At 40.8% G+C, this 57,671-nt stretch carries 53 protein-coding genes (2 of these 53 running past the window's edge); 26 read left to right on the top strand and 27 right to left on the bottom strand.

From position 1 onward, the window contains the following. From accD to K0S23_RS15535, 3 genes are all read right to left on the bottom strand, one after another. A protein-coding gene (gene accD / locus K0S23_RS15525; protein WP_300359298.1) for an acetyl-CoA carboxylase, carboxyltransferase subunit beta crosses the window boundary here: on the bottom strand, window positions 1-410 show its beginning. 436 nt of this gene lie to the left of the window's left edge; the window shows 410 of its 846 coding nt (coding positions 1-410); the start codon lies at window positions 408-410; its stop codon lies off the left edge, out of view. A 9-nt stretch (window positions 411-419) separates the two neighbouring features. Further along, on the bottom strand, window positions 420-1,493 hold the full coding sequence (gene fbaA, locus K0S23_RS15530; RefSeq protein WP_300359300.1) for a class II fructose-bisphosphate aldolase: 1,074 nt from the start codon (window positions 1,491-1,493) through the stop codon (window positions 420-422). A 79-nt stretch (window positions 1,494-1,572) separates the two neighbouring features. Further along, the gene (locus tag K0S23_RS15535; protein ID WP_300359303.1) at window positions 1,573-4,440 is read right to left on the bottom strand and encodes a BamA/TamA family outer membrane protein; all 2,868 of its coding nucleotides are present in this window, start codon (window positions 4,438-4,440) and stop codon (window positions 1,573-1,575) included. Window positions 4,441-4,719: 279 nt separating this feature from the next. Here K0S23_RS15535 and K0S23_RS15540 point away from each other — a divergent pair, with 279 nt between their 5' ends. Beyond that, complete coding sequence (locus K0S23_RS15540) at window positions 4,720-5,241, top strand: RNA methyltransferase (RefSeq protein WP_300359306.1); 522 nt, start codon at window positions 4,720-4,722, stop codon at window positions 5,239-5,241. Between the two features lies 1 nt (window position 5,242). Beyond that, window positions 5,243-6,202, top strand: a complete 960-nt coding sequence (locus K0S23_RS15545) for a tetratricopeptide repeat protein (RefSeq protein WP_300359308.1) — start codon at window positions 5,243-5,245, stop codon at window positions 6,200-6,202. Window positions 6,203-6,213: 11 nt separating this feature from the next. Here K0S23_RS15545 and K0S23_RS15550 read toward each other — a convergent pair whose 3' ends face one another. From K0S23_RS15550 to K0S23_RS15570, 5 genes are all read right to left on the bottom strand, one after another. Continuing rightward, entirely contained in the window at window positions 6,214-7,773 is a 1,560-nt protein-coding gene (locus K0S23_RS15550; protein ID WP_300359311.1) for an NAD(P)/FAD-dependent oxidoreductase, read from the bottom strand. Between the two features lie 12 nt (window positions 7,774-7,785). Further along, on the bottom strand, window positions 7,786-8,529 hold the full coding sequence (locus K0S23_RS15555; protein ID WP_300359313.1) for a porin family protein: 744 nt from the start codon (window positions 8,527-8,529) through the stop codon (window positions 7,786-7,788). Window positions 8,530-8,628: 99 nt separating this feature from the next. Further along, window positions 8,629-9,360 (bottom strand): bifunctional demethylmenaquinone methyltransferase/2-methoxy-6-polyprenyl-1,4-benzoquinol methylase UbiE, encoded by a 732-nt coding sequence (gene ubiE, locus K0S23_RS15560; RefSeq protein WP_300359316.1) that lies wholly within the window; start codon window positions 9,358-9,360, stop codon window positions 8,629-8,631. A 123-nt stretch (window positions 9,361-9,483) separates the two neighbouring features. Beyond that, complete coding sequence (locus tag K0S23_RS15565) at window positions 9,484-10,473, bottom strand: bifunctional heptose 7-phosphate kinase/heptose 1-phosphate adenyltransferase (protein WP_300359318.1); 990 nt, start codon at window positions 10,471-10,473, stop codon at window positions 9,484-9,486. Next, on the bottom strand, window positions 10,474-11,664 hold the full coding sequence (locus tag K0S23_RS15570; protein ID WP_300359320.1) for a pyridoxal phosphate-dependent aminotransferase: 1,191 nt from the start codon (window positions 11,662-11,664) through the stop codon (window positions 10,474-10,476). A gap of 305 nt (window positions 11,665-11,969) precedes the next feature. Here K0S23_RS15570 and K0S23_RS15575 point away from each other — a divergent pair, with 305 nt between their 5' ends. Beyond that, window positions 11,970-13,025: a two-component regulator propeller domain-containing protein gene (locus tag K0S23_RS15575; protein ID WP_300359322.1), complete on the top strand. Its 1,056-nt coding sequence runs from the start codon at window positions 11,970-11,972 to the stop codon at window positions 13,023-13,025. Between the two features lie 176 nt (window positions 13,026-13,201). Here K0S23_RS15575 and K0S23_RS15580 read toward each other — a convergent pair whose 3' ends face one another. Together K0S23_RS15580 and K0S23_RS15585 are read right to left on the bottom strand one after the other, a co-directional pair. Further along, window positions 13,202-13,495, bottom strand: a complete 294-nt coding sequence (locus tag K0S23_RS15580; RefSeq protein WP_300359324.1) for a hypothetical protein — start codon at window positions 13,493-13,495, stop codon at window positions 13,202-13,204. 219 nt (window positions 13,496-13,714) lie between these two features. Continuing rightward, complete coding sequence (locus K0S23_RS15585) at window positions 13,715-14,464, bottom strand: NYN domain-containing protein (protein WP_300359326.1); 750 nt, start codon at window positions 14,462-14,464, stop codon at window positions 13,715-13,717. Between the two features lie 478 nt (window positions 14,465-14,942). Here K0S23_RS15585 and K0S23_RS15590 point away from each other — a divergent pair, with 478 nt between their 5' ends. Further along, window positions 14,943-16,388 carry a hypothetical protein gene (locus K0S23_RS15590; RefSeq protein ID WP_300359328.1) on the top strand — a complete coding sequence of 482 codons (1,446 nt, stop codon included), beginning with the start codon at window positions 14,943-14,945 and terminating at the stop codon, window positions 16,386-16,388. Window positions 16,389-16,453: 65 nt separating this feature from the next. On the opposite strand, the gene K0S23_RS15595 is transcribed toward K0S23_RS15590, so the two are convergent. Further along, window positions 16,454-16,744: a hypothetical protein gene (locus tag K0S23_RS15595; protein WP_300359330.1), complete on the bottom strand. Its 291-nt coding sequence runs from the start codon at window positions 16,742-16,744 to the stop codon at window positions 16,454-16,456. 185 nt (window positions 16,745-16,929) lie between these two features. Between K0S23_RS15595 and K0S23_RS15600 the strand changes: the two genes are divergently transcribed. The 3 genes from K0S23_RS15600 (at window position 16,930) to K0S23_RS15610 (ending at window position 21,160) form a co-directional block, all read left to right on the top strand. Further along, entirely contained in the window at window positions 16,930-17,346 is a 417-nt protein-coding gene (locus K0S23_RS15600) for a hypothetical protein (RefSeq protein WP_300359332.1), read from the top strand. A 119-nt stretch (window positions 17,347-17,465) separates the two neighbouring features. Beyond that, window positions 17,466-17,996 carry a hypothetical protein gene (locus K0S23_RS15605; RefSeq protein WP_300359335.1) on the top strand — a complete coding sequence of 177 codons (531 nt, stop codon included), beginning with the start codon at window positions 17,466-17,468 and terminating at the stop codon, window positions 17,994-17,996. 176 nt (window positions 17,997-18,172) lie between these two features. After that, entirely contained in the window at window positions 18,173-21,160 is a 2,988-nt protein-coding gene (locus K0S23_RS15610) for a T9SS type A sorting domain-containing protein (protein WP_300359338.1), read from the top strand. Window positions 21,161-21,279: 119 nt separating this feature from the next. Here the strand turns inward: K0S23_RS15610 and K0S23_RS15615 are convergent, their stop codons facing one another. The 3 genes from K0S23_RS15615 to K0S23_RS15625 are packed head-to-tail and all read right to left on the bottom strand — an operon-like array spanning window position 21,280 to window position 23,811. Further along, window positions 21,280-21,789 carry a GDYXXLXY domain-containing protein gene (locus tag K0S23_RS15615; RefSeq protein ID WP_300359340.1) on the bottom strand — a complete coding sequence of 170 codons (510 nt, stop codon included), beginning with the start codon at window positions 21,787-21,789 and terminating at the stop codon, window positions 21,280-21,282. Next, a complete protein-coding gene (locus K0S23_RS15620) occupies window positions 21,786-22,859 on the bottom strand; it encodes a DUF4401 domain-containing protein (protein ID WP_300359342.1) in 1,074 nt (357 codons plus the stop codon). Before K0S23_RS15620 ends, K0S23_RS15615 begins: the two co-directional genes overlap by 4 nt. Further along, window positions 22,846-23,811, bottom strand: coding sequence for a DUF2157 domain-containing protein (locus K0S23_RS15625; RefSeq protein ID WP_300359344.1), 966 nt, complete (start codon window positions 23,809-23,811; stop codon window positions 22,846-22,848). The genes K0S23_RS15620 and K0S23_RS15625 overlap by 14 nt, the downstream gene beginning before the upstream one ends. 189 nt (window positions 23,812-24,000) lie before the next feature. Between K0S23_RS15625 and K0S23_RS15630 the strand changes: the two genes are divergently transcribed. The 4 genes from K0S23_RS15630 (at window position 24,001) to K0S23_RS15645 (ending at window position 28,071) form a co-directional block, all read left to right on the top strand. Further along, window positions 24,001-24,894: a 3-hydroxybutyryl-CoA dehydrogenase gene (locus tag K0S23_RS15630; RefSeq protein ID WP_300359347.1), complete on the top strand. Its 894-nt coding sequence runs from the start codon at window positions 24,001-24,003 to the stop codon at window positions 24,892-24,894. Window positions 24,895-25,074: 180 nt separating this feature from the next. Next, window positions 25,075-26,487, top strand: coding sequence for a glycosyltransferase family 39 protein (locus tag K0S23_RS15635; RefSeq protein WP_300359349.1), 1,413 nt, complete (start codon window positions 25,075-25,077; stop codon window positions 26,485-26,487). Between the two features lie 44 nt (window positions 26,488-26,531). Then, complete coding sequence (locus tag K0S23_RS15640) at window positions 26,532-27,242, top strand: hypothetical protein (RefSeq protein WP_300359352.1); 711 nt, start codon at window positions 26,532-26,534, stop codon at window positions 27,240-27,242. 55 nt (window positions 27,243-27,297) lie between these two features. Further along, a complete protein-coding gene (locus tag K0S23_RS15645) occupies window positions 27,298-28,071 on the top strand; it encodes a GH25 family lysozyme (protein ID WP_300359353.1) in 774 nt (257 codons plus the stop codon). Window positions 28,072-28,157: 86 nt separating this feature from the next. Here K0S23_RS15645 and K0S23_RS15650 read toward each other — a convergent pair whose 3' ends face one another. From K0S23_RS15650 to K0S23_RS15670, 5 genes are all read right to left on the bottom strand, one after another. Next, on the bottom strand, window positions 28,158-28,709 hold the full coding sequence (locus K0S23_RS15650) for a DUF4924 family protein (protein WP_300359355.1): 552 nt from the start codon (window positions 28,707-28,709) through the stop codon (window positions 28,158-28,160). 6 nt (window positions 28,710-28,715) lie between these two features. Beyond that, window positions 28,716-29,336, bottom strand: a complete 621-nt coding sequence (locus K0S23_RS15655; RefSeq protein ID WP_300359358.1) for an OmpH family outer membrane protein — start codon at window positions 29,334-29,336, stop codon at window positions 28,716-28,718. Continuing rightward, entirely contained in the window at window positions 29,333-29,578 is a 246-nt protein-coding gene (locus K0S23_RS15660) for a hypothetical protein (RefSeq protein ID WP_300359361.1), read from the bottom strand. The genes K0S23_RS15655 and K0S23_RS15660 overlap by 4 nt, the downstream gene beginning before the upstream one ends. Window positions 29,579-29,658: 80 nt before the next feature. Further along, entirely contained in the window at window positions 29,659-30,057 is a 399-nt protein-coding gene (locus tag K0S23_RS15665; RefSeq protein ID WP_300359364.1) for a DUF1987 domain-containing protein, read from the bottom strand. Window positions 30,058-30,182: 125 nt separating this feature from the next. Continuing rightward, window positions 30,183-30,989, bottom strand: coding sequence for a hypothetical protein (locus K0S23_RS15670; protein ID WP_300359367.1), 807 nt, complete (start codon window positions 30,987-30,989; stop codon window positions 30,183-30,185). 85 nt (window positions 30,990-31,074) lie between these two features. Between K0S23_RS15670 and K0S23_RS15675 the strand changes: the two genes are divergently transcribed. The 5 genes from K0S23_RS15675 to K0S23_RS15695 are packed head-to-tail and all read left to right on the top strand — an operon-like array spanning window position 31,075 to window position 37,915. After that, a complete protein-coding gene (locus K0S23_RS15675; RefSeq protein ID WP_300359369.1) occupies window positions 31,075-32,208 on the top strand; it encodes a DUF4856 domain-containing protein in 1,134 nt (377 codons plus the stop codon). Window positions 32,209-32,219: 11 nt separating this feature from the next. Further along, window positions 32,220-33,281, top strand: a complete 1,062-nt coding sequence (locus K0S23_RS15680; protein ID WP_300359372.1) for an imelysin family protein — start codon at window positions 32,220-32,222, stop codon at window positions 33,279-33,281. Continuing rightward, window positions 33,271-34,638 (top strand): HTTM domain-containing protein, encoded by a 1,368-nt coding sequence (locus K0S23_RS15685; protein ID WP_300359374.1) that lies wholly within the window; start codon window positions 33,271-33,273, stop codon window positions 34,636-34,638. The genes K0S23_RS15680 and K0S23_RS15685 overlap by 11 nt, the downstream gene beginning before the upstream one ends. Beyond that, window positions 34,614-37,028, top strand: coding sequence for a TonB-dependent receptor (locus K0S23_RS15690; protein WP_300359376.1), 2,415 nt, complete (start codon window positions 34,614-34,616; stop codon window positions 37,026-37,028). The genes K0S23_RS15685 and K0S23_RS15690 overlap by 25 nt, the downstream gene beginning before the upstream one ends. Next, complete coding sequence (locus tag K0S23_RS15695; RefSeq protein WP_300359378.1) at window positions 37,025-37,915, top strand: protein kinase; 891 nt, start codon at window positions 37,025-37,027, stop codon at window positions 37,913-37,915. Before K0S23_RS15690 ends, K0S23_RS15695 begins: the two co-directional genes overlap by 4 nt. A gap of 163 nt (window positions 37,916-38,078) precedes the next feature. Here the strand turns inward: K0S23_RS15695 and K0S23_RS15700 are convergent, their stop codons facing one another. Both K0S23_RS15700 and K0S23_RS15705 read right to left on the bottom strand, forming a co-directional pair. Then, a complete protein-coding gene (locus tag K0S23_RS15700; RefSeq protein WP_300359379.1) occupies window positions 38,079-38,735 on the bottom strand; it encodes a hypothetical protein in 657 nt (218 codons plus the stop codon). 62 nt (window positions 38,736-38,797) lie between these two features. Then, window positions 38,798-39,331, bottom strand: coding sequence for a DNA-3-methyladenine glycosylase I (locus K0S23_RS15705; protein WP_300359382.1), 534 nt, complete (start codon window positions 39,329-39,331; stop codon window positions 38,798-38,800). A 42-nt stretch (window positions 39,332-39,373) separates the two neighbouring features. Here K0S23_RS15705 and K0S23_RS15710 point away from each other — a divergent pair, with 42 nt between their 5' ends. Further along, window positions 39,374-39,973, top strand: a complete 600-nt coding sequence (locus K0S23_RS15710; RefSeq protein WP_300359384.1) for a transferase hexapeptide repeat family protein — start codon at window positions 39,374-39,376, stop codon at window positions 39,971-39,973. Between the two features lie 235 nt (window positions 39,974-40,208). Here the strand turns inward: K0S23_RS15710 and K0S23_RS15715 are convergent, their stop codons facing one another. From K0S23_RS15715 to pdhA, 3 genes are all read right to left on the bottom strand, one after another. Further along, window positions 40,209-40,400, bottom strand: a complete 192-nt coding sequence (locus K0S23_RS15715) for a cold-shock protein (protein ID WP_300359386.1) — start codon at window positions 40,398-40,400, stop codon at window positions 40,209-40,211. Between the two features lie 129 nt (window positions 40,401-40,529). Continuing rightward, window positions 40,530-41,813: a pyruvate dehydrogenase complex dihydrolipoamide acetyltransferase gene (locus K0S23_RS15720; RefSeq protein WP_300359388.1), complete on the bottom strand. Its 1,284-nt coding sequence runs from the start codon at window positions 41,811-41,813 to the stop codon at window positions 40,530-40,532. A 20-nt stretch (window positions 41,814-41,833) separates the two neighbouring features. Further along, window positions 41,834-42,886: a pyruvate dehydrogenase (acetyl-transferring) E1 component subunit alpha gene (gene pdhA / locus K0S23_RS15725; protein ID WP_300359391.1), complete on the bottom strand. Its 1,053-nt coding sequence runs from the start codon at window positions 42,884-42,886 to the stop codon at window positions 41,834-41,836. Window positions 42,887-43,218: 332 nt separating this feature from the next. Between pdhA and K0S23_RS15730 the strand changes: the two genes are divergently transcribed. The 5 genes from K0S23_RS15730 (at window position 43,219) to K0S23_RS15750 (ending at window position 47,319) form a co-directional block, all read left to right on the top strand. Then, on the top strand, window positions 43,219-43,740 hold the full coding sequence (locus K0S23_RS15730; RefSeq protein WP_300359575.1) for a metallophosphoesterase family protein: 522 nt from the start codon (window positions 43,219-43,221) through the stop codon (window positions 43,738-43,740). Between the two features lie 15 nt (window positions 43,741-43,755). After that, window positions 43,756-44,781 carry a type IX secretion system protein PorQ gene (porQ, locus tag K0S23_RS15735; RefSeq protein ID WP_300359393.1) on the top strand — a complete coding sequence of 342 codons (1,026 nt, stop codon included), beginning with the start codon at window positions 43,756-43,758 and terminating at the stop codon, window positions 44,779-44,781. Between the two features lie 140 nt (window positions 44,782-44,921). Beyond that, the gene (locus K0S23_RS15740; protein ID WP_300359395.1) at window positions 44,922-45,662 is read left to right on the top strand and encodes an outer membrane beta-barrel protein; all 741 of its coding nucleotides are present in this window, start codon (window positions 44,922-44,924) and stop codon (window positions 45,660-45,662) included. 104 nt (window positions 45,663-45,766) lie between these two features. Beyond that, a complete protein-coding gene (cmk, locus tag K0S23_RS15745) occupies window positions 45,767-46,468 on the top strand; it encodes a (d)CMP kinase (protein WP_300359397.1) in 702 nt (233 codons plus the stop codon). Between the two features lie 188 nt (window positions 46,469-46,656). Further along, a complete protein-coding gene (locus K0S23_RS15750) occupies window positions 46,657-47,319 on the top strand; it encodes a hypothetical protein (RefSeq protein WP_013687505.1) in 663 nt (220 codons plus the stop codon). A gap of 39 nt (window positions 47,320-47,358) precedes the next feature. Here the strand turns inward: K0S23_RS15750 and K0S23_RS15755 are convergent, their stop codons facing one another. Further along, window positions 47,359-48,099: a DUF2807 domain-containing protein gene (locus K0S23_RS15755; RefSeq protein ID WP_300359402.1), complete on the bottom strand. Its 741-nt coding sequence runs from the start codon at window positions 48,097-48,099 to the stop codon at window positions 47,359-47,361. Further along, window positions 48,089-49,189 carry an acyloxyacyl hydrolase gene (locus tag K0S23_RS15760; protein WP_300359405.1) on the bottom strand — a complete coding sequence of 367 codons (1,101 nt, stop codon included), beginning with the start codon at window positions 49,187-49,189 and terminating at the stop codon, window positions 48,089-48,091. Before K0S23_RS15760 ends, K0S23_RS15755 begins: the two co-directional genes overlap by 11 nt. Before the next feature lie 40 nt (window positions 49,190-49,229). Here K0S23_RS15760 and mazG point away from each other — a divergent pair, with 40 nt between their 5' ends. The 4 genes from mazG to K0S23_RS15780 all read left to right on the top strand — a co-directional run bounded on the left by mazG (window position 49,230) and on the right by K0S23_RS15780 (window position 56,185). Next, window positions 49,230-50,033 (top strand): nucleoside triphosphate pyrophosphohydrolase, encoded by an 804-nt coding sequence (gene mazG / locus K0S23_RS15765; protein ID WP_300359407.1) that lies wholly within the window; start codon window positions 49,230-49,232, stop codon window positions 50,031-50,033. A gap of 179 nt (window positions 50,034-50,212) precedes the next feature. Then, the gene (locus tag K0S23_RS15770) at window positions 50,213-52,555 is read left to right on the top strand and encodes a TonB-dependent receptor (protein ID WP_300359410.1); all 2,343 of its coding nucleotides are present in this window, start codon (window positions 50,213-50,215) and stop codon (window positions 52,553-52,555) included. Window positions 52,556-52,662: 107 nt separating this feature from the next. Continuing rightward, entirely contained in the window at window positions 52,663-53,094 is a 432-nt protein-coding gene (locus K0S23_RS15775; protein ID WP_300359412.1) for a hypothetical protein, read from the top strand. After that, on the top strand, window positions 53,081-56,185 hold the full coding sequence (locus K0S23_RS15780) for a PKD domain-containing protein (RefSeq protein ID WP_300359414.1): 3,105 nt from the start codon (window positions 53,081-53,083) through the stop codon (window positions 56,183-56,185). Before K0S23_RS15775 ends, K0S23_RS15780 begins: the two co-directional genes overlap by 14 nt. Window positions 56,186-56,275: 90 nt before the next feature. On the opposite strand, the gene K0S23_RS15785 is transcribed toward K0S23_RS15780, so the two are convergent. Further along, on the bottom strand, window positions 56,276-57,671 hold the 3' portion of the coding sequence (locus tag K0S23_RS15785) for a PDZ domain-containing protein (protein ID WP_300359418.1). It continues 332 nt past the right edge of the window; 1,396 of the gene's 1,728 nt are visible here — the last part of the coding sequence; its start codon lies off the right edge, out of view; its stop codon occupies window positions 56,276-56,278.

Below are 57,671 nucleotides of genomic sequence, written 5' to 3' on the forward strand. Positions count from 1 at the left end.
CCCATTGAGCCACCGATGAAAGAAAAGTCCATTGCAGCAACCACAAATGGCTGTCCCTGCATGTCTCCGTAAGCAGTTCTGATCGCATCTTTCAATCCTGTAGATTTCTGAGTAGCTTTGATCCGGTCTGTATATTTCTTTGTATCGGCGAATTCCAATGGATCACCGGAAGTTACTTTTTCATTGATCTCGGTATATTTCCCTTCATCAAAAATGATATGGAAGTATTGTTCGGAACCAATTCTTTCGTGGTGTGAACAACGGTCACAAACCCACATATTCTTTTCCAAATCTCCGGCTGTAAATACTGTTTTACATCTGGAACATTTACTCCAGAGTCCTTCCGGAGTTTCTTTTTTGTCTTTAGTTGAGGTAGTAATACCTTCTTTGGAACGTTTAAACCAACTCATATCACTATCTTATTTATTCAATGTGTTTATATTATTCAAATCTGAAAAAGACTGCTCAAGACGTTTCACAAATGTCAATTCACCTTCGCGAAGCCATTTTCTTGGATCGTAGTACTTCTTATTCGGAGAATCTTCTCCTTCCGGATTACCGATCTGAGTTTTCAGGTAATCAATTTTCGAAGTAACATAATCGCGAACACCTTCGGTAAATGCAAACTGAAGATCCGTATCGATATTCATTTTGATTACTCCATAGCCGATTGCTTCTCGAATTTCTTCTACTGTGGAACCTGAACCTCCGTGGAATACAAAATCAACCGGATTATGTCCCGTATTGAATTTTTGCTGAACGTAATTTTGAGAGTTCAACAAGATTTTCGGCGTTAATTTCACATTTCCCGGTTTGTAAACTCCATGAACATTTCCAAATGCTGCTGCAATTGTAAAACGCGGACTCACTTTCATCAATTCTTCATATGCGTAAGCAACCTCTTCAGGCTGGGTATACAATTTGGAAGAATCCACGTCACTGTTATCCACTCCATCTTCTTCACCACCGGTAATTCCCAATTCAATTTCCAAGGTCATCCCGATCTTGCTCATACGAGCCAAATACTCTTTGCAAATTTCAATGTTCTCTTCGATCGGTTCTTCTGACAGATCCAACATATGAGAAGAATACAGGGGCTTGCCGGTTTCCTTGTAGAATTGTTCTCCTGCCGTAAGCAAACCATCTATCCAGGGTAATAGGTTCTTGGCACAATGATCCGTATGCAAAATAACCGTTACTCCATATGCCTCAGCTAAAGCGTGTACATGTTTTGCACCGGAAATACCACCTAAAATAGCAGCCTGCTCATCTTTATTGGACAAAGCCTTTCCTGCAAAGAAATGCGCTCCTCCATTTGAGAACTGAATGATCACAGGTGCATTCAACTTTGCAGCTGTTTCCATCACTGCATTCACTGTAGATGTACTGGTAACATTCACAGCCGGAAGTGCAAATCCTTTTTCTTTCGCAAAGCGGAAAATTTCTTGAACCTCATCTCCGGAGGCAACTCCAGGTTTAATTGAATAAGCCATTTTAGTCATTATTTGGGGTGTAAAAGTAATGAAAAGCGCCAAATAATAAAGCACAAAGAATAAAATTCACGAAGCGGTATCAGAATGGGAAACCAATTCCAAAGTTGAGACGCATAGGATACAAGAATTTGGGGATATCATCCCGGTAATCCGACCCATAAACTTCCTCGGCTTTTTTATTGAATTCCGGTTTCGGTGTGAAGATCCAACGCTCGCCTTCCGGAAACCCAGGATCGTGAATCGGAACTCCCAAATCAAAACGCAGCACAAAGTAGTTGAAATCGAAACGAATTCCATAACCTACAGACACAGCTAATTCTCTTAGAAAACGTCCCGAAATTTGTCCGCCGGGACGATTCACATCATCGTTTCTTGTCCAGATGTTTCCTGCATCAATAAAAAAAGCATGATTTAAAATCCCTCCTGTTCCAAAACGGTATTCCAGGGAAGCATTGAAACGCAGATCTCCAATTTGAGTGGCGATCAGGTTGGAATCCAGGAACCTCTGGTATGCTCCGGGTCCTAAACTCCGCGCAGCCCATCCCCTGTTATCATTTGATCCTCCTGCAAAGAATGAATAGTCGTAAGGAAGTGAGGTCGGTGAGTTCTTCATCGGGAAACCAATTCCTGCCATGGTTCTGAAAGCAATAAGACTGTGTTTCCCTGTTTTATAGTACGTTACAATCTTATTGTCAATCACCGAAAACTGAGAGTATGGAACACCCACGAATAATTTGTGTCCTAAAGTGTCGTACTTCGGATTTACGGAAGTTATCGCATTCAGGATATTTCCGGCAATTGAAAAGCTTCCGGAATAAGTAAAACGCAGCTTAGGCATTTTTCTCTTGGTCTTTTTATCGTTATCAAAATCAAAAGTAATTTTGAAATCTTCCCAGATAAATTGGTCGCGATAAGCATTTTTCAAAAACAGATCATTCAGCTGATTGATCTTGGCTTCGAAATCCGGTTGGGGATCAATGGATACATATTTAATCACAGAAGCGCCCGGAAGACCGAAAGAAACTGTTTGCGTTTTTCCATCTCCCACCAAAAATTTATAGATGTAATTGAACTGCAACACACTTCTGTCAAAGTCGGGGCGTCGCTGAAAATTGTAGGCGCTTGAAAGTTCTGTCCTGGGGCGTTGTCTTTTTCCCAAAACGGTCACCCCAAAAGGAAACAAACCAGGAATATCCAGTTTTGCGGAAGGGCCAAATTCTAATGTATTGAAAGTACGTCCCTGGGTTTTGATCTTTTCCCCGGCATCATTGGTAGAGAACACACTCGGGTTTGATTCGAAACCACCTGAAATCGAGAAGATGAAATTGGTTCCTGTTCTGAAAATATTCTTATTAATGTAATTCAGGGATGCACTCAAACCCAGGAATCCGTTCGAGTTCTTAGCCCGCGGTTCAAAACTGAAACTTTGTTTGGTTGAAGGAACCAAATAATAGTGAACGCGAACTATTCCACTTCCCGGATAAGTTTCAATAATTTCCGGTTTAATGACAGAAAACAATCCCAATTGAACCAAACTGGTAAATGAGCGCTCCAGGTAATATTCCTTGTAGTAATTATCATTCTCGAGGTAGTTTTGTGCTTCGATCAGCTTAGGACTTACAAATGGCTTGGCATTGTAATAAAAAGTTGCAATTCTGTGCGGATCATAATTAATACTATCCTTCATTTTTCCAAAAGCTGTTTTGTTCACCTGACTTTTCAGAATCACTTTTTTCTTCAATCCCAATTTGGCAGCTTCAGGATCTTCCACCTTCCTCCTGACCTTTTTGTACAGCAGTTCATCAAGCGTAATTATAAAACCGTTTTCTTTTAATTCGAGCCCTTTTTGAGCAACATCTTCTTTAAAATTCCCATCATAAAGACTGGTATCTGAGAAATGGAAAAATACGCCATCTACTTTTGTGGAGACATGCGGAATATATTTCACTGAATTCGGGTCATCCTCATCCTGAATTAAGCGATCACCAATTAAGATCGTCAGGGTCATCTTCAATTCCTTTTGATGATTATTGGAAAGCCTTGAAGTGTCCGCTTTATAGCTGATATTTGTTTGGACAAAACCATAATAAGTACGATCCCGGAAATACCTTGCCAATTCTCCCCTGTAACTGCTGAATTTATCTGCATCAAAAGGAAGATTGACCGGTTTGTTATCAATAATACTTGCTTTAAAATCAGAGTTTAGCCCGTTTTTATCAGATTCTTTTTGAATATACCGTTTGAATTCCTCTGTGATAACCGGATTTTTGCAAACCAATTTAACGGTATCGATATAATACCGGATTCCGGTTGTTATTTCATAATTAGCGATTACTTTTTTCTTCGTCTTCTGTTTATTCAACATCCGGTGAATCGTATCAAAACGACTTGTGACTTCAGAGTAGAAATAACCTTTTGAATGCATGTATGCCTGAAGCTGGGTACGCGATCTTGACATTGCCCCGGTATCAGCAATTACCGGAGCCTCGCCAAATTTGTATTTCATCAACTGCCTGAAAGTGGAATTCGGGTCCAGGGTATCTCTGAGCTTAATGGTTTTGTAGATGTAATCCGGATCACCTTTGCGGATAGCACGTTGGCGGCGTCTTTCATTGATACGGATTTCGCGCTTCGTTTTTTTGAGATTTTGTTTATTCAAACGGCCCAATTTCCGGAGCCGTCCTTTTTCCGTTTTAGCACTATCGATCGAATTGTAAATCTTTAACCGGATCGGGATCCCGATTACTCTCAGGTTGGGTTTCTGTTTCAGCACGTCCTCGGCTTCTGAAGTACTGATCCGATCACCTTTTACTTCAATCTTATTTTTTTTCAGCAAGTGTTTGTTCTCCGGAACCAGCTTTGTGGACAAACAACCCTGAACTGCAAAAGCTACCGTAAAAAATACGAATAAGTGCTTAAATTTAAGTTGTTCAAATACTCCCAACATAAGACAAAAATAAGAAACGAAAACAAAAATTCATTTTAAACGAAGCTAATTTGGTATGTTTGGCAAAAAAAAGTGGAAGCTCTTTCTAAAGCTAAACAAAAATGGGTTCGATCTCTCCAGTTAAAAAAAAACAGGGATCAAGCATTGCTTTTCGTCGTAGAAGGCGAAAAATCAGTACTTGAGGGACTTTCAGCCTTTGCTTCACACCTGGAGCTTTTGGTTTCAATTGATTCATTTGCTTCTCAAATACCGGACCAATTTCATTCTAAAACTTTTCTGGTGACAAACAAGGAATTAGAGCAAATTTCCGAATTAAAGACTCCAAACAAGTGTATTGCTATTTTCAGACGTCCGGATACGGTGCTTTTATCAGATCAATTTACGATCGTTTTGGATGGAATCCAGGATCCGGGAAATCTGGGAACTATTCTCCGTTTAGCAGATTGGTTTGGTGTAAAACAACTGGTTTGTTCCAAAGACACTGTGGATTGTTACAATCCGAAAGTTATTCAATCTTCGATGGGTGCTATTTACCGTGTAATAGTTCATTATACCGATCTGGCAAGCTATTTGAGAAACTCACCTCAACAGAAATACGGAGCTATGCTGAACGGGAAAAATTATAAGGAAACTGACTATGCGGAAAACGCCATTTTAATCATGGGCAACGAAGGAAAAGGCGTTCGCCCGGAAATCGAAGCTTTGATCGATTTCCCTGTCACTATCCCACGTTTCGGAGAAGCAGAATCCCTGAATGTAGCAACCGCAACCGCCATTTTACTGGCAGAAATAATCCGGTGATATGAAATTCTTAAGCACACTATTTTTTCTTTGTGTTTCCTGCACCTTGTTTTCACAGTTCGGAGAAGCAATTGATACCAGCCAATACGCTTCCTACCGTTTATCCGTCCGTATTGCGAATAACCGGATCAAAACAGACAGCAACAATGCGGAAGCTTACATACAGAGAGGCTATTATCGGAACCTGTTAAGAGATTTTGACGGAGCACTCCGGGATATTGATAAGTATATTTCCCTCAGACCAAATGAAGCGACTGCATATAAATCCCGCGCAAAAGTAAATTATGAAAAGGGAGAGTTTCAGCAGGCAATCGTGGACATTAATAAAGCTATTGAGCTCAAACCGGAATTTTACGAAGCAATCAATGACCGCTCGACCTTGTATTACAAAACGGGAAATTACGAAGCTTGTAAAGCAGACTTACTTATCTTACTGAAAAACAATCCTAACGATCTTTCACAGCTTCTGTACCTGGGTTATTGTGAAACAAAACTTGAGAATTTTGAGAAAGCCATCAGTTATTTCAAGACCATTCTGTCAAAAGATTCACTTTACAAGGAAGCCTGGAACAATATCGGTTATTGCTATTTCCGATTGGAAGATGAAACAAAAGCGTTACAGGCAATAAATAAAGCTATTCAAATTGATCCCCGCTATCCTGAAGCCTATGAAAAGCGGGCACAAATTAAAATTTCAAAAGGTGATGGCACCGGAGCGCTGGAAGATCTAAGCAAGGCTCTTTCCTACAATCCATTTCTAACCACTTCATTGAATAACCGGACTTTGGTTTATATAGCAGCAAAACGATATAATGAAGCTCTCGGTGATATCAACTTACTGCTTCAATTGGTTTTGCCCACACCTGAATTACTTAGAACGCGCGCCGGTATTTACAAGGAACTGGGGGAAACAAAACTAATGGAAGAGGATTTGAAGTTTGCAGAGGAAATTGAAAAGTAATTATAGATGATTTAATTATCAGATTGATAATATTTCAAAACTGCGTCCACACACTTCATTCCATCAATTGCAGCTGAGATGATTCCGCCTGCATAACCTGCACCTTCTCCGCAAGGGAATAAGCCTTTGGTATTCACACTCATACACGTTTCATTATCTCTTGGTACTGAAACCGGACTCGAGGTACGCGATTCGGGAGCATGCAAAACGGCATCATTGGTTAGGAATCCCCGCATTTTCTTGTCAAAATCAAGAAAAGCCTGTCTTAATCTTTTGGTAATGAAATCAGGCAAAACTGTATTCAGATCTACTGAAACAATTCCAGGCTGATAAGAAGTTCTTGGGAAATCCTTCGATTTTCTTCCCTCGACAAAATCTTTCAAGCGCTGAGCCGGAACGGCTTGTGTACCTCCTGCTGATCTCCAGCAGCGCTGCTCTACTTCCTGCTGAAACTCCAGACTTACCAGCGGGTTTCCGGGCGAATAATTAGGCAGTTCTTCAGGCTCCACACTCACTACGATACCTGAATTAGAAGTGGGATTGTTTCGTTTGGACGGAGACCAGCCATTTGTTACTACTTCTCCGTTTTCAGTAGCACAGGGAGCAATGATTCCACCCGGACACATACAGAAAGAATAAACACCCTTATCTGCAACCTGTGTAACCAGGGAATAAGATGCCGGCGGGAGAAACTCATCGTTGTGTCGGCCGTGATATTGGATTTCATCAATCATAGCCTGAGTATGTTCTACTCTCACTCCCAGAGCAAAAGCTTTCGCCTGAATACTTACTTTTTTGTCTTTCAATAAATAGAAAATATCTCTTGCAGAATGTCCGGTTGCCAAAACGAGTGCTTTACACGGAATGAGTTCTTTCTCATTGATCTCAATTGCCTGAACCGCTCCATTTACAATCTGTAAATCAGTCAGTTTCGATTCAAAATGCACTTCACCTCCAAATTCGATAATACAATCACGCATTGCGACAATAATTTGCGGTAATTTATTGGTCCCGATATGCGGATGTGCGTCGACAATGATATCTTCATGTGCTCCGAAATGAACAAACCATTTAAGTGCTTTCATAACATCTCCGCGCTTTTTGGAGCGCGTGTATAATTTTCCATCGGAATAAGTTCCCGCTCCGCCCTCACCGAAACAATAGTTGGATTCGGAATTTACGATGTGCTCTTTGTTTAAGATTGCCAGATCACGTCTTCTTGAACGGACATCTTTCCCTCTTTCGAAAACAACAGGTTTCAAGCCCAGCTCCAAGGCTCTTAACCCAGCGTATAAACCGGCAGGACCTGCACCAATAATATGAACGACCTTCGAATCCGGTGTTACTTTCCGGGGGGTGAATTCAGCTTCAAAAGGAGGCAGAATCCCATCCAAAAACACCTCAAAACTTGCGTTGACCTTAATATCTCTTTTCCGTGCATCAATGGAGCGCTTGTGCCATTTATAAGCAAAGGGATGATCCTTCGGAAGTTTTAATTCGCGGGAAATAGCTGAACGGATGAATGAATCATCTTTTGCTTCTTCAGGAGAAAATTGAAATTGTAGCTGCATTAAAAACGGATTCTAGCCTTCAAAGATAAGGGAAATCCAAAGCACCTTGTTGTAAAGACGATCGATTGGTTTGGAAACAGGTGAATTATCCTGGATCAGTGAATTGGAAAAACTTTGAGAGAACTTCACTTCAAAACCAAACTTAAAGTAGGGAGCAAACCATTCCAATCCTCCACCCACTTGTCCCTGAAAATCATTTGCTTTGATCTTTATGAAAGGATCGATGAAATTTTGAGAGGCATCTTCCTGCGATTGCAAATCATAAGAATATTGTCCGCCCACCAATACATAAGCCGCAAAGTTATTGATCCGCAAGGTCCTGAATTGAAGCATCAAAGGAAAATCGAGGTTGGTAGAGTTTACGCGTTCCTCCACGAAAACATCTTTGTTTACCGCAGGGTCCGGATCCTGGTAATAATACTGAACAGCCCGTTCCTGGAAAGATAAAGTCGGAATAAAGCGCAAACGAACAATCGGATGTCCTAACTTAACAGTTGTAACAATTCCAACCTGGCCACCCGGCTGACGTTTGGTTTCCAGGGACTTCAGATTATAGCTGGAATAGGCGTCGTTGACAGGAATCGCTTTAAAGTTGGCAGTATTGACTCCCAGCATAAATCCAAAGTGAATCCAGCGCTCATCAAAGCGCTTATAGTTCTTTGTTTTTTCCGGTTGTGCAAAAAGAATGCCTGTAAGAAAAACCAATAAACATGTTGCAAGCCAATTCTTCATCATATCATTCAAACGTACATTCACATTTTTTATTCTAACAAATGAGTTCAAAAAGGTTTAAAAAGTTAAAGAATTCAAAACAAATACGCTTGTGTCTTTGAACTTTTTAACGATCGAACGCTTCTATTTTATCCCGGAATAAATTGTTGCTATTCCACCTGAAACCAGCCTGGCCTTTACCTGCTGATACCCCAGTTTTTCAAGGATATCCGTAAATGCTTTCCCTTCGGGAAAGGCAGCTACCGATTCGGGCAAATATGCATAAGCCTTATCGTCTTTCGAGATACGTTTTCCAAAAAACGGGATAATGTATTTCGAATGAAAGGCATAATATTGTTTTACGGGAAACTTCTTCGGTTTCGAAAATTCAAGAATGATCAGCTTTCCACCCGGCCGAACTACACGCAGCATTTCGGACAAACCTTTTTCCAGGTTCTCGTAATTGCGAACGCCAAAACCAACCGTTAAGGCATCAAAATAATTATCTTCAAAAGGCAGGTTTTCCGAGTCTCCCAAACGCATTGAAATGATCGGATCAAATCCTCTTTTCTTCATTTTCTGGCGGCCAACATCCAACATTCCTTCCGAGATGTCCATTCCAATGATCTCCACGGGTTTCAAGCGCAAGGAGGCGATTGCGAAATCCCCGGTTCCTGTTGCCAGATCCAAAATGCGTTTCGGCTGGATTTCTTTGAGCATATTGACTGCTTTCCTTCTCCAGATACGATCTATTCCGACCGATAAAAAGTGATTCAAAAAGTCGTAGCGTTTTGAAATCTTATTGAACATCTCAGCAACTTCCTCTTTCTTCGATTTATCGTCTGTGCCGTATGGTTTTACAACTTTTCTTTCCATCTTATTAATTGAGAATAGAAAATGGAACTTCGACTACCATTGACGCTTCGGTCAAGGTTTTCAACGCTCAGTCACCCTTTTCACTTCTACATTTTAAATTTTCATCCCGATAACTATCAGGATTTAGTTAAATTGTTTTCCTTCGCATTCCTGGATCAACTGATCTGGTTCGATACTTACCACTCCGCTTTTTTCACAGACCAAGCCTCCTGCGAGATTCGATAGTTCCGCGATGCTTTCAATGGAAAGTTCGGTTGTCAAACACAAAGTTGCGACAGAAATCACCGTGTCACCCGCACCACTCACATCTGCTATATTGCGCACGTGTGCCGGAGTGTGATAATTCCTTTCCTGATCTTTAATATAAACCCCATGTTCGGAAAGTGTTACGAAGGTGATTTCATTTCCAAGGTTTTTTTCTAAACTGGCTATTGCCTGATCAAATAAATCCCTATTCTGGAAACTACAATCAATTCCTACACCCTCTTTTAACTCCTTTAGATTCGGTTTAAAAAGCGTTACTCCTTTAAACGCGAGGAAATTATCTTTCTTAGGATCCACTGTTGTCGGAATCTTGTACTCCTTAGCGAGAGCAATGATCCCTCCTATAACTGTTGGCGTTAATAAGCCCTTGTTATAATCTTCAAAAATGATTGCATCGATTTTTTCCGTCTCAATTGTTCTCTTTACAGAAGCCAGGAAAAGTTGTTCCTCCCCTTCATTCAAAGGATGAGTATCCTCCGCATCAATCCGAAGCAATTGCTGGTTATTTCCAATCACTCGGGTTTTCACTGTTGTGACACGGTTCTCACTTGCAACAATACCGGATGAAAGCATGTTTTGTTTTTCCAGTAACTCTTTAAGTATGCGACCTTCTTTATCCGCGCCAACTATGGCACATAAAATTGGTGTCGCTCCCATAGACTGGAGGTTTAAAGCCACATTCGCAGCTCCACCCAATCGCTGTTCCTGGCTTTCGAGGCTCACAATCGGAACAGGTGCTTCAGGACTTACACGGTGAACTTTTCCCAACATGTAAGCATCGATCATTACATCCCCAATTACTAAAATGCGTTTGGTTTTGAATGCAGCAAGTATCTCGTGTATTGTCATCTAGTTCAATTCTGCTAATGCGTTTGCAACGCGTTTCATTGCTTCCGTCAAAGTTTCTTCGGAAGCCGCGTAAGAGATACGCATACAATTGGCATCACCGAATGCCTCTCCGGAAACCAAAGCGACGCCTTTATCCAAAAGGTACATACACAGATCTTCCGCGGTTTGGATTGTTTTATCTCCATTCTTTTTACCAAAGAAGCTGGAAATATCCGGGAATACGTAAAATGCTCCTCCCGGTTTATTTGTTTTTACGCCGGGCATTTTATCCAATGCCTCCAAAACCAGTGCGCGTCTGTTTTCAAACGCTTTCACCATCTCTTTTAAGATTGAAGGATCAGCATTCACAGCAGCAATCGTTGCACGCTGTGCAATTGAGCAGGTACCGGAAGTGAATTGTCCCTGGATCTTATTACATGCATCTGCAATTTCTTTCGGAGCACCGATGTACCCGACTCTCCAACCTGTCATTGCCCAGGCTTTGGAAACACCGTTTACCGTAACGATCTGCCGGTGAACATCTTCAAACTGCGCCATGGAATGATTGTGGCCTACGAAGTTAATGTGCTCGTAGATTTCATCAGACATCACAATAATACCCGGATTTTCCTTCACTACATCAGCCAAAGCGCGCAACTCCTCTTTTGTATAAACAGTTCCTGTAGGATTACAGGGAGAAGAGAACATCATCATCTTTGTTTTGGGAGAAATAGCTTCTCTGAATTGCCGGGGTGTAAATTTAAAATCACTTTCGATGGTTGTTGCAACAATAACCGGAATTCCGCCTGCAACCTTCACAATTTCAGCGTAGGAAACCCAATACGGAGCGGGAATAATTACCTCATCTCCCGGATTTATGGTAGCCATTACCAAATTGGCAATGGATTGTTTTGCCCCGGTTGAAACAACTATATTTTCGCGTTTGTATGGAATTCCATTGTCACGGTTAAATTTATTAGCAATCGCGTCTCTCAAATCATCATATCCCGGAACAGGAGTGTACGTTGTAAAGTTCTGCTCCATTGCCTCAGCGGCTGCTTTCTTTATAAAATCAGGAGTGTGAAAATCGGGTTCGCCCAAACTTAATGAAATAATGTCTTTGCCCTGAGCTCGCAATTCTCTGCTTTTTCGAGACATTGCCAAGGTAGCCGACTCTTCCATTTCCAATACGCGATCTGATAATTGAATCATAAAACTGCTTTGTTAATGAGTCCCAAATTTACTGATTATTCAGAATAACGCTGCAATAAATCGGGAATAAACCACAACAGTTTTTTCTCCCGCAGATTACGCAGATTGCACAGATTTTTGAAACATTCGAAGAAGAATTCTTAAAATGCTAACTAATGCCTACTATAAATCTACAAACATTCTTACTCTGAGCTAAAATCCAAACGAACTCATCTGAGCCCTGCAGTACTTATTTACATTAATTTACATTGCTTTAAATATAAGCTGGTCCGGAGGATTTACTTTTAATGAAAACAAATGAGATCATGAAAACTTTTTTTATAGGAATGTCTTTAATAGCTTGTCTATACAGCGCTCAAAATCCCAATACAAAACAATCGATTTCAATTTCACACGAAGCTGATCTGGATGATTCGATAGCATACGGTCCGCAAGCCCCATGTTATTATAACAACGCAGTTAGTGAATATGTGCGACGTATTTTCCAAGATAGCAGGGGATTTTTGTGGTTCGGGACCAATTCTGATGGTTTAGCTCTTTTTGACGGGTATAAACTGTCCTACCTAAACACAAACGAAGGATTGATCGGTTCTCAGGTTACAGGAATTATCGAAGACAAAGAGGGGAAAGTCTGGTTTTCAACCAACAATGGAATTTCCCGGTTTAACCTTTCAGCAGGTCCTGGTAAAGAATTTCAAAATTTCGGAGAACAGGAAGGCTTGAGCAATAAAAGTACCTGGTGTATTTTCCAGGACCATAAGGGAACAATCTGGGCCGGAACATTTCAGGGACTTTGTCGATTCAATGGTAAAAATTTCGAGTCTTTCCCACTCCCAAACGCAGAAAAAAGCTGGATCCGATCAATCACTGAAGACAAGAAGGGAAATCTCTGGATTGCCACAGCTGACAAAGGGGCATTCAAATTTGACGGAACTAATTTTAAGCAATTATCAAAAAAGGATGGCTTGTGTTCCAATGATCTTACCAGTATTGTTGAAGATCATCAAGGAAATTTGTGGTTTGGCTCGATGGATGGCGGCTTGAGCAGATACGATGGGAAAAACTTTAAACAGTTGATTGCAGGAAAAGAAATCGGGAACAACGAGGTTTGGACCATTTATGAGGATCGAAACCATGTGATGTGGTTTTCATCGGAAGGTTTCGGGGTATATCGCTACCTGAACGGAGAATTAACTCACTTCGGTGACAAACAGGGACTGCATATCAGTGCTGTGCAATCCATTTACCATGATCGGGAGGGAAGGTTTTGGTTTGGAGGAGGCAGCGGTTTGGTTCTTTTTGATGGTAATTTGTTGTTTATTCCAGTTACCAAAGATGGACCATGGACCTTTGGTTGTTAAAACGACACTTCCTTTTTACCACATATGTACAGATAAAGAGGAGGTGCCTACCGGTGAGCATTATGTACCTTACGGGCAGCGACAAAATAGCAGGTTTAAACTATTGGGAATTCAGGTGATTTCCTGCTGCTTTCCTCCCTCTTTCATCTGCCTCCAAAGGGAGAGACTCAAATCCACTACGAATCCAAAACATCAGGTCGTGCGATTTGTCTTGGGACTCCTTTGTTTTTCTCGATCAATTCAAAGAATGCCATTTCTTCTTCCGGAGTTTCAAAAATGCCAAGAGGAAGAAACAATTGATTCAAGTTTTTAAAAATGATGAAATATGCCTTTTTCTTTTTTTGGATCGATATGATGAAGTCCAGTTTATACGAACTGAAATTTCCATCTTCGTCTGTGAATTCAATGGTGTTATTCTTAATCTCCATAATATAGCTCCCCCCTATTGCCGGAACGATTTTATTTTTCACGAAACTATAAGTGTCCAAAATAGAACTAAGCAGATGCAAGAGTGGAAAACTCAGTATGATGAGGACAGACAACGTAAATTCACGAATATTCAGAAGTATAAGGGCATCCATCAAAATAAAAAAGAGATATGCATTTTTATTTGTCATAAAATGGTATCTCATGTAAACCCAAAACAACTCACTTCGATTCAAACTATAGGTATATTTCATTTTCAAGCACTATTCCTTCACCTTCACAAAGATGTGTTTGGTATTTCTGTTGGTTGTTTCCCGGATATCGATATCGAATTCGTCGGTGCTTTTAATAAGCGGAAGCAGTTTTTGGAAACCGTAGTTCCGCGGGTCGAAGTCGCGCTTCTTTTTCTGCAGAAAGTTCCCCAATTCACCCAGGAAAGTCCAGCCTGTTTCGTCAGCTAGGTCACTAACACTTTCTTTAAGCAGATTCACCAGGTTCACATCGACCTTATTCATCGGCAATGGAGCAGATTCTTTCTTGCTTTGTTTTTGTTTTGTTTCGGACTTCGAAGGAAGCGGTTTGGGTTTCAGGATCTCGATGTATACAAATTTATCGCAGGCAGTGATAAAAGGAAGTGGTGTTTTCTTTTCACCGATCCCCATGACTTTCTTACCCGATTCCCGCAAGCGGGTTGCTAAACGCGTAAAATCACTATCAGATGAAACAATGCAGAAACCATCAACCTGTTGTGAATACAGGATGTCCATGGCATCGATGATCAAGGCACTATCGCTGGAATTTTTCCCACTGGTATAACTATACTGCTGAATCGGGGTGATTGCATTTTCCAAAAGAACACCCTTCCATCCGTTTGCATTTGGTTTGGTCCAGTCCGCATATATCCGTTTAATAGTTGGTGTTCCATTTTTGGCTACCTCTTCCAACATTTCTTTGATGCTGGAGTAAGGTACATTATCGGCATCTATCAAAACCGCCATTTTTTGTTCGCTCATATCATTCATTTAATTCATTCTTTTTGCTGCAATTCCAATCAGAATGAAAATCATTTCCTGGAAACAAATCGAATAGCTTACAAGATAGGGATAATTACGAATTCACAATTACGAATGCCTAATTTTTGGACTTCAGGATATTAAGACATCAAGATGTTAAGACTTGGATACAAAAGACTTTTATCCCAAAGTGTCAGGTATTTAGATTAGTGATTCTTGATTGGTTATTAGTGGTTAAATACACATTCACTATGTTAAATAACTATACAAACGTCGCTATATCTATGCTTCATTTATGCTTCATTTATGCTTTGAATATGGAACATAAGGCAAGTAAAGTCCCTCGGAGTACTTTGAATAGAGTAGTCTATTTGTCGGCTTTCGGTAAAAAAACATTCCTGATACGGGAAAAACACCCTTTTAAGGATTTGGGGTTTTGATTAGGTTTGCTGAAGTAAAATCCACAAAAAACTGAAACATGAAAACTTTTTTACTTTGCATTGCGTTGATTTCGACTGCAGCTTTGTATGCACAAAAAAAAGCGAAAAACGACACGCTGTTAATCTTAGACTTTAAGACTAAAAAAATCACGGAATTTGAAAATTTCAAACCCCGAAGAGACCGTACCTACAATTTCCAGGTTACAAACATCAATCTGAATGTTTATAAGCTGGTCATTAACAAAACCGACACGGTTGTCAGCACTCCTCTTGATTTTTCAGCCTTTTCGATGCTTGACCCAAGCGGGCTTGCTTCGCTAACTAACTCTCTTGTTCACACGGTATCAAACAAAGTTGACACAAGGGACGCCGAAGAATCATTTAATAATGAGCTACAAGGCTTGTCAGAAAAATCCAAGCAATATGCGTCAATTGAAGCTGTTTTTAAGGAAAAAACGCGTATTCTGGAATCTCTTTCTATCCTTGAAGAATTAAAAAAGCACGATTCTATTCTTACCGCCCGGGGTAAAGCAATTGCCGATCTTTCAAAAGTATACTCCGAATATTATACAACGACTGTGGCAAGGTTCAATCGTGATGATTTATCGAATAATGATTTTTGCGTAAACAATGATTCTATTATCGCGTTTGAAAGGAATACCAATAACTACCGTAAGAAGCTGGACGAATTGGCTGAATCATATGACGAAGCAGCAGAAGACTTTGCAGAATTTGTTCTGAATCAAAAAATAGCTATCAAAGATGATAAACTGAGAGGTACTGCAGCACGTATTCAGAAAAAAATTGACGATACCAAGGCAGAAATCAAGAAGATTCAATCCAAGGTTTCAGAAGAAAACATCAAGATCGTTTTGACCAAATTCAGCGATATCATTAACAATGCCTCCAGAACATATACTTCCTTACCGCTTCAATTCAACGGTGACAAAAGTAAACTGGATATCTCGATCATTCCGCAAGACAAAGAGAGTCGTCTACCTTCATATCACAGCACTTACCTGCTTCCCAAACCAAGCGGTTTTTATTTGGGTATTGGTCCGGGCTTATATTACTCCAATCTTTACGACGACCGTTTTTCCACAGTAGGGTTTGCAGCAACGGATTCTACAAGCAACTACCGGATGATCGCTGAAAAACAAAGCAGAAATGAAATCGGTTTATCCGTTTTACTCAAAGCAGGCTGGAAACTACGCAGATGTGATAAAATTGGGTTTCATGGAACTATCGGTGGCGGACTTTCGTTCACTGATCCTTTAAGACTAAGAGCACTTTACGGAGGAGGAATCTCGATTGGAGAAAAACACTGCCTTACCCTTGATCTTTTAGGATCTACCGGCTATGTAGATGTACAAAGCAACACGGTAAACGAGCAAACTATTTTTACTGAAAGACCTGAATCAATGACGGTTTCGGTTCTAAGAACCAAACTTGCTTTTTCGATCGGATATTTGTTTACTTTTTAATTATAAACCAAGCACCTTATTATAAGCGGGGATTTCCTAAACGGAAGTTCCCGTTTTGTGGTACCTCACTCCCCATCCAGCACTTCATTCAATTCTATAATATAGGCATTGCGACTCAGTACCATCTTGGTGAGTTTCCAGATCAGTAATAATAAGAGAGCAGCAATCAGGTGCATTCCGGCCAGGGATTTGCTTCCGCCGAGGAAGTATTCGTAAACTCCCAGGGCAATTAATGCGAAACAGCCGGCAAAGGAAAGCAACTGGATGATGCTCATGAGCATCGAATTCCGGATGACGCTCGGTTGAAATTGACGAACTCCTTTGATTCGTTCAAGGATCTGATTAGCATTTGTCATGATCAGTAAATTAGCAAGTTAATAATACGAAAAATGTCCGGATCCTGCTTCATGAAAGGCGGGTATTTTTTTGATTAACAGCATTTTGTCTTCGATTAAAAGGACAAAGCAAACAAAAGGATCTACATTTCCACAAGCCATGGATTCGGATTTGTTCTTTAGTCTGAATTCACTAATTTCAAGCGATGGCAGTAAGTAAAAAAGGAAAGCGCACTATTACAGTTGATGGAAAAACCTACTTATGGTGGGTATTTGATGAAGTTGATCAGACGTTTTTTGACAACACACAGATCAAATTGATCTCTGAAGATCAATCACATTATATCAAATACGGGTTAGAGCAGGCAGATGATAATCGGAGCGTCGTAATCGGATTACACAATAATCCGGGACTCATTCAATTGGAATGTCCGAAGTTTGAAGATGAAAGAGGAATTATTACCCCATCCGGAATCAGGCAATTGATCGAATGGTGTAAAACACAACCAAGTGAAACAGCGATACGGGTTATCAAACACGCTTATGAACCAAAACTTCATGCTCTGTCCGATGAACGAATCCAACAACTTTATAAGCGCATACTTTACATGTTAAATAAATAGTGAATTTAATTGACACGTGGTTTTATTTTAAAAATATGATAGATTAACAACAATCTGTTTTTTTATTTGTAAAGAACCAAAATATTCGTTAACTTACAGTTCAACGAAAAATTCAAGTTATGTATCGATCAGCAAAATATCGAAACACACTTAACTTAATAGCTCCTGTTTTTTTAGGACTCCTAATTCTTTGCGTAAATTATCAGATTATTGTTTGGGGGATCAAAAGAGAATTCTTGAATTTCATTTATTTCACCTGGGTATTGGTGGGATTTTTGATCTTTATATTCTACCTCGAACTGGTTTATTTCATGTTCTCAGTGATGGAGATCACCCCGACCGAGATCATCTTCACCAAACCCTGGAGGCGCTTCGGAATGTTCCGCAAACGACAAAGCCGTTGGGTGATCCCTCATTCGGAGTGGACCGAACTTCATGCATTTAATTCAAAATCGAATTCTGCCCTTTATTTCAGGAAGAACGAAGAAGCTGTTTTCTTCGCCTTTATAGATGGTGGGAATCTTTTTGTAAAAAAGATAAAAAAACACTTCAGAGAGAAACTGATATACTATTCATATAACGCTGAATTTCCTGCAAAGCTGCGAAAAAAAATGAATGAAGAGTATCCTGAACGGGTTATGCGGGCTTAGTACGAGCATTTACCAATCGTATTGAACAGAAAATATACAAAACACACTTTTGGCTTACATATAAGATAAGAACCGGAAAAGAACCGGCAAACAGTGGTATCCATTGAGTTTTCGCAGTTTGTCCTGCTTTCTTCCCGCAACTTATTGATTAGTTATTTATTGTAAAAACTACAACGATGAAAAGCTTAAAACTGATGTTTTGCATTGGCATATTAGCCATACCCGTTCTTTCCGGAGCACAGGTGAGTTCGAATACCTTTAGTCAATCCACCGGAACGTATACAAACATAACAGGCGGAACCGTTCTTTGGAGTGCTACTTTTGACGATAATGTCTCAAGCGCAATTACAATCCCAGCCTTTACATTCAATTGTACGAGCTATACCCAGTTATTCGTATCTGCAAACGGATATATCAGCTTCGGGTCAGCTCCGTCGGGAACGAATTATACTCCCATATCCGGAACCGAATGCTCAGGTATCGTTGCTCCTTTTGCAGCTGATCTTAACCATGCAGCGGCAGGAACTCCTGAAATCCGTTACCAGGATATTCCTGCATCCAATGAATTTGTTATTCAGTGGCGTGATGTTCGCCGATATAATGTTGCCGGAGACCGGATCAGCTTTCAGTTACGGTTGAATTATTCCACTAATGTTATCAATATCATTTACGGAGGAACCATTACTGCGGATGCCGCAACAACACCTGCAATCCAGGTAGGATTACGTGGATTGACCAATGCTGATTTTAATAACCGCACCACTACAACAAACTGGGCTGCAACTACGACAGGCGGAACAAATACGGCTACTTGCCGGTATGCCGGTACCGTTAGGCCGGCAGCGAACCTGACATTCTCCTACACACCGACTGCAATGACCTATGTTTCCTGTACGACAGCACAACCAAATACATCAAGTGTAGAAAAATGTCTAAACGGTCAGGAGGTTATCCGGATCGAAGTTGTGACTTCGGGATGTACTTCTCCCCTAAACCTCACACAATTCCAGATCAATATGACCGGATCAACCATTGCAGGAACCAATACCAATGATGTATCACTGATCCACGTTTATTATACCGGCAATTCAAGTACTTTTTCTGCGGTCAATCCCTTCGACGGTGCAGGAACTGCCGTTGCCACCGGTACCATAACCATTTCAGGAAGCAGAACTCTGACTTCCGGGACCAATTATTTCTGGGTTGCTTATGATATGAATAACGCTTCAGCAACGATCGGGAACGTAATTGATGCACAATGTACTTCACTTACAGTGGGAATAGCACGCACTCCAACAGTTACGAACCCAGCAGGTTCGCGCACTATTGCTGCCTGTGCCGGAGCACCGGGAGGCGTTTCTTCAGGACTAAGCGCATGGTATAAAGCCGATAACACATCCAGTTTAACAATTGCAACAGGAGTCTCATCCTGGACAAGTTCAGCGGGTTCTGCAGGAACCTGGGCAGTTACCCAGGCAACAGGAGCTCAACAACCGGGAGTTATCTCAGGTGCAACGAACGTCCGTTTATTCAATTACAATCCCCGGATTGACTTCATAGCAGCCAACAACACGATGCTCGGTAACAGTTCCACTGCGACAGATTTAATGACAACTTCGGGAAGTTTCTTTATAGTTAGTGATTTTAGTACAGACAATTTTACCGGGATGACCTATTCTCCCAACTTATCTGCTTTCCGGCATCAATTTAAGCCTGGGTTCCGGACCCAATCTTCCGATGGAAGCGTCAACGGATGGACCTTTGACTGGACCGCTCCAACTGAATACAGTAATCAGAGTGCATCTATGTGCTCAGTTACCGGCAGCGGCGCAACACATGTAACTAAGAAAAACTCGGTCTCCGTTGCAGCCTCCAACTCGAATAACAATACCTATACTCCAAGTGTTTCAACGGGTCTATACCTTGGTCGCAACAACAACGGGGGTGAAGATACCGACGCCAATATCGGGGAACTCATTTTTTACAACTCCACTCCTTCCGCTGCAGATTTGAACAGAATTGAAAGTTACCTGGCTGTAAAATACGGAATCACAAGAGGCGGCAATACCAATACCGGAGCAACTTACAATTACCTTTCCTCTGCTAGTACAACGATCTGGGATAAGACCGCCAACACCGGTTTCAACTACGATATTGCGGGAATCGGACGTGATGATGCTTCTGCTCTGTTCCAAAAACAATCCATCAGCGTAAACAACAATGAACCCGTAACCGTAGGACTTGTATCGATTGCGAGCAGCAATGCAACCAATGCCAACAGCTTCAGTTCCGACCAATCTTTCCTTATTTGGGGAAACAACGGTCTTGCCAATCAAATAACAAGCAATCCATCCTGCTTTGCCAATCTTCCCCCGGGAATCTATGGACACATCGAACGGGTATGGAAAGGGCAGATAACAAACTTTGCACAGAATGTTACGGTAGGTTTTGAAACCAGTATGCTTGTGGCCTATACACCGGTATCAAATCTCCGCCTCCTTGTTGACAACGATGGTACGGACTGGACCAATGCAAGCATCTATTCAGGTGCAGTTATTAACGGCAGTCGTGTGGAATTCCCAAACATCAGCATCACTTCCGCACAACCCTTTTTCACGCTTGCTTCTATCTCAGCAACAACTCCTTTACCCGCGACACTTATTTGGTTCGATGCCCGCTCAAATGACGATCGTTTGGTAGAGATCAGCTGGGAAACGGAAACGGAACAAAACTGCGATTACTTTACAATAGAAAAAAGCAGAGACGGCATTAACTGGGAACATCTCCAAACCCAGGATGGTGCGGGAACAAGCATGGAGAATCATGTTTATATGGTCTACGATGAGCATCCCGTAAATGGTGCGAACTATTACAGGCTGAAACAAACGGATTTTGACGGACAAACTGAAGACCATGGAATTCGCACGGTGATACTCGACCAGGAAGCGGCATTTGTTTTCTTCCCGAACCCGGTTTCGGATCAACTTGTGATTTCCTATAAAGACAACCGGGAACATGAAATTCAATTAATTGATGTTCAAGGCCGGATCATTAAAACAACCAAAGTCAAGGGAAGTATTTCCATTGCAGTAAAAGAATTCAGTCCCGGAGTATATTTCTTAAGAACCGAGGAGGGCAAGGAATATAAGATAACGATCGATTAAGTACTGAATCCCGAAGAATAGCGCAAGCAGGATTACAGATCAGAATAACTATGAGTTGATAGTTATTCTGATTCAAGGTATTGTCTTAGACAATGACTATCAATTGCTCCGCTAAGGTATTATTTTAAGGGTTTCCGGTCCTTATCCAACAAGTACTCGATCACCACATCTCCGGATTTATCTACGCGAAACTGCGCATACTCTGCCCGGTCGAAATGCTTGCCTTGTCCTTCCTGGAACAAATATTCATTGGGAAGAATTTCCCAGCGGAAATAGCGGCGGACGCACGGAAGTTTGAACTCTCCCTTTTCCAGCGGCTGTTTGCTGTCCATTCGCACAAATACCGCCAAACTATCTTCCATTTTTAAAACTACTCCTCTTCGGTTTGGGCCATCGTTCTGAAAACCTAAGCTTCCAAAATCGAACTGGTTGGGTAATTTATCATTGACTTCGTAATTGAGCGTCATGTAATCTCCCATCATGAAAGAACGTGGATCTGCCGGTGCCAGTTTTAATACCAACACTTCTCCTTCTTTCAATAATTCTTCTTTGTCATAACGCATCCATAAAAAGACCACAACGAGTAAAAACAAATTTGTGATGAGCAGGTTTCGTTTCACATTATTCATGACGTTCTTTTTTTAGAGATCAACACCAAATACAAACCTATGTACAAAACTCCCAAGCCTATAAACAACAGGGATTTTTGCATAAGAGTCCACTCCAGTTCATAATAAAAATGGATTACCGCATAGATCAATCCCATTGCTGCGGTAACAATTCCAAATATGGAGCGGGTAAACAGAAATGCCAGGAACGCCAGAAGGAAGAAACCAATTTTCACACTAAACACTCCCAGCAGAAACAAACTGAGCGGTAGAAAAACAACAAGCCAAAGCGGCACATGCTCGTTCTTCATGCGACGGTATTGCCAGGTAAACAGGGCAGCAGCCAGAATGAGAATCTCTGCATACATTGCGATGTTATACCAGGCAGGTTCTTTCGTTACATTCCAATGAGACCAATCGATAAAACCGATGATATAATAACTTGCAAGCGCAACGAAAAATCCATGCTTCAGGTAATTGAAAAAATACGACCAGGGGGTAAAGCGACTTACGATCAACTCCTCACACCAAATCAGCAATGCAAGGATCAAGGTGAAAATCATCAGAACCAATTTGAACTTATAAATTTGAAAATCGCGCAGTTCTACAACAAACCAGTTAAGCAGCCACAGAATGGCAACGATCCCAAGTATTGTAAGCAGGTTTTTTCGTGAGATGATAATCAATACAACGAGAACAGTAATGATCACCAGTATTACATTTTTATCTGCCCATCCCATTTCAAACAAAGCAGCCATCAAAGACACCATTCCGAAAGTACCGAATCCTGTAGCCAAAGCGTCTATCAAACGTTGTCTGACCAATAAATGCAACAGGATATTTGTTCCAAGCAGAAGAGCAGCCATCGTAAAATAAAATCCGGCAGTCCGGTCAGCCACTACCTGAAATACAGCCGCAGTAAATAAGCCAAGTGTCAGCAGTGTTCCGATAAACACCAGGTATTCCAATGCACGGATTCCAAAATGTGCGCTGTGATAAGTCAGCTCCTTTTCAGCCTTTTCTATCTGAATAACTGAATCCGGAAACAAAGATCTCCAATATGCTTCTGGGTTTCTTTTATGCTTTTCCATTTTTCCAGGAATTTCGTAAGTAAATTAAAAGGAAAACGCACGCGGTTAAGGCTCCCAGGGTAACGAATGCAGGTATAAAAAGATTCTCATCCGAGGAAGAGATTATTTTGACATTCAGTATAATAATGAGAGACAATGCGATATGTGCAATCGGAACCAGCCACTTTTTATAAATCGCGAGGCAAAAAAGAGCAACTTCACAGAGTATGAAAACGAAAAACTCGATCCAATCAAATGCAGGGGTGAAAAAATTCCCTGCGATAATACTGGAAGTACGCGCCGTACTAAGAGCAATTGCCGGAGTGAGTAAAACGATCAGATACCAATAAGGAAAGGCCTTTTCAGGTTTGAATTGATTCCAGATCACCGTTCCGGCCACAGCCACAAAGAGATAAACATATACGGAAAACAGGTGATCGAAATAATCGTAAAGTCCAATGCAAAACAGCAAATGGAATAAGATCCACAAAGGTGAAAAGTGAATTACTACCACCCAAATCACAATCAAAGCGAGCCATAGGGCAATAAACTGGTAAGTAAAAGCACCTGTTTGATACACTTGTCCGAATACAGCAAACAAAACACCCACCAAAACACAAGAAATACTAATCAGCAACTGCCTGACCAGTAAGGGAGTTTTGGGGAGAAATGCAGGAATTGAAAATCCCAGAATAAAAATAAACACGGTGCTAAACTTCCAGCTTGCGGGCATATCCCTCCAATTGAATGCAAAGAAGAAAATCAGTCCAAAAGCAAGCAGGCTAATTCCACCTACCAGTAAAATCCATTGCAAAAACTGCTGATATTCTATCCGGTGGATTAAAATTTGTTCGCGAAAACTTTGTTTTTTTTGTGCGGGGCTTAAATCAGCATTGTTTCCAAGTGCAGTTAATTCCACACGGGATAAGCGCTGATCCGGCTGTTCAGTAGGTTGTTCAGTATTTATAGGCATAAGCATTTAACTTAGTGCAGTAAATATACTATTCCAAAAGAAAAAAAACGTTAAAAGGGAGAAATGGCAGCTTTTAACTTAAAATTATACGAATGAGCGCCAAACTCTAAATCGGATTTAAAATCTCCTTCTTCATTCGGCACCAAACTTTCATTATCTTCGCACACGAAAAAAATAAGAACTCACTTCATGAAAAAAGTAGCAGTAATTGGTGCAGGAACAATGGGAAACGGAATTGCCCACACGTTCGCACAATTTGGATATGATGTAGCATTGATCGATGTAGCACAAGCTTCATTAGACAAAGGAATGGCAACAATCACGAAAAACCTGGATCGCCAGGTTGCGAAAGAAGCTATCACAGAAGCTGATAAAACTGCTACTTTGGCTAATATTACCACTTTCACTTCAATGGAAGAAGGTGTTAAAGGAGTAGAATTAGTTGTTGAGGCAGCAACTGAAAATGTGGATTTGAAACTCAACATCTTCAAACAACTGGATGCTTTAACTCCTGAAAACGTCATTTTGGCATCTAATACATCTTCAATTTCCATCACTAAAATTGCTTCAGTAACAAATCGCCCTGAAAAGGTGATCGGAATGCATTTCATGAACCCAGTTCCGGTAATGAAACTGGTAGAGATCATTCGCGGATATTCTACAACTGATGAGGTAACGAACCTGATCATGGAAACTTCCCGGAAACTGAACAAAGTTCCGGTAGAAGTGAATGATTACCCTGGTTTTGTAGCAAACAGAATTCTAATGCCGATGATCAACGAAGCAATTTACACTTTGTATGAAGGGGTTGCCGGTGTAGAAGAAATTGATACCGTTATGAAATTAGGAATGGCTCATCCGATGGGACCGTTGCAGTTGGCTGACTTTATTGGTCTGGACGTATGTTTGGCAATTTTGGAAGTACTGCATGACGGTTTCGGAAATCCGAAATATGCACCATGTCCGTTGTTGGTGAACATGGTTACTGCGGGTAAAAAAGGGGTAAAAACAGGAGAAGGGTTCTACTCGTGGACACATGGGACAAAGGATTTGATCGTTGCCCCGAATTTTAAGAAAAAGTAATTCTAAAAGATAACTGAAGCGGAGTTCTGAAAGGAGTTCCGCTTTTTTGTTTCAAAAAATTTGAACATGGCAATATTGCAATGTTGCAATTTCGCTACTTTGCAATTTCGCTATTTTGGAAGATTGCTAAATCCGTTCTTTTCAAACTTTTCTCCTAACTTCGTATTTCAAAGAAAACACGTGAGATCATTCTTCGCTCTTCCCATTTTTAAAGACATTCGGTTTTGGATCATCCTGTTCTTCCTGGTGCGTATGTACGGAATTACAAATCCTCCGTTGGAAGTTGCCCACAACTGGCGACAAACTACCGGAACGATGGTCACCCGGAATTTCTATGAAGGACCGGCAAATATCCTCTACCCGCGGATCGATTTTGCAGGTGAAAAAACCGGAATTACCGGGATGGAATTCCCCGTTTTGAATTACATCGATTACCTGGTTTCCGAACTTTTCGGTTACCAGCATTGGTATGGCCGGCTTATTAATCTGATCGTAAGCAGTTTTGGGATCTGGTTTTTCTTCCGGATTCTTAAACGTTATTTCACTCCTGAAACAGCCTTTAATGCATCTATAATCCTATTGGTATCAATCTGGTTTGCCTACAGCCGGAAAATCATGCCTGACACCTTTGCTACCTCCTTCGTAATCATCGGGTTCTATTATGCCGCCTGTTATTTTGAAGAACAGAAAGTAAGATGGCTGAATTTACTGCTCTTTGCCTTATTCACACTTTTAGGCATTTTAGCAAAATTGCCTGCAGGATTTTTACTTGTTCTGTATGCATTCTTCATCTTCAACAGACACATAGGTATCCGACTTAAGATCGTCTTCTTTATCCTAAGCGGAATCATTTTAGCCCCTATTGCCTGGTGGTATTTCAGCTGGGTTCCTTATTTGGTCGAAAAATATCAGTTCTGGCATTTCTTTATGGGAAAACCATTGAGTATCGGTGCAAAGGAATTAGCAGAAAACCTGGGAGACGGATTAAAGCATTTTTACGATTCTGCTTTAAAATTTACGGGATTCGGAATGTTTATCGTCGGATTATATTTTGCCTTCAGAAAAAGCAACAAACTTCTTTGGTCGATCCTTGGCCTCAGTTTTATGGCCTTCCTTGTTGTTGCCATGAAGGCTGGTTTTACGTTTACACACCACTCCTACTACATTATTCCTTTTGTTCCCATCATGGCACTGGCTGCAGGATACGGTATTGCCGGATTCCAACGAAAAGCGGTCCGAATCAGTATCCTTGCCCTAATTATTCTGGAAGGAACCTTAAATCAATTGCACGATTTTCGTTTGAAAGAACATGAACTGGCATTTGTGAAACTGGAAACTGAGATGGATCATTTTTCCAGGCGTTCAGACCTCATAGCAGTGAACACCGGGGACAATCCGACAGCCATTTATTTTGCACACCGGAAAGGCTGGGTAGCGAGCAACGATGAATTGCTAAACGAATCCTTCCGAAAAGACATTCACCAAAAAGGCTGCAAATACATTGTGGTGCTAAAACGCTACTTAGGCGGTGATCTGTATTTGGAACTCCCTGTTGTTTTGTCAAATACGGAGTGGACTGTATATAAGCTTTGAATACCCAATAAATCCGTATTTTTGCTGCACTTTCTAATTAATCAATGAAAAAAACAATCACCCTTTTCACACTCATTTTCTTTCACACCCTGGTATTCGGACAAATTGTAAGTCCTAAGGGGAAATCAAAGCCTGTCAGAACAAAACCTGTCAAGGTCTCAACAAGTGATTCCAATCGGATATACGTAATCAGACATGCTCCGCAAAACATGCGTTTCATCCAATTCGGAGTTGAACTCGGAACTGTCTTCATTGCAGATTCCGCTCAGAGATATTATCTTCCCAAAAAACAGGTCATACACTACGGGATTAATATGCGCATCGGCGATATTTATAAGAATCGTGTTTACGGAATTCTAGGATTCGAATTGTATGCTCAAAAAGCATATAAAAACACACCTGTTACGTCCCTCTATGAATCTGCGGCGGCTAAATCGAACAAATACAACTACAAAAACGTATTTAATTTTATGGGGTACTTGGGATGCCAGGTTCCCTTTCATCTTTCAGAATTAACCTCCGTTAATCTATCGTCTGCACTTATGTGTGGTATTTCTACAACTCCCAATCCCAAAGATGAGATTAATTATTTTGGAATCCGGCTGGCTGCAAATGTAGAACGAAGGTTAGGCACCCTTCCAGTAATCGGGATATTTGGAATTGCATACGATAATAATTTTCTCTTCCGGGATGACCGCTCGTCTGCTACCCGAAATCCAAATCTTTTGAAAATTTATTTTGGAATCCGCATTTGATGCTTTTTGAGATAAGATGTTGAGTAAACATTTTTCGCCGTAATTTAGCAGCCAAATGGCAAAAAGAAGACAGACCCGAAAAAAAGCAAGTCCCAAGCGTAAATCATCAGGTAAAAAGAATAAAAGCAGGTTCTTTTTCTGGATTGCAGTTCCCGCCGGAGTACTGGCTTTTTTCTTCTTTTGGTATCAAACCGAGGGAATGGTACAAACTTCCACTCATTTTCATGAAATAATTCCTCCCGGCTATAAAAGCGTTGGTTTGGATGTATCACATCACCAGGGAGAAATCGACTGGGATTTGCTGATCAACGAAAAAGGATTCGACACCATTATTGATTTTGTTTATTGCAAAGTAACGGAAGGTTCTGACCACCTGGATACCCAATGGGAACGGAACCGGGAATATTTAAATAAATACGGAATCCTGAATGGTGCATACCATTATTTCAATCCGAAAGCACTCCCAAGACCGCAAGCGGAGCATTTTCTCTCAGTTTATAAGATCAGAAGTATTGACCTTCCCCCGGTAATTGATGTGGAAGACGAAGGGTTTTCAGATGAAGATCTGAGAGCAAAAGTCCTGATCTGGTGTGAAGAAGTGAAAAAAGCAACCGGTGTAAAACCAATCATCTACACTTCTTTGAACTTTTATGAGACCAAGTTTCGTGGAAAGATGGAAGGATATAATTTTTGGATCGCAGCATACAGCAGGGAACCGCAATATATGACCGACCGCGAAGTACTGCACTGGCAATTTTCAGAAACGGGAAGATTACCTGGCGTTTCGGGGATGGTGGATTTGAATGTCAGTAAACAAGAGCTTTATTAATTCAAAATGATGTTCCGATAGCTATCGGAATCAAAATTCAAAAATATCCTAAGTCAGAAACTTTTTGAATTTTACCTTTTGAATTTTTAATTATTCCAGTATTGCCCTTCCCCGCCTTTCATTTGGTGGTAAGATCGTGTGAGGTAAGCCAACAGAACCCGCATAGCATCAAAAGCCTCCTCCGTTTCCTGGCTGATTTCTTTCTTCTGCAATTTCAACAGCAGTTTCATATAAAGTGCATGGAAACAAACTTCCAGGTGATTCATTCCCTTCAAATTTGAATGCTCAATGAAATCTTCAATATATGGAAGTGCAGTAGAATAAAGTGTCCGGTATTTTTCATCATTCACAATGGTTAAAAGTGAATTATGCAAATATGATAATTCCACCAATACATCCTGAAGTTCCAAACGATGCCCCGATTCAATGATCCTTTCTGACTTCATATCCCGGATCAATCCGGCATACCAAGCCTTATAGCGCTCCAAATAAGCACGATCAGGGAGATTCGGCTCCACCACTTCTTTAACGATACGATCGAGGTCAAACTGATATGCACGGATCAAATCCTCGATTTGATACATGTATAAAATATATTCGGCGACGTTCTCGTTAAGTTTTTGTTGTGCTATCAGCATATTTTATTACTTGCCCAAGTCTTTATCCATCATTTCCTGCTCGTGGTTGAGGAAATCAATGAAAGACTGAGTTACATTCATTTTATCATTAATGAAATTGATCTGTCCACCTTGTCCGTGGATTAATAAGACATCAATTCCATATTTATCGCAGTATTTTTTTCCTGCTACTTCAATTTTCTTGCCCAAAACAGTTAAAGCTTCGTTGGTTTCCTTTTCCAACTGGGCTCCTCTGCTCTGTTGCATGTTCATCAACTGTTCACGCATACGCATGATCTCGTTTTCCAGGGCTTGCAGTTGTTCACCGGTAGCTGTTCCCTCGCGCATATACTTTTCGTAGTTCTGGGCTTTCTGTTCCAAAGAGCGTTGTTTCGACATCATCTCGTTCTGGAAAGCCTCCCCTTTTTTCGTAATACGGGCATCTTCGTTCTTGTAGTACGTGAATCCGTTCTTCAAACTATCCGAGTAATAGAATGCAATTTTCAATCCTTTTGAATCCACAACCGGAACAACAGGTGCCTTTTCTTCTTTTGTTTTCTCCGCCTCGGAAGATTCTTTTTTGTCTGAACAAGCAAAAGTTGTTAATCCAAGAATTAAACCTGCTGTAATGATGTGTCCTAATTTCATACTTCTTTATTTTTAAATGCTTCTTCCCAATCTGTTCTCATAGAAAGAAACCGTTCCAGAGAGTTACGTAATAATTGATCTGTTACCATGCGTTTAAGCTCTTCCAAACCATTTACATCCGACTCGGCAATTTTAAATGTTTGTTCGAATTGACCCAGTTCAATTTTCACCAGGTATTTCGCATTATACAAGAATATCTGGATCTTGTAGCGAGGATGTGGTATGTCAGCTATTACACGCATAATCCGACAAAAATAATGAAATTGGAAAAAGAGGGGCTTTTTCCGGCTGATAAATGAAAAATAAATGAGGGAAGTGTGTTTTATGCCACTACTAAATCGTTATCCGTATACTCACGGAAATCGAACGGAACATGAACCATAAAAGCATAATCCTGGCCTACTTCATACATATCCTCATCAGATTGTCTGTAATACCACTCCACTTTTGCCTTTTTACCGGAATCAACCAGTTCATTCAATTTGTAAAGTAAAAACAGAATGCGTTTTGATGAAGTAATATTGAAGTACTCCAAATCGATTCTTACAAGAGTTTCCTCGTTAGGGTTTGTCATGTAATCATCAAACCACGTTAAAATCGAACCCCAAAAAGCCTCAGGATCATCCGGAATTGAACGACCTTTAATTTCCATGATTCCTGTACCAGGATTCAAATTCACCAAGGGGGTTTGAGCAGTTGCCTGAATTAATAATGTATCCATTTCTCACTTTCGCTCCTGCAAGTTGTAAATTATTTTTCAAACTGCAAGGTACTTTTCTACGAAAGATTTAATATTTTCGACTAAAAGGCTCTGTTTCAAGAGTCAAAACTCAATAATGACTTAATTTATTCGTTGATAAGGTGATACTCCACCAAACCCTTTAGCGGGCTGGCAACTCCCCTTCCCACTTCAATAGAATGATCTTCAAACACTTGCGTAAAAACATCTTTTTGTTCGTATCCGTACGTACCGATAAATGAAACGTATTTTAATTCCGGAACGGGAAGACAATATAATTCTACAAATAAGGCTGCATTTTCACGATGAAGAAATCCGAAATCCATTTTTGAGGTTTCTTTTCCCAAACCCGAAATCCATTTTTGAGCTTCCGGCCCTGCCAGTTTGGAAAGAATAAACTTCTTAGATTCGAAAAGGGTAATCCATTCCTGCTTCCAATGTTCACTCCGGAGCAAATGACGGACAAGTAATTTCCCGAAATAAAAACCACTTCCTTCGTCGCCGATCAGAGATCCGTATCCCCCGATTCGTTTCACGATCTGCGAACCGTCGTACTGAACCAATATGGAACCGGTTCCCAGAATTGCCACCCAGCCGGGCTCGTTTCCGTAAAGCGCTCTGCATGCCGCCAGGGTGTCAGGATAAACCTTTACTTCAGAAAATCCAAGTTGCATCAACTGAATTTGCATCTCTTTTTGAATCTTCTCACCGGCGCAACCAGCTCCATAAAAATAAAGCGGCACATTCATTCCCTTGAATCGGTTCCGCAAGCTTTCAAAAGAATAATTGCCCGAAAGCGCATATTTCGGATGTAAACTATCCGTCTGGATATAGTCTACTTCGTTATTCTCCAGCACGATTCCCCAATTAGCAGATGAACCTCCTGAGTCAGCAATTATGTATTTGGCATTCATAAATCAAAAATACCTTTTTTCAGGTATTGCCGATGAAGACCATCGAACTAACTTTGCAATTAAATTTAATTTTACAAATAGACTTATGAAGACCCTCTTTTATTTCCTTTCTCTTTCTGTATTGTTGGCCCCGCTGGCATCTTGTAAGAAAAGTGGTTGTACTGATCCTACGGCATCAAATTACAGTTCAAAAGCTAAAAAAGACGACGGAAGCTGTACTTATGATTTAACGTATACTATTCCAACTACTTATGCATTTACAAATGCAAGCGGTCAATCAACTGTTAACTATGCAGGACAAACAGAACGTATCAACCAGTTAATCGAAATGATCGGGTATACGGACCTGGGGACAACTCAAGTAATATCTGCTCAAGTTTTGAGAGATATGTTTGCAAACGTTGGCGGAAACGGAAATGGAAGTTTCTCTTTTATGTCTACTAAAAACCTGAAAGATAAATGCTTCAGCCTTGATACGGCAATGATTTCTGCTTATTTCACAGATATTGCCACTGCGAGTAATTCATACATGAATACTGCTTCAAACGGACAAGCAGGAACATTGACTTCCGGAACTTCTACCTATTTGATCGACGCAAACGGTTTCGACAAATCCGAGATCATTGAAAAATCAATCATGGGTGCTGTGTTCAAATACCAGGCATTGAATGTTTATTTGGGCCCATCAAAAATGAATGTAGACAATACCACTCCTGTCTCCGGAGAAGCTTATACAACTATGGAGCACCACTGGGATGAATGTTTCGGATACTTTTCAGTTCCTACAAACTTCCCGACAGCACCGGCTCTTGCTTTCTGGGGGAAATACTGCAATTCTCAGAATACAGCATTGAATTCCAACCAGGTAATGATGGGGAATTTCCTAAAAGGACGTGCAGCTATTTCAAACAATGTTCTTGCTGACCGCGATGCTGCAATTGTTGCGATTCGTGAAATGTGGGAGAAAATTGCTGCATACCAGGCAATGAAATATTTGGATCAGGCAGTAACCAATTACGGAACTGACCAGGCTAAATATTTACACGTATTATCCGAAGCATACGGATTTATTTATTCTTTGCGCTTTGCTCCTACTGAAACACGTAAAATGTCGGTTACAGAAGTTGATAACCTGCTTGCAGACTTCAACGGAAATTTATGGTCATTGACTGTAAATGATATCAATGCTATTAAAGCAGCTATCGACGCAAACTATTAAATATTTCGACCATGAAACTAGTTAAGTGGACAATTCCTTTATGTGCAATTCTTCTGATTACGGCATGTAAAAAGAAAAAAGAAGAAGACACCGAATTCGACAAAGGCCCGATCATGGTCAACTTAGCGGATAATTACATTATCCCTGGGTATTCTGATTTGAAGAATAAAGTTACAACACTTGAAACTTCATGGAATGATTTTCTATCAGATAAAACCCAGGCAAAATTAGATATTTCCAAGCAAGCATGGCTGGAGGCAAACATCTCTTTTCAACATGTAAAAGCATTTGATTTCGGCCCGGCAATGACTGCAAATATTGTTTTTACATTTGGCACGTTTCCGTGTGACACAGCTCAAATCAACAACAATATTCAAAGCGGCAGTTATGATCTGAGTATCGCTCAAAATCTGGATGCGATTGGTTTTGATGCGCTGGACTATTTATTTTACAGTGCAGGTTCATTGAGTAAATTTCAAAATTCAAACAGTGCCTGTACCTACGTTTCCGATATTATTTCAAAAATGAAAAACGAAATCACTTCTGTAGTTTCCCAATGGGGGAGCTACAGAAGTACGTTTGTAGCGGGAACAGGTAACGAATCAACCAGTCCATTTGCCCTTTTGGTAAACAATTTCTGTAAAGATTACGAATTGTGCAAAACCACCAAAATAGGTTTCCCTATCGGGAATCACACTCTTGGGATCCAGCAGCCTAATTACCTGGAAGCACGTCGTTCGGGAGCGGGAAAAACATTGCTGACAGAAAACATCCAAGCCTTACGCTGTATTTTTTCCGGTTCAAGTCTTTCAGGAAATGGCGGGACCGGTTTTGATGATTACCTGGTAGCAATAGACAAGGCAACACTTGCCACAACCATCCAATCGCGTTTCGACTACATGGTATCCACTCCCGGAAACTGGACAGGAACATTGGAAGATTTGCTGGGTTCATCTCCAACTACTTTAAGTGAATTTTACGCATATCAGCAAACGACTGTTGTTTATATAAAAACTGACATGGCTTCTGCTTTCGGTGTCTTGATAACTTATCAGGATACAGATGGCGATTAGAAAACGCTGGTCCGATTTCCTTTTCAGGGAAGTTTCCATTACTCCCCTGATCGCTTTTCGGATCGTAATCGGCCTTCTGTTTTTATTCAGCACCCTTCGATTTGTTGCCAACGGCTGGGTCAAACTTTTATACATCGACCCTCCTTTTCATTTCACTTACCTGGGCTTCGAGTGGATCCATCCCTTACAGGGAAACTGGATGTATCTTCCATTTGTTGTAATGATCTTAGCATGTTTGGGAATCATTTTCGGAGCATTTTACCGTCTTTCAAGCACCTTGTTTTTCCTTGCATTCACTTATGTGGAATTGCTGGATAAAAGTTATTATCTCAATCATTATTACTTCGTAAGCATCGTAGCATTTTTGTTAATCTGCGTGCCCGCAAACGCACAGTTCAGTGTTGACGCTAAAAGGAATCCTTCCATCCAGCGAAACACTATTCCTCAATGGCCGATCTTCCTGCTGCGTTTTCAGTTGGGCATCGTTTATTGTTTCGCAGGTCTGGCAAAAGTGAATGCAGATTGGTTACTGGAAGCCCAGCCGCTTCGTATGTGGCTGCAGGCATTCAGGGACTTGCCACTTGTCGGAGACCTGCTTGCTGCTTCCTGGGTGGCTTTTGTCTTCTCCTGGTTTTCCTGCTTTTACGATCTTACGATTCCTTTTTTTCTGTCGAACTCAAAAACACGGAACATTGCCTACATTTTCGTAGTTGTCTTTCATATCCTGACCTGGTTATTATTCCCGATCGGTGTTTTTCCATGGGTTATGATTTTCAGCACATTGATCTTCTTTCCAGCCAGCTTTCATGATAAATGGCTCAACATTTTGAAAAAAGTATTCAGTTGGAAAAATACAGGTTCCGTGGTTCCTGTCTCAAGATCAAAGATGGTCATTGCCTGTATTTCTTTTTTCCTGATCATTCAATTGCTTTTACCCTTTCGCTATTTGCTTTACCCGGAAAACCTGTTTTGGCATGAAGAGGGTTTCCGGTTTTCATGGCGGGTGATGTTAATGGAAAAAAAGGGATATGCGACATTTTATGTAGAAGACCGGAACACCCGGAAATCAATTGAAATTACCAACTCCGAATACCTGAGTCCGCAGCAGATAGATCAAATGTCACGACAGCCGGATATGATTTTACAATTTGCTCATTTCCTGGGTAAAAAATACAATGATACGCTCCTTCATTTCGGGAGCAAAAGCGTACATTTGTCGCGCCCAAGGGTAAGCGCCGATGTGTATGTCACCTTAAACGGAAGACCCAGTCAGCATTTTGTAAGCCGGGAAACAGATCTCATGCAAGAAGAATACAATTTGAAACACCGAACATGGATTTTACCTTTAGAAAAATAAGTCTTTCCTTTCTGTTTTGTGTTTTTGTTTCCCTTTGCTGGTCCCAAAACTTCGAAGGAACAATTATCGATCAAACCAGGACCCCGCAATTCGGAGTTTTTGTTCAGTGTGGTGAAAAAAAAACCATGACCGATGAACAAGGGAAGTTTCAAATCCCATGTGATAAAGGTCCGCTTATTATTTACGGTGACCAGATCGATACCCTGATATACATTCTAAACGGAATAGCAGCTCCAAAAACAGTGATCGAAGTTCAAAGTTCGGAAGCAGTAGAAGAAGTTGAAATCCGTGGTAAACGCCTGCATTATTTTGACATTGGTTTTATCCCTCCAGTAAAAGGAGTTCAAATAGCCACAGGAACAAACACACTTATAGAAACAGAACGCCAGGGCGGCGCTAAATCGAGTGCTAACCCACGGGAATTATTTGCTAAAGTACCCGGATTAAATATTTGGGAAAGTGATGGTGCCGGAATTCAAATGGGTGTCGGAGGAAGAGGTTTGAGTCCGAACAGGGCGGCAAATTTCAACACACGTCAAAACGGTTACGACATTTCCGCCGATGCACTGGGTTACCCGGAAAGTTACTATACTCCACCCTTGGAAGCTCTCCAGGCCATTGAAATCATTCGCGGTTCGGCAAGCTTGCAATACGGAACCCAATTCGGTGGTTTGATGAATTTCATCATTAAAGACCCCGTACAAACAAGTCCGTTCCAATTCACTTCCCGGAATACAGCCGGAAATTATGGTTATTTCGGAACATTTAACCGCATTTCAGGGACAAGCAAACGTTTTGAATACCAAGCTTATTACCAGCTAAAAACCGGTAAAGGGTACAGGCCCAACTCCAATTTCAATCAGCAGCAAGGCTTCGTGCAAATCGGGTATCATTTCAATGAAAATAATCATATCCGTTTGGAATATACGCGGATGACCTACCTGGCAAAACAGCCCGGAGGCCTTACAGACAAGCAATTTGAAGCAGATCCCAAACAAAGTATTCGCGACAGGAACTGGTTTAAAGTAGACTGGAATATTTTAGCCCTTCATTTTGATTCAAAGCTTTCTAAGAAGACCCTTTTAAACATCCGTGCGTTCGGAATGCTTTCGGACCGATACTCATTGGGTTATCTCGGAAAAATAAACACTGCCGATCCGGGTGGAAAACGCGACATGATTGCGGGTGAATTCAAGAACACCGGAATTGAAGCCCGGGTTCTGCATCGCTACAAACTGGCAAAAAAACAACATCACGAAAGTGCATTTTTACTTGGTCTACGTTATTACAGAGGACAAACAAGCAATCTCCAGGGTTTGGCAAGTGAGGGGAACGGGCCGGATTTTAAGTTTAACAATCGGGAAGAGATGGAGAATTCGGATTTTCGCTTTCCATCGGAGAATTTAGCAGCTTTTACAGATAACATTTGGTTCCTGGGAGATAAATGGACTATGAATGCCGGTCTGCGTTTCGAATTTATTAAGAGCTCAGCGATCGGGTATTACAACCAATACAACATTCACCCGCTTACTTTCGATACATTAAGTGCTTTTAAAGTTGAAAGTTCGAATACGATCGTTCGCTCCATTCCGCTTGCAGGAGCCGGAGCATCTTTTAAAACCGGGAAATATTCGAATGCTTATATCAATTTCTGCCAGAATTATCGCGCGGTGAACTTCTCAGACATCCGTGTTGCAAACCCCAACATTGTGGTGGATTCCCTGATCAGGGATGAATACGGGAGCACTACCGAACTAGGCTGGAGAGGATTTGCAGGAAAATACTTTTATACAGACCTTGCAGTATTTACTTTATTTTACGGCGATAAAATCGGTTTGGCTCCTCAACCAAATTCCACCAAGAAAATCCGTACGAATATTGGAAATGCACTAAATGCAGGAGTGGAATGTTTCGTGGAATTCGATTTCATTAAAGCACTTATGGACAGCTCCAAAATCGGGTCTTCGATTTTCGTCAACTTTTCATATATCCACGCTACCTATATTTCTTCGAGGGAAAAAAGCTATGTAGGCAAACAGGTAGAGTATGTAAGTCCGGTTATGTTTAAAACCGGTTTAAAGGTTCGTGCCAAAAACTGGCAGGTTCAAATCCAGGGATCTTATAATTCGGCACAATTCAGTGATGCGACAAATTCCAGGGAAGGAAGTGGTGATGCTGTAATCGGGGAAATTCCTGCCTACTTCGTCATGGACCTCAGCGCCCGTTATTCGTTCAGAAAGTACTTCCAGCTGGAGGCAGGTGTCAATAATTTATTGAATTCATCTTACTACACAAGGAGAGCAACTGCTTATCCGGGTCCGGGGATTCTTCCTTCAGATGGTATTACTTTTTATGGTACATTGCAATTTACTATTGAAGTAAAGCGATGAATCCTGCGGAAAAATACAGAATTCTTGAGCAGATAGACGGTAATAAAAAACGGAAGTTTGCTCATATATTTTTAACGGAGAACAAGATCTCCGGTGTGAAATCCATTCTTAAAACAGTCACTAAAACAGAAGGCAACCTGGTGGTCCAGGATCGTTTGAGAAAAGAAGCAGGTTTTTCCTTTATTGTAGACGGTTTACCTGAAACGCTCGATTTCTTTGAAAGTGATTCTGAGATTTTCCTCTTCAAGTCCTTTCAAGCCGGAATTACACTCGGAGATTATTTAGAGCAATTCCGTTCCAGGGAAAAAGCACAAAAATTATTTGAAGTTCTCGTACAGCTCGAACCGATATTGGATCATATTCATCAGAGAACTATTTATCACCTGGATATCAAGCCGGGAAATATTATCGTAGATTCTTCAAAAGGAGTCCGGGTATCCTTAATTGATTTCGGACTGGCATTGAATAAGAATGAAGCAGAAACACGAAAGACCTTATTCCCTTTAGGATTTGCGGCACCTGAACTGCTTTTAAACCACCTGGAACTTGTGGATCCAAGAACAGATTATTTTGCATTGGGAGTAAGCTGCTGGACGTGTCTGCAAGGGAGAATGCCCTTAATTGATCCGAATCCTACGATTACCACCAACCTGCAATTGACTTATCCACTTCCGAATCTCGATTCCAAATACAAAGCATTCAGCGGGCTTTTGCAAAAGTTAGCAGCAAAGCATCAATTTACGGTTCCTCCAAACAAATTAAGTATAGAGGAACAAAAAACAGCATTGATCAAAGGGATGAATAAACGCTACAATACTTATTCCGAGTTTATTTCAGATTTTGAGAAAGGATTGATTTCACAGAAAAAATCCTGGTGGCCCTTTTGACTTCAACTCACATTGACGCTTCGGTCAAGGTTTTCAACGCTCTGTCTCCAAGTCCCGACAAATTATTTAATTGTTTAACAGCAAATTTACTCATATGGTAACTTCGACTACGCTGCGCCTGTGCTATAGCTTTAGCGCAAGCATTCAGTTACCTTTGAATTTATCAGAAGAATAAATCTTTTCTATAGCCGATAGTGAATCCGAAATTCAGTGCAGAAACCTGTGATCCTGCATCTCCTGAAAGTTTGGAAGATCCTGCAGCAACAATTGCATACGACAGGGACAGATCTGTAAATATGGTTCCAAATGCAAACTGTTTCTTAACGCCGCCCTGAAGACCAAAGCTTAACAAGAATACGCTTCCGCTATTTGAACTTTGCAATCTGTATGCACTTTCATCAATCGGATCTGTTACCTTACTGGATAATTTATAGAAGGAAAAATCGAATACGGTTCCACCGTACAAACCGAAACCATAATCAAAGTTAGATCCCACAAAATATCTTCTTGTACCACCCTGAAGTCCGTATTGAGTCACACCATTTTTTACATTCACCATCATAACCGAAGGACTAGTTCCCAGTTCGATTGCTTCAGCAAAAGTAGAGTCCATTTTCGTGTTCTTCAAACTTGCATAGGCTCGAATAACAATAGAAGCACTCTCATCGCGTGGGATCTCAACTCCTAAATTCAATGTCTTGAATAATTGCCCGGAGCCAAAACCATAATTTAAACCTGGTCCGATCATTAGACCAACTTGTGCTTTTGCAGAAAAGCTAACAATCACAAGGATTATCGGAAGTAAAATTTTTGCTTTCATGACTCTATCTTTTATATTCGTTTTAATTTTGAAGTTCTTTCCCACCACTGTGGGCTATCAAATCAAAAGCTATGCTTTTTCTTCATTAATTCACTATATCTAAAACAATTCGGATGATGTGCTCCCGGAAGATAACCTGTACTCATTAGAAATTCGTTTACAATTTCTCCTCCGACAAATTTAAAATGCTTTTTAAATAACTTCACCCATTCTTCTTTTGATTTACCTAAGTTGCTGTCTAACCAAAACTTAAAGCTACCAAATTCTTTTTGTATTAACAATACTTGATTTGCATTATATATAACTGCATTTATTTTCAGTTTATTCCTGATTATCCCGGGGTTCTGAAGCAATTCATTCACTTTATCTTCCTGGTAATTAGCAATCTTATCTATGTTATAAACGTCAAAAGCTTCGGAAAAGTTTGTTTGCTTCTTTAAAATAATGTCCCAGGACAAACCGGCCTGGTTAATTTCAAGGATTAAGCGTCCGAAAAGTTCATTGTCATCATCAATCGGTGTGCCATAATGAAAATCATGATAGATCCTGTGATGGTCGTCCTTTGGTTTGGTTAAAACATAGTCACAATAGCTCATTTTGCCGTTTTGATTTCATATTTTTACCAAAAATAGGCATTCATGGCGGTATATTCATTCAATGGTTTTGTTCCGGTTGTTAAAAAATCCAGTTTTATTCATCCGCAGGCAGCAGTAACAGGTAATGTCATTATCGGTGAAAATGTATATATCGGTCCCGGAGCTGCGATCAGAGGAGACTGGGGACAAATCATTATTGAAGACGGTTGTAATGTGCAGGAAAACTGTACCATTCATATGTTTCCCGGAACAACTGTCACCTTAAAAGAAGGTGCACATATCGGTCACGGAGCAATCGTCCATGGAGGAACGATTGGTAAAAACTGCCTTGTCGGGATGAACTCGGTGATTATGGACGATGTCATTATTGAAGACGAATGCATTATCGGTGCTTTGTGTTTTGTACCTGCGAATACGCTTATCCCAAGAAGAAGCCTTGTTGTAGGAAATCCTGCAAAAGTGATCAAAGAGGTTTCGGATGAAATGATTGCCTGGAAAACCAAAGGAACGGCCTTGTATCAAGCCCTGCCTAAAGAATGTTATGAGACACTGATTCCCTGTGAACCATTGGAGGAAGTGGAAGAAAACCGTCCGAGCCAAGAGAAAATGTACCGGACCTGGGAAGCGATTAAGAAGGGATGATTTCGAATTGCGAATTTAGGACTTTAGGATGTTAGGATATTAAGATTATAGGACTCTATGATTTTAAGACTGAATTTTCTTCAAACAGATGGTAGATTAACGCAAAAATGCAGTAAGATTGCGAAAGATATTAGGTACTTCCCACAACCAGACCATGAAATCTTCCGTTCAGTAAAATTAAAAACCCCGACCATCTTTCGACGATCAGGGTTTTCAAAGAAAATTTTATATCTAGTTATGCGTGCTTCACGTTAATAGCCATTAATCCTTTTCTTCCTTCTTCCAAGTCAAATGTAACAGCGTCGTTTTCATTTACTTTGTCCACCAATCCTGAAACGTGTACAAAATACTCTTTGTTAGTTTCATCTTCTTTAACAAAACCAAAACCTTTAGTTTCGTTAAAGAACTTAATCGTTCCTTTATTCATATTCACTCATTTATTAGATAAACAAAGATGTAATAATAAATTGAATACGAGCTATTTATTTAAAAAAAATCACGCAAAATTAAAAACGGCCACTCAATTGAGCGGCCGTTTTAATTGATTTATCAATTTCTAAACCAGCATCATAACCGGGTTTTCCATGTATTGTTTAAAGGTTTGCAGGAACGCAGCTCCTGTTGCACCGTCCACTGTCCTATGATCACAGGAAAGCGTCACTTTCATGATGTTTCCGGGAACAACTTGTCCGTTTTTCACTACCGGCACCTGGGATATTCCACCGATTGCCATAATACAGCTATCCGGTGAATTGATTATTGCGGTAAACTGTTCGATACCGAACATTCCCAGGTTGGAAACCGTAAAGGTATTTCCTTCCCATTCTGCCGGTTGTAATTTTTTATCTTTCGCTTTTTGCGCCAGTACTTTTACCTCATCACCGATCTGGGACAAGCCTTTGCTGTCTGCAAAACGAATTACGGGAACAAGTAGTCCTTCGTCAACTGCAACCGCGACACCAATATGAACGTGATTGTTTCTGCGGATCACATCACCCAACCAGGATGAATTGATTGCAGGATGCTTACGCAAAGACATCGCAACTGCTTTGATCACCATATCATTAAATGAAACTTTCACTCCTTCGTTGCTGTTCATGGATTTACGCGCTGCAATAGCATTGTCCATATCCAACGAGATAGTCAGGTAGAAATGCGGTGCAGAGAACTTAGATTCGCCTAAACGCCGTGCAATAGTTTTACGCATTTGAGACACCGGTTCATCTGTAAAAGATTCGCTCATTGCAGCACTTCCTGATCCTGCCGGTCTTTCCGGAGCATCATAAGGAACGTAATGGTCCACATCTCTTTTTGTAATTCTTCCACCTTCACCTGTTCCAGCAATAAAGTTCAGATCAACGCCTTTTTCTTCTGCCAGTTTTTTCGCCAGCGGAGAAGCTAAAATACGTGTATTAGAGTTATTTGAAACCGCTTGCGGCTTAGGAGCCTCTGTTTTTTTAGTTTCTGTCGGAGCAGATTTTTCCTCTGCTTTTGCTTCCTCTTTTTTAGCGGGTTCAGCATCCGTCTTTTTTTCGTCCTTTTGGACTTCTTTCTTATCTTCAGCAGGAGCCTCTCCCTTTAGCAATCCTGAAATATCTTCGCCTTTTTCACCAATGATCGCCAACAATGAGTTCACCGGAGCAGGTTTTCCTTTTTCAATACCTATATGTAATAAAACACCATCAAAAAACGATTCGAATTCCAGGGTTGCTTTATCTGTTTCAATTTCGGCAAGCAATTCACCTGACTTTACGGTATCCCCGACTTTTTTATGCCATTCCGCAACAACACCTTCTGTCATGGTGTCACTCAATTTGGGCATGTTAATGATTTCAGCCATCTGCGATCTATTATAATCTATTAATATTCAATAATGTATGGGTAGTTCGGTTCCTGATAGATATCTTCATACAAATCATCAGCATCAGGATAAGGAGATTCTTCGGCAAACTTCACCGACTCTTCCACTTCGTTTTTAACCCACGCATCGATTTCTTCAATTTCTTTTGCAGTCAGCCACTTATTCGATTGAATCATTTTCAAACAATGTTCGATCGGGTCTTGCTCCATCCATTCCGCAACCTCTTCTTTGGTACGGTATTTTTGTGGATCTGACATGGAATGACCTTTATACCTGTAGGTACGGATATCCAACAATGTAGGTCCGTCACCTCTTCTTGCTCTTGCAACAGCTTCTTCTATTGCCTCGTGAACCGCTTCCGGAGACATTCCGTTTACTGATTTCGAAGGCATTTCATAAGAATCACCTATTTTGGAAAGATCCGTTACGTTCGTAGTACGCTCCACAGATGTACCCATTGCATAGTTATTGTTTTCAATAATGTAAATCACCGGAAGTTTCCAGTTCATTGCCATATTGAACGTTTCATGCAAAGCACCCTGACGAACAGCTCCGTCACCCATTGAAACGAATACTACGTTATCTGTTCCGTTATATTTTTCGGCAAAGGCAACACCGGTTCCCATTGGAATTTGAGCTCCAACGATTCCGTGTCCACCCATGAAGTTTTTCTTTTTATCGAAAAAGTGCATCGATCCGCCTTTTCCTTTGGAACATCCTGTTGAACGACCGTATAATTCAGCCATCAACACGCGAACATCAGTTCCCAATCCAATCGGATGTGCGTGATCGCGGTAAGCTGTCATGTGTGAATCAGTTGGCTTTGACGCACTGACTGTTCCGGCAACGATTGCTTCCTGACCAATATACAAGTGACAAAAGCCACCAAACTTTTGCTGGATGTACAATTGTCCTGCTTTCTCTTCAAAACGACGCATTAACAGCATATCCTTATACCATTTAATGTATGTCTCTTTTGAAAATTTCGAAGTGCTTTTCAGTGCACTTTTATTTGTTGTTTTTGATGGTTTTGAAGCTGTTTTCGTAGCCATGCTTACCAATTTTTGTTTGTTTAACGGACAAATATAAAAAGAACTCGGAAGAAAGGCGTCAAACAATTCAAAATTCAAAAGTCAAAATGCAAAATGAAGAAAGCGAGAAGCCAATTCCGAATGCAGAATCAGTCTTAGCAGAGTTGACCTTAATCAGGCAATAGTTTTATTTAGGTATCAGGGCCTTAAGGCATTAAGACTTTCAGGACTAAAACACAAGTGGCACGAGTCAGAGTCTCGCGCCAACAGAGGGTAGATTTATCAATAGCAATCTTTTGAATTTTGAATTCATAATTATGAATTCATTAGTTTTGTGGGAATTCAATCAATTGATGGTTAAAATAGGCTTACTTTCCGATACACATGGGTTTCTTCCGGAACGCGTTTTTGAATTATTCAAGGATGTGGATGAGATCTGGCATGCCGGAGATATCGGAAGTCTGGATGTTACCGATCGCTTAAAAGCTTTCAAACCATTACGGGCAGTTTACGGAAATATTGATGATCAGATGATCCGTTCCGAATTCCCGGAATACCTGAACTTCCGAATAGAAGATGTATCTGTTTCAATGACACACATTGCAGGAAGACCCGGAAGATACAGTAAACACGCCCTTGATTTCATCCACGAGACAAAACCGAACATTTTTATTTGCGGGCATTCTCATGTATTACTCGTACAGCAGGATAAAGGCAAAAATTTACTCTGGCTGAATCCGGGAGCTTGCGGCAATAAGGGGTTTCATTCCATTCAAACGGCTCTCCGGTTTCAAATAAACGGAAACAGAATCGAACATATGGAAGTCATTGAATTCGGAAAAAGATCGAGTCTGAACAATGAAGAGAAAAATTAAACGTTATTGCCACATATGAAATATAAATCGGGGCTCATATTACTTATTTTACTTCCCTTTGCTGCTGTTGCACAAACAGGAGGAATTCATGCATTTCAGAATTTAAATTCCCAATACAATGCCAGAACCATGGGACTTGGCGGTGATGCAATCACGATTTACGACAATGACCTGAATTTAGGCTTGAATAATCCGGCGGTTTTAAATCACCAAATGCATAAACGTTTCGGGTTTAATCAATCAATAATGGCAAGCGGTGTCAATACAGGCGCACTTACTTATGCAAGAAAGATAAAAAGTACTATGGGAATGGTTCATTTCCGGTATTCTTCCTATGGAAAAATGCAACGCACGGATATTGACGGAACGAATTTGGGAACTTTCTCCCCGGGTGATTTCATTTTGGGAGCCAGTGCCCAGCACGTATTTAACGAACGAATGTCTGCAGGTGCAACCGTGAATATTTTGTATTCCCAACTGGATTCTTATACTGCCTTCGGTACAAGTTTAGACATTGGAGGTCTTTACCGGGATTCAGCGAGAAACCTGAATATCGTCGGAGTGATTAAAAACCTGGGGGTACAATGGAAAGGCTATACCGATAAGAAGAACCCGCTTCCTCTCGAAGTTCAGTTAGGAATTTCTCACAAACTGAAACATGCACCCTTTAGAATCAGTTTGGTTGCCCAGCATTTACAAAAATGGAATCTTTCCTATGTTGATCCGAATGAAAAACCACGTGTCGATCCTTTAACCGGAGATACCATCCAGGTAAAAAAATCGGGGTTCTTTGATAACCTGGCACGCCATGGTAAACTGCAACTGGAAATTTTGATCGGAAAGAAGATTCAGCTGCGTACTGCCTTTGATTATCAGCGAAGAAAAGAATTGGCTATTGTAGGAAGGGGCGGCCTTGCGGGTTTCAGCTTTGGAGCAGGAATGTCCTTTAAGCGTTTCAGCGTTGATTACGGATGGTATATCTACTCCGTAGCAGGCAGTCAACATGGCCTTACCTTAAATTTTTTACTCTCAAAAAAATAAAGACACTCAACTTAAAATCAAACAATTACACCTCGATACGTAACTTTTTTTTAAGTTATTCACCGAAATTTGTTAACATGTTTTTGTAACCTGAATCTTTTTAATACGTAGATTTGCCCAAACCAATAATAATTTATAACATGAAAAAGTTAAGTTTACTTTTAGGTGGAATGATTTTAACAACTGCTGTAATGGCGCAAAAACCAACAGAAGGAGCTCCAATGTCATTGGAAGGAAACGTTAATGGTCTTGCTGCTTTCTCATTTGGTAATAATCAACCTACAAATTTGAATGGATTTACTAGTCCTACTGTAGCTCCTATCGTTACACCAGGATTACGTTTTCGTTACTTTGCTACTGAGAACATCGCTGTTCGTGTATCTTTAGGATTCAATTCTAGCAAAACTACTAACAATTTCTATGAATTTGAAGCTGACAACAGTGGTAATTCAGGTACTTTTGTATCTAAAAGAGGAACAACAACTATCGGTATCGGTGGTGAGTACCACTTTGCAGGAACAGCAAAATTATCTCCTTATGCAGGTTTAGATATCAACTTCGGTATGGGTAAAATGACAACTGAAGGTGACCAAACTGATGGGACGACTTGGGTTGCGACTGACTACGCTGAAGAATCAGAGCAAAAAGCTGCTGGTTTCGGTGTTGGATTGGTATTCGGTACTGATTACTACTTCGCTGAGAATTTCTACTTAGGAGTTGAGTTAGGTCTTGGATTTAATTCTTACACTATGAAAGAAGGATCTAGCTCAGTTACTGTTGCTGGTGTTACTACTGAAGCTACAGGTAACGAAGCGAAACAAAGCGGATTTGGAAACAATGCTAACTTTGGTGGTATGTTCCGTTTAGGATGGAGATTCTAATAGTAGAATTCACCTTTTAAATATTGAGGGTCTTCGTCTGTGACGAAGGCCCTTTTTTTATTGAAATCAATTGCCATTAGCTCTATTTAAGCTAAATTCGCAGCATGCATTCAACGCAACACATTACAATCGCCATCGATGGATTTTCTTCATGCGGGAAAAGTACATTGGCAAAGGCACTGGCAAAAAAAATGAACTATACGTTTATTGATTCGGGTGCTATGTACCGGTGTGTTGCATTATACGCTCTCAAAAACGGCTGTGCTTTAGGTGCACACAAAATCAACTTAAGCTGTGTAGTAAACAGCCTTTCACACATTCACATTCAATTCGGGGAACCTGACAGCAAAGGAAACCGCCCTGTGCTCTTAAACAATGAAGATGTATCGGATTTGATTCGCCAGCTGGAAGTTGCAAACATCGTCAGTGAAGTTGCCGCTATTAAAGAAGTGCGTGAATTCCTGGTCAAGCAACAGCAAGATCTTGGAAAAAACGGAGGCGTTGTTATGGATGGAAGGGATATCGGCACAGTTGTATTTCCCAACGCAGAATTAAAGCTTTTCATCACAGCCAAACCGGAAATCCGGGCACAAAGAAGATACCTGGAATTGCAGGCAAAAGGAGAAACTAACAGCCTGAATGAAATCCTGGAAAACCTGAAGCACAGAGATCGTATTGACAGTACCCGTGCAATTAGTCCTCTGACCCAGGCAAAAGATGCTTTAGTTGTTGATAATTCTGACATGACTGAAACAGAACAGTTAGAATATGTGCTAAATCTTGTTAAGAATAAAACAAGTATTTGACTCAAACTATAACTAAAGTTTACCAAATTAATCACTTCATAATCTTACACAAACAGAATATTCATCAAACATTAAGATTTCTTCATTGAAATCAATAGTTTGTTCATTTTGTATAAAATCTAACAGCTTTAACATCTTTTCTGTGTGCTATTGTTTAAATTTGCACACCTATTAATTCAAACCAAAATATGTTATCAATTGGAAAAATAACAGAAGAAATTATCGGAAGAAGTCCTTTTTTGCGTGAAGCAATGACAGACGACCTGATAAATATTTCTTCGTTAGCTAGAAAAATCAAACCAGAGATTGAAGAGGCTTTAGGAAAAGAAGTAAAAGAAGGAGCAATTGTAATGGCGATTAAACGCATGTCTCCAGGGCTTTACCACCGTCTAAACATCAAAATCACTAACATCATCGGTGAACTTGGAGATTTTTTAGTTCGTTCGAATCTGGAAGACTTTACATTTGAAAATACTGAATCATTGCGCTTAAAACAAGCGGATTTAGTACAACTTGTAAATTCGGAATCAGATATTTTCTACACTATTTGTAGAGGTGTTACCGAAACAACAGTTATTTGCTCTCAAAGTATTTCACCGAGAGTGGAAAACTTATTGATTAATGAACGTCTGAAATCTCACACAAGAGACCTGGCTTCCATTACTGTGAAGCTACCTGCTGTAAATTCTGAAGTGTATGGTATTTATTACTATATCCTGAAGCATTTGGCTTGGGAAGGTCTAAACATTGTGGAAATCGTTTCAACAGCTAATGAATTCACGATCATCGTAAAACAAGATCACGTTGACAAGGCATTTAAAGTGCTGATGCAATTGAAAAGAGGAAAATAAAAAATAGGGGGTAAAAATTTTTACCCCCTATTTTTTTTTCTAATTCATCGACCAAACATTTCCTGTTCCATTCAGCAGAACATCCTGACCTAAAGGGGTTCCTTTGTAAAGAATATTTCCGGATTCTGTAATATATCCGTGGATTACCAGGTTGTTTGCATTGATTTTAATATCTCCTACTGTCTCTGAGGCCACATATATGGAATCCGTCACCAACAGGCCGGTAACATCACAATAACTATTGCTTTTAGCACAAATCCGGGCATTTTTGGTAATTCCGGTTAATGTAAAATTGCACCACCCGTGATTTGCTTCGGCATTAACCTCAATTGCATTTACATCCAGGGTTACATCCCCTGCCCCGTCCCTGCTATAGAATGTTAAGTAATCCGTATGAATTGTTCCCTGGCTTCTAAGCGGTTCTGTTCCGATAAAACGGATATTGATCAGACTGGTAAAATGAATCTCAGCAACGACCACTTTCTTTGCATTTCTCAAAAAATTGCATCGGTTATTATTCTTAATAGTCAATAAACCATCCGAAACGCTTACCTCGATCAGATTCAGCAGGTTTTTTCCTCCTTTCAGAACAACCTTATCCAATGAATCCTGGATGAGTACATATTCAACATGCTCTCTCAGGTCCAGTCTGTCAAAAGATGCAAACGGAATCTCTTTCTCCGTTTCAGTACCTAACAGTTTGAAACAGGTCCTATTCTCAGGTTTTTTGCATGAAAAGACCAGGAATAATACGAACAGAATCAAAAAACTACTTCGCATATCTTGTTTTATAATTAAAAGTGTACCCGATACCATATTCAATGTAATCTGCTTTGGCCCAATGGGATTTAAGCACCAGGTTCAGTAATAAGCCATTTCTGCACTGGTAACGCATCCCGACACGGTGATAGAATGATGCATCCGGGTTGTAGCGGTCTTTAATATATTTTCCCATACCGATCACAAAACGGAATTTATCCAGCGGGATATTATAACCGACATAAGCACCGATCTGCAAAATAGACAATTGCGTTTTTGGAATATATTTCCTGTAATGAATAATCGATTGTTTTGATATTACATCGAGGGCAATCTCCATTCCGACTTTCGGTTTAAACTGTTTGTAAAGCATTCCGCTTAAAGCATAAACCGGGTATCGCTTTCCACCCGTCGGGAAGATCTGTTTATCCGAAAGAATTCCTACCACTGAAACATTCCAGCTTTTGAAAAACGGAACACGTTCAAACTTTGTAGTTTCGAAATTTGAGATCTCTTTCTTTTTGAATGTGTATTCATACCCCAAGCCGATGAAAGGCATATTCACACCCAAATTGGGAACTTTACTCGATCCGTTTGAAAAATGCGTCATATCCAGGCTGTAGATCAGAGCATGTTGCGGTTTTACGTACCAGCGACCCTGGATTCCCAAACAAATAATAGCATTAAGATAAGTACTCATCGGTACATTCTTCGGGTTTGTATGTTTATCATAAACATTCGTTACAATTCCCAAACCTGCACCAAGTTTTGAAGTAAACACATGCTTTTCGCCCCGGGCCCAGGGAAACTCAATAAATCCGTAGGTTCCGAACCCATACCCCAGAATCTCCTTGTTTCCAAGATTGGAACCATAAAGTGTCACTCCAACATAAGGGTTTCGGTATTCTTCACTCCAGTTCTTTGACCGGAGGCGTTTGCTGTAAGAAAGCTCACCCGCAAAAAGACGATCTTTGGCAAGATGTCCCATCGTACCGCTGTGCGCAGCTAAAAAACCCGATTTTCCTTTCAATGAAAAAGCCCAATCGTCTATTTTAACTTCCTGAGCACAGCAAAAAATTGGTAATAAAAAAATCAGTAAGGCAATTTTCATAATCCAAAATTACAAATTTTGTTCTATGTACATTTGCAGTATGGAATTAGCTAACAATAATTTAAATCAGGATCCGAGACTGGAAGCTTTTGCACGCTTACTTACAATCATGGATGATCTGCGCGAAAAATGTCCCTGGGATAAAAAACAGACTATCCAGTCCTTACGGCATTTAACCATTGAAGAAACCTATGAATTGGCAGACGCGATCCAGGAAAACGACATGAACGGGATTAAGGGTGAATTGGGTGATCTGTTCCTGCACCTGGTTTTTTATTCTAAAATAGGTTCCGAATTGGGAGCCTTTGATATTACGGGCGTATTGAATGGCATTTGTGATAAGCTGATTCACCGCCATCCGCATATTTACGGAGACGTAAAGGCAGATTCCGAAGAAGAAGTAAAAGCGAACTGGGAAAAAATCAAATTGCAGGAAGGTAAAAAATCCGTTTTGGAAGGAGTTCCGAATACGCTTCCCGCATTGATTAAGGCCATGAGGATCCAGGAAAAAGTAAAAGGGATCGGTTTTGAATGGTCAGACATAGAAGATGTGAAGAACAAAGTCATCGAAGAATTTTCAGAATTGCATGATGCGCAACTCACCAGAGACCCGGAACAAATCCAGGATGAGTTCGGAGATGTATTGTTTTCCCTGGTAAACTATGCACGTTTCATCGATGTTAACCCGGAAGATGCACTTGAATCAACAAACCGGAAATTCAAATCGCGTTTTCAGAAAATGGAAGAACTGATTAGTGAAGATGCTCAAAACATGACAGAAATGTCCCTGGAAGAAATGGATGTGTACTGGGAGAAAGCTAAATTAATTCTTCGTAAAAGCTAAAAAAACAGAAGACTTGAGACAGGAAATCAGTCTGGTGTATCGACTTTCATCCACAGTCTTTTAACGATTCAAGCCCGTTTAATCAATAATCTGTACGTTTAATCATTTTTCGGATTTTTAATTCGTTAATTCCTGTTAATTATGTAATTTCGGAACTTCTATAAAATAGGGTAAAACATATGAAACAAATCCTCTCCTTAGTTGCATTTTTAACCATTTCCCTTGTGTCATTTTCCCAGGATCATACCATTCGCGGATTCGTATTCAACAATGAAAACAGCGAGGTTATTCCTTTTGAAAAAATCATATTAGTGCCAACGGAAAAAACACAGGATATCCTGGGTGCAAGTACTGATGTCAATGGATTTTTTACCATTCCAAAAGTTCCGATCGGAACTTACCTTTTGAAGATTCAATCGGTAGAATTCAAGGAATACAACAAAGAAATTACAGTAACCGAAAAAGGTGGCATTACCGAATTGCGAATTGATATCATTCCAATTGATGCAACAGATGTAGGAGAAGTTGTTATTTCTGCTGAAACAAAGGCAAAAACCACCGAAGTTTTAATGTCTGTTACCAAATTAGATAAAAAAGGATTGGAAAGAATCCCGGCAGTTGGTGCTGAAAACGATATTACTGCAGCTTTCTCCGTAACTCCGGGTGTTGTAACAACAGGTGACCAGGGAGGACAATTGTATGTAAGAGGTGGAACGCCTATACAGAACAAAGTATTGCTTGACGGAATGACTATTTACAATCCCTTCCACTCGATCGGGTTCTTCTCCATTTTTGAAACGGAATTAATTAAAAACGTAGACATCTATACCGGGGGATTTGATTCCAAATACGGAGGAAGAATTTCTTCTGTAATGGATATTACTTACCGCGACGGAAATAAAAAGAATTTCGGAGGAAAAGTATCCGTGTCTCCCTTCCTTGCCAAATTGGTTGTTGAAGGGCCGATGTACCGCGCCAAAGAAGGAAAACCCGGAGCCGGTTCATTTATCTTCTCTGCAAAACACGCTTTACTGGATTATACTTCAAAAGATTTATACCGTGGAGTAAACAACGGAAACGGGCTTCCTTACAACTTTACCGATCTATATGGAAAGTTGACGTTCGCTACAGGTCAGGGTTCCAAAGTATCAGTATTTGGATTCAGCAATACGGACAAGGTAAACTACAACGAATCTGCAGCACTGGATTTCCAGCAGGCAGGCGGTGGATTATCCTGGATCCTGCTTCCGGGTGGTGGTAAAACATTCATTAAAGGACATTTAACCGCTTCAAGCTATAAAACTCATTTTGAAGAAACAGGTTCTCAACCACGTACCAGTTCTATTTTCGGAACAGATCTTGGATTCGACTTCTCTTACTTCCTGAAAAAGGAAAGCCAGATCGACTATGGAATCGGGATCAATATTTTCAAGACGGATTACCTGACTTACAACGAAGTAGCATCCAAGATCCAGGATCAGAACAATACCGTTGAAATCGGTGCTTATGCCAACTACAAATTCGTATCAAAAAGATTTGTTGTTCAACCCGGACTCAGAGTTCAGGCATATGCGAGTTTAAGTACGATCTCACTTGAACCAAGATTGGGTATCAAATACAACGCAACAGATTACTTCCGTTTAAAGCTATCCGGAGGCCGATATTCCCAGAACTTTACTACAGCTTCTTCCGACCGCGATGTCGTGAATTTATTTAATGGTCTTTTGAGTGCCCCTTCTAATGTTCAGGAAACCTTCGTTACCGAAAGTGGTAAAGAGAAAAATCCTAAGAACGGAATCCAATATTCATGGCACGCAATTGCAGGTGGTGAATTTGATCTGACCAAAAACCTGATGCTGAACGTAGAGGGATATTTCAAATATTTCCCGCAGTTAAGTAACATCAATGTAAACAAACTTTACGAAGACGTTTCAGAGTTCTCTAAGGAAGATGATGTGTACAAAAAAGACTTCCTGATCGAAAGCGGAAAATCATACGGTGTGGACGTATTATTAAAGTATACACTGAACAGATTGTTTTTATGGGGAGTTTACTCTTATGCCAGATCAACGAGATGGGACGGGTTTACGAACTATGCACCGGTATTTGACAGAAGACATAACGTGAATATCGTGGCATCTTATGCTTTCGGAAAGAAAAAAGACCTTGAATTGAACCTGCGCTGGAATTTTGGTTCGGGACTTCCATTCACTCCTACTTCAGGATATTATCAAACAGAATCATTCGGTGACGGAGTAACCACAGACTATACTACAAGTAACTCTACGTCTGTCGGAGTAATATTGGGAGAATTCAATTCCAAAAGACTTCCTACTTACCACAGATTGGATATTACCGTGAAAAAGCAGTTTAAATTCAAAAACAAAACAGAACTTGAGATCATAGCCGCTGTAACGAATGCTTACAACAGAAAGAATATTTTCTATGTGAATCGCGTTACCAATGAGAAGATCTACCAGTTCCCATTCCTACCGAGTTTGGGAGTCAGTTATAAATTCTAACCTTATTTTTAAAAAGCGTGTTATCAATAACACGCTTTTTTTATTAACAGTTCAGGCAACCTACATTCAATTGTTTCGTTTTATCTTCGAACACGAAACTAATTACAATGTACTACTACAAAACAAAGCTAATCCGCTATGTTATAACCGGTTTCCTTATAGTTTTTTCAACTATAGGATACGGTCAAACTCAAAATAGCGTTGATTCATTAAACAATTTACGTTCACAATTGATTTCGGGTAATCAGTCTACAGCCGAAGTAGATATGCTGCTCCATCAATCGGGAAACAATCCGACCTGTATTATTCAACAACTGGATAATTACACTTTTTCTTTTCCTTCTTATCGTCCATTGGGCGATGCTCAACGTGAAGAAAAGGTAAACCTTCGTTTAAAAGCGAATTATGCTTATTTAAACACTATTGATTTCAGTGATGACTTTACTTCTGTACGCATCAACTGCAATCAACAGCTTACACCTGCAATTATAAATGAATTAGTTTCACATTTTGGATATAACGGTTATGAAGTACATTAAAGCAATACTCATTACTCTCCTCCTCTCCTCATTATTTTCTAATTTTAACTCTTTAAATGCCCAGTGCAATACAAATACTTCTATTTGTACTCCCGGAACAGCCGGCCCGTTTAATTTTGTAAACCCTGGCCCCGGAGTTAGTTCTTGCCTGGACTGGATTGGTCCAAACACCGGGTATATTATTCTTCACATTACTTCGTCGGGGCCATTGAACATGCTGATTGACGGAAACTCAAACAACGGCTTCCTGGATGTGGCAGTGTTCAATATTCCGAACGGACAATCTCCGTGTACTGCTATTCAGAACAGTAACAACGAGCTCGGCTGTAATTACGCCAGTGCCGCAAGTGGCTGCAACCAATTCGGAAATTCATTTCCCTGCTCTTCATCAGTACCGGCGCCTATGGTTACTGCCGGGCAGGAGATCATGATCGTTGTGGAGAATTGGAGCGGGTCTTCAAGCAGTTTCACCATGCAACTCGGACCTCCTCCAGGGGCTCAGACAGGCCCTCCGAATCCTGCAATTACGCCTGCCGGGCCGTTTTGTGTTTCTTCCGGAGCCACTCAATTAATTGCTGCGGATATGGGTGGAACGTGGTCAGGACCGGGAGTTTCAGCATCCGGAATGTTCAATCCGGCAACTGCGGGATTAGGTACACATACTATCAATTACTCCGTTGGTGTTGCACCTTGTAATGCCACTTCATCGACGACTATCACGGTAAACAGTGCAACTGTAACTCCACCGGCAGCTCAAACGATTTGTTCGGGGGGAAGTGCAACATTGACGGCCAGCGGTGCGGCCTCTTATTCCTGGTCACCACCTACAGGTCTATCTGCAACGACGGGAGCCACAGTAACTGCCAGTCCAGCATCAACAACCACTTATACCGTAACCGGAACGACGGCAGGTTGTACAAGCAGCGGAACAGTCACCGTAACAGTAGCACCACTCACAGTTGGTGTTTCACCCAATACGAGTATTTGTTCCGGAGCTTCCACAACTTTAACTGCTACAGGAGCCACCAATTATACCTGGTCGCCGGCAACGGGATTATCATCCACTACCGGAGCTTCCGTAACAGCAAATCCGACAACAACGACAACTTATACCGTCACCGGAACAACAGGATCCTGTTCATCCTCAGCAACTGTGACTGTGACCGTAACTCCGATAAATGTAACTGTTTCCCCCAATGCAAACATTTGCAGTGGGGCGGCGGCAAACTTAACGGCAAGCGGAGCCACCAATTATTCGTGGTCACCACCAACCGGTTTGTCAGCTTCTACGGGAGCAAATGTCAGTGCAAGCCCTGCGTCAACAACAACTTATACAGTGACCGGGACCACCGGAACCTGTTCAAATACAGCAACAGTAACTGTAACGGTTACTCCTCTTGCCCTTACCTTATCTCCGAATGCAACTATTTGCAACGGTGCTTCAACTACATTAACTGCCGGAGGTGCTACCAATTATTCCTGGTCACCACCAAGCGGTTTATCTTCTACTTCAGGAGCGTCCGTAACAGCGAGTCCTGCTACGACGACGACCTATACCGTTTCGGGAACAAGCGGAAGCTGTACTTCTTCCCTGTCCGTGACTGTTACAGTTACACCGGTCACGGTTACTGTGACTCCGAATACGAGTATTTGTGATGGAGCTTCAACTACCCTGACTGCAGGCGGAAATGCAACAAATTACACCTGGAGCCCAACAACAGGTTTATCTTCTGCATCCGGAACAAGTGTTACAGCAAATCCAACAACGACAACCACTTATACCGTTACCGGAACAAGCGGCTCTTGTTCGAATACAGCAAGCATGACACTTACGGTGAACCCGGTCCCAACTGTCATTGCAAGCAATAACGGACCTCTATGTGAAGGAAGTATGATGCAGCTACAGGCGAATAGTTTACCGGGAACCAGTTATACCTGGTCCGGACCGAACGGATTTACCGCTTCCACTCAAAACGGTTCTATTCCTGCTACATTAAGTGCTGCTGGAATGTATACCGTTACAACTTCACTGAACGGATGTACTTCATCCACTACAACAAATGTAGTCATCAACTCAACCCAGGTACCTGTAATTACTCCTGCAGGACCCTTTTGTGAAGCGGCAGCGAATACATACCTTTCAGCTGATATACCGGGTGGAACATGGTCGGGAACAGGAATAGTCAATGCTACAAGCGGTGAATTTTCTCCGCAACAGGCCGGTGCAGGTTCACATCCGATAAGTTATACTGTTACAGGCGGGTGTTCAACTCCGGGAACCACAAGTATTTTAATTAATCCTATGCCGGTAGTCCAGATCTCGACACCAGACGCATCCGGTTGTGCTCCATTCAGTGCTTTGCTGGTGGATCTTAGCTCTCCGGCAAGCAGTTCCGTAACATGGAATTTTGGTGACGGAAGCGCAACTTCCAACCAACTGAATAGTGTGAACCACGATTTTAACGCACCCGGTTGTTATGATGTGACTCTGACCTCTACCAGTGCAGCGGGATGTTCATCTACCACTTCTTTCCCAAGTTTCATTTGTGTACTGCCTAATGCAGTGGCTTCCTTTTCGGTAAATAACCCGGTACATGGTTTAATGAATCCTGAATTTCACACCTTCAACACCTCATCCAATGCTTCGATCTATTCTTGGGATTTCGGTGACGGAGATGAAAGCGCTTTGTTCAATCCAAGTCATACGTATACGGAAGATGCAGGAAGTTATGTGATCACATTGATCGCAAATAATGCAGGCAACTGTCCTGACACGGCAGAATTGACTGTTACGATACAAGAAGAATTGATCTTCTATGTTCCGAATACTTTCACTCCGGATGGTGATGAGTTTAACAATGTATTCTCACCGGTTTTCACTTCCGGTTTTGACCCTCATAATTATACCATGACGATCTATAATCGCTGGGGTGAGACCTTGTTTGAATCAAACGATACTAAATATGGCTGGGACGGAACGTACAACGGTGAAACCTGCAAAACAGGGATTTACACCTGGACCATTCGTTTCAAGTCTTCGGAATCAGATAAGAAGATTACGAAAACAGGACATATCCAATTATTAAAGTAAGAGCCAGCCATGGCTGGTGATAATTGACAAACGTCAGTGCAGTCAAAAAAATGTAGGGATGCGACGCATCGCGTTTCTACATTTTTTTTATTATTTCCCCCAATACTCAAATGCTTTTTTCTGTGCCGAATTCGGGTTTTCAATAAGTTTTATTCCATATTCCAAATAAAAGCTGCGCTGAACTTCCGGTAAAGGTAATTCAAGGATTTTTCCCTGGCGGATAATGGTTAAGCGTTTGTTCTGATCATCCAGATAGTTCAGCCATTGATCCAAATCTCCGCTCAGTTTAAATTCATTTACCCCAATGATCTCGTCATTAATCATCAATCCGGCCATGTCTGCAGGTGAACCCGGGTAAATTGCTGCAACCTGGAAATGATTACCGAGCTGTAAGGCTTTAAACCCGATCCTTCCGGCGGAATATTTCTGATTCGGTTTGTGTGTCAGTTCCAAACCGATGGATTCAAGTGCTTCGGTTAAAATAGCTTCAAAAGGCCTTGTTCCGTAAAAGTAATCTTTGATCAATTCGTCTATGCCCTCACCTGCCAGTTCTTTCAGCAACCCGATATAATCTGCTTCGCTGACTCCCAAGCCATTCAATGCAAAGTTGAAGTACAAACGCTTCATCAGCTCATCCAGTCCGTGTTTGTTTCCGGAATATTCCCTGATCTTCACATCACAAACAAAAGCCAGCAAACAGCCTTCCGTATAAATGGAAACCTTACGACCAGGAGCTCCGGGAACATATCCATCCAGCCAGGTATCGTAAGAAGAATCCGCTACCGAGTAATGGAATCTCCCGAAATTATCGAAGTGTTTCTGCAATTGGCCCGTAAACTCATGCAGGTATTGATTCAGATCAAACACCCCGGACTTATACAACATCAAATCTCCCATATAAGTCGTCACTCCTTCGCAGAGATAACCCAGTTTGGATAAATTCTCGCGCTGATAATCGTATGGGAACATCTCGATCGGGCGAATGGCCTTCACATTCCAGGTATGATATAATTCATGGGAAGAAACTCCCAGTAATTCAGTGTAAAGTGCTCCGAACACATCGTAGGTAGGTCCGAGAGAAATAACAGTGGATTTCTGATGTTCTACCCCGTGATACGCTTTATAAGGTAAAATATGAAACAGGAAGTGGTAATGTGGCACGGGAAATTCCATGAACTTCTCGATCTGTTTATCGGTAAAAGCTTTAAAATCTTTGATCACTCGCGACCAGTCGATGTTACAATCGCCCTGGAACCACAAATGAAAGATCGTGCCATGCGATTCATACTGATTGTATTGCAAAGAGGCAGAACAAATAAAAGGTGAATCGGCCAACTCATCAAAATCAGCAGCCTTCAGGACCCTTCCCTCTCTCTCCATGGAACCTGCAATGTTCCAATCGGCCGGAATGTTTAAATAAACCTCGCATGCTTCGTCTTTTTTTCCTTCCTGATAAATAAAGCAGTTTACGGGATTTGCGTAAAGC

Origin of the sequence: Fluviicola sp. (assembly GCF_029266855.1) — a bacterium.
In the GTDB taxonomy this organism is placed as follows: domain Bacteria; phylum Bacteroidota; class Bacteroidia; order Flavobacteriales_D; family Crocinitomicaceae; genus Fluviicola.

Bases quoted from the DNA above. Each gene is read 5' to 3' on its own strand.
- fbaA (WP_300359300.1), bottom strand. From the start codon at position 1,493: ATGGCTTATTCAATTAAACCTGGAGTTGCCTCCGGAGATGAGGTTCAA.
- K0S23_RS15535 (WP_300359303.1), bottom strand. From the start codon at position 4,440: ATGTTGGGAGTATTTGAACAACTTAAATTTAAGCACTTATTCGTATTT.
- K0S23_RS15545 (WP_300359308.1), top strand. From the start codon at position 5,243: ATGAAATTCTTAAGCACACTATTTTTTCTTTGTGTTTCCTGCACCTTG.
- K0S23_RS15550 (WP_300359311.1), bottom strand. From the start codon at position 7,773: ATGCAGCTACAATTTCAATTTTCTCCTGAAGAAGCAAAAGATGATTCA.
- ubiE (WP_300359316.1), bottom strand. From the start codon at position 9,360: ATGGAAAGAAAAGTTGTAAAACCATACGGCACAGACGATAAATCGAAG.
- K0S23_RS15565 (WP_300359318.1), bottom strand. From the start codon at position 10,473: ATGACAATACACGAGATACTTGCTGCATTCAAAACCAAACGCATTTTA.
- K0S23_RS15570 (WP_300359320.1), bottom strand. From the start codon at position 11,664: ATGATTCAATTATCAGATCGCGTATTGGAAATGGAAGAGTCGGCTACC.
- K0S23_RS15575 (WP_300359322.1), top strand. From the start codon at position 11,970: ATGAAAACTTTTTTTATAGGAATGTCTTTAATAGCTTGTCTATACAGC.
- K0S23_RS15585 (WP_300359326.1), bottom strand. From the start codon at position 14,464: ATGAGCGAACAAAAAATGGCGGTTTTGATAGATGCCGATAATGTACCT.
- K0S23_RS15590 (WP_300359328.1), top strand. From the start codon at position 14,943: ATGAAAACTTTTTTACTTTGCATTGCGTTGATTTCGACTGCAGCTTTG.
- K0S23_RS15595 (WP_300359330.1), bottom strand. From the start codon at position 16,744: ATGACAAATGCTAATCAGATCCTTGAACGAATCAAAGGAGTTCGTCAA.
- K0S23_RS15600 (WP_300359332.1), top strand. From the start codon at position 16,930: ATGGCAGTAAGTAAAAAAGGAAAGCGCACTATTACAGTTGATGGAAAA.
- K0S23_RS15605 (WP_300359335.1), top strand. From the start codon at position 17,466: ATGTATCGATCAGCAAAATATCGAAACACACTTAACTTAATAGCTCCT.
- K0S23_RS15610 (WP_300359338.1), top strand. From the start codon at position 18,173: ATGAAAAGCTTAAAACTGATGTTTTGCATTGGCATATTAGCCATACCC.
- K0S23_RS15615 (WP_300359340.1), bottom strand. From the start codon at position 21,789: ATGAATAATGTGAAACGAAACCTGCTCATCACAAATTTGTTTTTACTC.
- K0S23_RS15620 (WP_300359342.1), bottom strand. From the start codon at position 22,859: ATGGAAAAGCATAAAAGAAACCCAGAAGCATATTGGAGATCTTTGTTT.
- K0S23_RS15625 (WP_300359344.1), bottom strand. From the start codon at position 23,811: ATGCCTATAAATACTGAACAACCTACTGAACAGCCGGATCAGCGCTTA.
- K0S23_RS15630 (WP_300359347.1), top strand. From the start codon at position 24,001: ATGAAAAAAGTAGCAGTAATTGGTGCAGGAACAATGGGAAACGGAATT.
- K0S23_RS15640 (WP_300359352.1), top strand. From the start codon at position 26,532: ATGAAAAAAACAATCACCCTTTTCACACTCATTTTCTTTCACACCCTG.
- K0S23_RS15645 (WP_300359353.1), top strand. From the start codon at position 27,298: ATGGCAAAAAGAAGACAGACCCGAAAAAAAGCAAGTCCCAAGCGTAAA.
- K0S23_RS15650 (WP_300359355.1), bottom strand. From the start codon at position 28,709: ATGCTGATAGCACAACAAAAACTTAACGAGAACGTCGCCGAATATATT.
- K0S23_RS15655 (WP_300359358.1), bottom strand. From the start codon at position 29,336: ATGAAATTAGGACACATCATTACAGCAGGTTTAATTCTTGGATTAACA.
- K0S23_RS15660 (WP_300359361.1), bottom strand. From the start codon at position 29,578: ATGCGTGTAATAGCTGACATACCACATCCTCGCTACAAGATCCAGATA.
- K0S23_RS15665 (WP_300359364.1), bottom strand. From the start codon at position 30,057: ATGGATACATTATTAATTCAGGCAACTGCTCAAACCCCCTTGGTGAAT.
- K0S23_RS15670 (WP_300359367.1), bottom strand. From the start codon at position 30,989: ATGAATGCCAAATACATAATTGCTGACTCAGGAGGTTCATCTGCTAAT.
- K0S23_RS15675 (WP_300359369.1), top strand. From the start codon at position 31,075: ATGAAGACCCTCTTTTATTTCCTTTCTCTTTCTGTATTGTTGGCCCCG.
- K0S23_RS15680 (WP_300359372.1), top strand. From the start codon at position 32,220: ATGAAACTAGTTAAGTGGACAATTCCTTTATGTGCAATTCTTCTGATT.
- K0S23_RS15685 (WP_300359374.1), top strand. From the start codon at position 33,271: ATGGCGATTAGAAAACGCTGGTCCGATTTCCTTTTCAGGGAAGTTTCC.
- K0S23_RS15690 (WP_300359376.1), top strand. From the start codon at position 34,614: ATGGATTTTACCTTTAGAAAAATAAGTCTTTCCTTTCTGTTTTGTGTT.
- K0S23_RS15695 (WP_300359378.1), top strand. From the start codon at position 37,025: ATGAATCCTGCGGAAAAATACAGAATTCTTGAGCAGATAGACGGTAAT.
- K0S23_RS15700 (WP_300359379.1), bottom strand. From the start codon at position 38,735: ATGAAAGCAAAAATTTTACTTCCGATAATCCTTGTGATTGTTAGCTTT.
- K0S23_RS15705 (WP_300359382.1), bottom strand. From the start codon at position 39,331: ATGAGCTATTGTGACTATGTTTTAACCAAACCAAAGGACGACCATCAC.
- K0S23_RS15710 (WP_300359384.1), top strand. From the start codon at position 39,374: ATGGCGGTATATTCATTCAATGGTTTTGTTCCGGTTGTTAAAAAATCC.
- K0S23_RS15715 (WP_300359386.1), bottom strand. From the start codon at position 40,400: ATGAATAAAGGAACGATTAAGTTCTTTAACGAAACTAAAGGTTTTGGT.
- K0S23_RS15720 (WP_300359388.1), bottom strand. From the start codon at position 41,813: ATGGCTGAAATCATTAACATGCCCAAATTGAGTGACACCATGACAGAA.
- pdhA (WP_300359391.1), bottom strand. From the start codon at position 42,886: ATGGCTACGAAAACAGCTTCAAAACCATCAAAAACAACAAATAAAAGT.
- K0S23_RS15730 (WP_300359575.1), top strand. From the start codon at position 43,219: ATGGTTAAAATAGGCTTACTTTCCGATACACATGGGTTTCTTCCGGAA.
- porQ (WP_300359393.1), top strand. From the start codon at position 43,756: ATGAAATATAAATCGGGGCTCATATTACTTATTTTACTTCCCTTTGCT.
- K0S23_RS15740 (WP_300359395.1), top strand. From the start codon at position 44,922: ATGAAAAAGTTAAGTTTACTTTTAGGTGGAATGATTTTAACAACTGCT.
- cmk (WP_300359397.1), top strand. From the start codon at position 45,767: ATGCATTCAACGCAACACATTACAATCGCCATCGATGGATTTTCTTCA.
- K0S23_RS15750 (WP_013687505.1), top strand. From the start codon at position 46,657: ATGTTATCAATTGGAAAAATAACAGAAGAAATTATCGGAAGAAGTCCT.
- K0S23_RS15755 (WP_300359402.1), bottom strand. From the start codon at position 48,099: ATGCGAAGTAGTTTTTTGATTCTGTTCGTATTATTCCTGGTCTTTTCA.
- K0S23_RS15760 (WP_300359405.1), bottom strand. From the start codon at position 49,189: ATGAAAATTGCCTTACTGATTTTTTTATTACCAATTTTTTGCTGTGCT.
- mazG (WP_300359407.1), top strand. From the start codon at position 49,230: ATGGAATTAGCTAACAATAATTTAAATCAGGATCCGAGACTGGAAGCT.
- K0S23_RS15770 (WP_300359410.1), top strand. From the start codon at position 50,213: ATGAAACAAATCCTCTCCTTAGTTGCATTTTTAACCATTTCCCTTGTG.
- K0S23_RS15775 (WP_300359412.1), top strand. From the start codon at position 52,663: ATGTACTACTACAAAACAAAGCTAATCCGCTATGTTATAACCGGTTTC.
- K0S23_RS15780 (WP_300359414.1), top strand. From the start codon at position 53,081: ATGAAGTACATTAAAGCAATACTCATTACTCTCCTCCTCTCCTCATTA.